53 protein-coding genes and 1 pseudogene (1 of these 54 cut by a window edge) are annotated in these 57,043 nt (G+C 68.1%); 21 read left to right on the forward strand and 33 right to left on the reverse strand.

Going from position 1 to position 57,043, the window contains the following annotated elements; all coding sequences use genetic code 11:
- The first annotated feature begins 1,127 nt into the window (after window positions 1-1,127).
- Window positions 1,128-2,336: a phosphoserine phosphatase SerB gene (serB, locus tag AC31A1_RS02395; RefSeq protein ID WP_365610411.1), complete on the forward strand. Its 1,209-nt coding sequence runs from the start codon at window positions 1,128-1,130 to the stop codon at window positions 2,334-2,336.
- Between the two features lie 132 nt (window positions 2,337-2,468).
- Here serB and AC31A1_RS02400 read toward each other — a convergent pair whose 3' ends face one another.
- The 4 genes from AC31A1_RS02400 to AC31A1_RS02415 form a co-directional block, all read right to left on the reverse strand.
- The gene (locus tag AC31A1_RS02400; RefSeq protein WP_489651567.1) at window positions 2,469-3,011 is read right to left on the reverse strand and encodes a SixA phosphatase family protein; all 543 of its coding nucleotides are present in this window, start codon (window positions 3,009-3,011) and stop codon (window positions 2,469-2,471) included.
- 77 nt (window positions 3,012-3,088) lie between these two features.
- Complete coding sequence (locus tag AC31A1_RS02405; RefSeq protein ID WP_019067400.1) at window positions 3,089-3,295, reverse strand: hypothetical protein; 207 nt, start codon at window positions 3,293-3,295, stop codon at window positions 3,089-3,091.
- A 185-nt stretch (window positions 3,296-3,480) separates the two neighbouring features.
- Complete coding sequence (locus tag AC31A1_RS02410) at window positions 3,481-3,597, reverse strand: SGM_5486 family transporter-associated protein (protein WP_019060691.1); 117 nt, start codon at window positions 3,595-3,597, stop codon at window positions 3,481-3,483.
- Window positions 3,598-3,681: 84 nt separating this feature from the next.
- Window positions 3,682-5,079 carry a CynX/NimT family MFS transporter gene (locus AC31A1_RS02415; RefSeq protein WP_489651568.1) on the reverse strand — a complete coding sequence of 466 codons (1,398 nt, stop codon included), beginning with the start codon at window positions 5,077-5,079 and terminating at the stop codon, window positions 3,682-3,684.
- An 82-nt stretch (window positions 5,080-5,161) separates the two neighbouring features.
- Here AC31A1_RS02415 and AC31A1_RS02420 point away from each other — a divergent pair, with 82 nt between their 5' ends.
- Window positions 5,162-5,857 (forward strand): FadR/GntR family transcriptional regulator, encoded by a 696-nt coding sequence (locus AC31A1_RS02420; protein ID WP_489651569.1) that lies wholly within the window; start codon window positions 5,162-5,164, stop codon window positions 5,855-5,857.
- On the opposite strand, the gene AC31A1_RS02425 is transcribed toward AC31A1_RS02420, so the two are convergent.
- From AC31A1_RS02425 to AC31A1_RS02445, 5 genes are all read right to left on the reverse strand, one after another.
- Window positions 5,832-6,185 carry a hypothetical protein gene (locus AC31A1_RS02425; protein WP_489651570.1) on the reverse strand — a complete coding sequence of 118 codons (354 nt, stop codon included), beginning with the start codon at window positions 6,183-6,185 and terminating at the stop codon, window positions 5,832-5,834. The two genes, AC31A1_RS02420 and AC31A1_RS02425, sit on opposite strands and share 26 nt — an antisense overlap.
- 175 nt (window positions 6,186-6,360) lie before the next feature.
- The gene (fabI, locus tag AC31A1_RS02430; protein ID WP_489651571.1) at window positions 6,361-7,128 is read right to left on the reverse strand and encodes an enoyl-ACP reductase FabI; all 768 of its coding nucleotides are present in this window, start codon (window positions 7,126-7,128) and stop codon (window positions 6,361-6,363) included.
- Window positions 7,129-7,133: 5 nt separating this feature from the next.
- Window positions 7,134-7,838 (reverse strand): 3-oxoacyl-[acyl-carrier-protein] reductase, encoded by a 705-nt coding sequence (gene fabG, locus AC31A1_RS02435; RefSeq protein ID WP_366494374.1) that lies wholly within the window; start codon window positions 7,836-7,838, stop codon window positions 7,134-7,136.
- Between the two features lie 142 nt (window positions 7,839-7,980).
- Window positions 7,981-9,504: a hypothetical protein gene (locus AC31A1_RS02440; protein WP_489651572.1), complete on the reverse strand. Its 1,524-nt coding sequence runs from the start codon at window positions 9,502-9,504 to the stop codon at window positions 7,981-7,983.
- Window positions 9,501-15,269 carry a hypothetical protein gene (locus AC31A1_RS02445; RefSeq protein ID WP_489651573.1) on the reverse strand — a complete coding sequence of 1,923 codons (5,769 nt, stop codon included), beginning with the start codon at window positions 15,267-15,269 and terminating at the stop codon, window positions 9,501-9,503. The genes AC31A1_RS02440 and AC31A1_RS02445 overlap by 4 nt, the downstream gene beginning before the upstream one ends.
- Window positions 15,270-15,600: 331 nt before the next feature.
- Here AC31A1_RS02445 and AC31A1_RS02450 point away from each other — a divergent pair, with 331 nt between their 5' ends.
- Window positions 15,601-17,127, forward strand: a complete 1,527-nt coding sequence (locus AC31A1_RS02450) for a TldD/PmbA family protein (protein ID WP_489651574.1) — start codon at window positions 15,601-15,603, stop codon at window positions 17,125-17,127.
- A gap of 61 nt (window positions 17,128-17,188) precedes the next feature.
- On the opposite strand, the gene AC31A1_RS02455 is transcribed toward AC31A1_RS02450, so the two are convergent.
- The 8 genes from AC31A1_RS02455 to AC31A1_RS02490 form a co-directional block, all read right to left on the reverse strand.
- The gene (locus AC31A1_RS02455; RefSeq protein ID WP_489651575.1) at window positions 17,189-18,436 is read right to left on the reverse strand and encodes a tyrosine-type recombinase/integrase; all 1,248 of its coding nucleotides are present in this window, start codon (window positions 18,434-18,436) and stop codon (window positions 17,189-17,191) included.
- 47 nt (window positions 18,437-18,483) lie between these two features.
- On the reverse strand, window positions 18,484-18,669 hold the full coding sequence (locus AC31A1_RS02460; protein ID WP_489651576.1) for an excisionase family DNA-binding protein: 186 nt from the start codon (window positions 18,667-18,669) through the stop codon (window positions 18,484-18,486).
- Window positions 18,666-20,093, reverse strand: a complete 1,428-nt coding sequence (locus tag AC31A1_RS02465) for a replication initiator (RefSeq protein ID WP_489651577.1) — start codon at window positions 20,091-20,093, stop codon at window positions 18,666-18,668. Before AC31A1_RS02465 ends, AC31A1_RS02460 begins: the two co-directional genes overlap by 4 nt.
- A 371-nt stretch (window positions 20,094-20,464) precedes the next feature.
- Window positions 20,465-20,656, reverse strand: a complete 192-nt coding sequence (locus AC31A1_RS02470) for a hypothetical protein (RefSeq protein WP_489651578.1) — start codon at window positions 20,654-20,656, stop codon at window positions 20,465-20,467.
- Entirely contained in the window at window positions 20,649-21,983 is a 1,335-nt protein-coding gene (locus AC31A1_RS02475) for an FtsK/SpoIIIE domain-containing protein (RefSeq protein WP_489651579.1), read from the reverse strand. Before AC31A1_RS02475 ends, AC31A1_RS02470 begins: the two co-directional genes overlap by 8 nt.
- Window positions 21,983-22,201, reverse strand: a complete 219-nt coding sequence (locus AC31A1_RS02480; RefSeq protein ID WP_489651580.1) for a hypothetical protein — start codon at window positions 22,199-22,201, stop codon at window positions 21,983-21,985. The genes AC31A1_RS02475 and AC31A1_RS02480 overlap by 1 nt, the downstream gene beginning before the upstream one ends.
- Window positions 22,174-22,410: a hypothetical protein gene (locus AC31A1_RS02485; protein WP_489651581.1), complete on the reverse strand. Its 237-nt coding sequence runs from the start codon at window positions 22,408-22,410 to the stop codon at window positions 22,174-22,176. Before AC31A1_RS02485 ends, AC31A1_RS02480 begins: the two co-directional genes overlap by 28 nt.
- Window positions 22,410-22,781 (reverse strand): SCO3933 family regulatory protein, encoded by a 372-nt coding sequence (locus AC31A1_RS02490; protein WP_489651582.1) that lies wholly within the window; start codon window positions 22,779-22,781, stop codon window positions 22,410-22,412. The genes AC31A1_RS02485 and AC31A1_RS02490 overlap by 1 nt, the downstream gene beginning before the upstream one ends.
- Before the next feature lie 193 nt (window positions 22,782-22,974).
- Between AC31A1_RS02490 and AC31A1_RS02495 the strand changes: the two genes are divergently transcribed.
- From AC31A1_RS02495 to AC31A1_RS02505, 3 genes are all read left to right on the forward strand, one after another.
- Window positions 22,975-23,739 (forward strand): GntR family transcriptional regulator, encoded by a 765-nt coding sequence (locus tag AC31A1_RS02495; RefSeq protein ID WP_489651583.1) that lies wholly within the window; start codon window positions 22,975-22,977, stop codon window positions 23,737-23,739.
- A gap of 623 nt (window positions 23,740-24,362) precedes the next feature.
- Window positions 24,363-25,124, forward strand: coding sequence for a pentapeptide repeat-containing protein (locus tag AC31A1_RS02500; RefSeq protein ID WP_489651584.1), 762 nt, complete (start codon window positions 24,363-24,365; stop codon window positions 25,122-25,124).
- Window positions 25,125-25,941: 817 nt separating this feature from the next.
- Window positions 25,942-26,832, forward strand: a complete 891-nt coding sequence (locus tag AC31A1_RS02505; protein ID WP_489651585.1) for a DUF4365 domain-containing protein — start codon at window positions 25,942-25,944, stop codon at window positions 26,830-26,832.
- Window positions 26,833-27,064: 232 nt separating this feature from the next.
- On the opposite strand, the gene AC31A1_RS02510 is transcribed toward AC31A1_RS02505, so the two are convergent.
- Window positions 27,065-27,583 carry a hypothetical protein gene (locus AC31A1_RS02510; protein WP_489651586.1) on the reverse strand — a complete coding sequence of 173 codons (519 nt, stop codon included), beginning with the start codon at window positions 27,581-27,583 and terminating at the stop codon, window positions 27,065-27,067.
- Between the two features lie 133 nt (window positions 27,584-27,716).
- Between AC31A1_RS02510 and AC31A1_RS02515 the strand changes: the two genes are divergently transcribed.
- Entirely contained in the window at window positions 27,717-28,250 is a 534-nt protein-coding gene (locus AC31A1_RS02515) for a hypothetical protein (RefSeq protein ID WP_489651587.1), read from the forward strand.
- A 168-nt stretch (window positions 28,251-28,418) separates the two neighbouring features.
- On the opposite strand, the gene AC31A1_RS02520 is transcribed toward AC31A1_RS02515, so the two are convergent.
- From AC31A1_RS02520 to AC31A1_RS02530, 3 genes are all read right to left on the reverse strand, one after another.
- Window positions 28,419-28,781, reverse strand: coding sequence for a hypothetical protein (locus tag AC31A1_RS02520; RefSeq protein WP_489651588.1), 363 nt, complete (start codon window positions 28,779-28,781; stop codon window positions 28,419-28,421).
- 225 nt (window positions 28,782-29,006) lie between these two features.
- Window positions 29,007-30,017 (reverse strand): hypothetical protein, encoded by a 1,011-nt coding sequence (locus tag AC31A1_RS02525; protein ID WP_489651589.1) that lies wholly within the window; start codon window positions 30,015-30,017, stop codon window positions 29,007-29,009.
- Window positions 30,018-31,005: 988 nt separating this feature from the next.
- Window positions 31,006-31,377 (reverse strand): hypothetical protein, encoded by a 372-nt coding sequence (locus AC31A1_RS02530; protein WP_489651590.1) that lies wholly within the window; start codon window positions 31,375-31,377, stop codon window positions 31,006-31,008.
- Window positions 31,378-31,679: 302 nt separating this feature from the next.
- Between AC31A1_RS02530 and AC31A1_RS02535 the strand changes: the two genes are divergently transcribed.
- The 5 genes and pseudogenes from AC31A1_RS02535 to tyrS all read left to right on the forward strand — a co-directional run bounded on the left by AC31A1_RS02535 (window position 31,680) and on the right by tyrS (window position 37,237).
- A complete protein-coding gene (locus AC31A1_RS02535) occupies window positions 31,680-32,933 on the forward strand; it encodes a helix-turn-helix domain-containing protein (RefSeq protein WP_489651591.1) in 1,254 nt (417 codons plus the stop codon).
- 125 nt (window positions 32,934-33,058) lie between these two features.
- The gene (locus AC31A1_RS02540) at window positions 33,059-33,589 is read left to right on the forward strand and encodes a hypothetical protein (RefSeq protein WP_489651592.1); all 531 of its coding nucleotides are present in this window, start codon (window positions 33,059-33,061) and stop codon (window positions 33,587-33,589) included.
- Window positions 33,590-34,265: 676 nt separating this feature from the next.
- Window positions 34,266-34,532: pseudogene (locus AC31A1_RS02545) on the forward strand (metallopeptidase TldD-related protein); the annotation flags it as partial.
- Entirely contained in the window at window positions 34,529-35,923 is a 1,395-nt protein-coding gene (locus AC31A1_RS02550) for a metallopeptidase TldD-related protein (RefSeq protein WP_489651593.1), read from the forward strand. The pseudogene AC31A1_RS02545 and the gene AC31A1_RS02550, both read left to right, overlap by 4 nt.
- 45 nt (window positions 35,924-35,968) lie before the next feature.
- Window positions 35,969-37,237, forward strand: coding sequence for a tyrosine--tRNA ligase (gene tyrS, locus AC31A1_RS02555; RefSeq protein WP_489651594.1), 1,269 nt, complete (start codon window positions 35,969-35,971; stop codon window positions 37,235-37,237).
- Window positions 37,238-37,305: 68 nt separating this feature from the next.
- Here the strand turns inward: tyrS and AC31A1_RS02560 are convergent, their stop codons facing one another.
- A complete protein-coding gene (locus AC31A1_RS02560) occupies window positions 37,306-37,584 on the reverse strand; it encodes a GlsB/YeaQ/YmgE family stress response membrane protein (protein WP_043685229.1) in 279 nt (92 codons plus the stop codon).
- A 247-nt stretch (window positions 37,585-37,831) separates the two neighbouring features.
- Here AC31A1_RS02560 and AC31A1_RS02565 point away from each other — a divergent pair, with 247 nt between their 5' ends.
- Entirely contained in the window at window positions 37,832-38,230 is a 399-nt protein-coding gene (locus AC31A1_RS02565; protein ID WP_489651595.1) for a DUF3099 domain-containing protein, read from the forward strand.
- A gap of 224 nt (window positions 38,231-38,454) precedes the next feature.
- Window positions 38,455-38,673, forward strand: a complete 219-nt coding sequence (locus AC31A1_RS02570; protein ID WP_489651596.1) for a hypothetical protein — start codon at window positions 38,455-38,457, stop codon at window positions 38,671-38,673.
- 24 nt (window positions 38,674-38,697) lie between these two features.
- On the opposite strand, the gene moaA is transcribed toward AC31A1_RS02570, so the two are convergent.
- The 3 genes from moaA to AC31A1_RS02585 form a co-directional block, all read right to left on the reverse strand.
- The gene (gene moaA / locus AC31A1_RS02575) at window positions 38,698-39,687 is read right to left on the reverse strand and encodes a GTP 3',8-cyclase MoaA (protein WP_489651597.1); all 990 of its coding nucleotides are present in this window, start codon (window positions 39,685-39,687) and stop codon (window positions 38,698-38,700) included.
- Window positions 39,688-39,871: 184 nt separating this feature from the next.
- Window positions 39,872-41,491, reverse strand: a complete 1,620-nt coding sequence (locus AC31A1_RS02580; protein ID WP_489651598.1) for a solute symporter family protein — start codon at window positions 41,489-41,491, stop codon at window positions 39,872-39,874.
- A complete protein-coding gene (locus tag AC31A1_RS02585) occupies window positions 41,488-41,844 on the reverse strand; it encodes a DUF485 domain-containing protein (RefSeq protein ID WP_489651599.1) in 357 nt (118 codons plus the stop codon). The genes AC31A1_RS02580 and AC31A1_RS02585 overlap by 4 nt, the downstream gene beginning before the upstream one ends.
- A 251-nt stretch (window positions 41,845-42,095) precedes the next feature.
- On the opposite strand from AC31A1_RS02585, the gene AC31A1_RS02590 reads away from it, so the two are divergent.
- From AC31A1_RS02590 to AC31A1_RS02600, 3 genes are all read left to right on the forward strand, one after another.
- Entirely contained in the window at window positions 42,096-43,628 is a 1,533-nt protein-coding gene (locus tag AC31A1_RS02590; RefSeq protein ID WP_489651600.1) for a S8 family serine peptidase, read from the forward strand.
- Between the two features lie 115 nt (window positions 43,629-43,743).
- A complete protein-coding gene (locus AC31A1_RS02595; protein WP_489651601.1) occupies window positions 43,744-45,177 on the forward strand; it encodes a CoA transferase in 1,434 nt (477 codons plus the stop codon).
- A gap of 100 nt (window positions 45,178-45,277) precedes the next feature.
- Window positions 45,278-46,288, forward strand: coding sequence for a CopD family protein (locus tag AC31A1_RS02600; protein WP_489651602.1), 1,011 nt, complete (start codon window positions 45,278-45,280; stop codon window positions 46,286-46,288).
- Between the two features lie 56 nt (window positions 46,289-46,344).
- Here the strand turns inward: AC31A1_RS02600 and AC31A1_RS02605 are convergent, their stop codons facing one another.
- The 8 genes from AC31A1_RS02605 to AC31A1_RS02640 form a co-directional block, all read right to left on the reverse strand.
- Window positions 46,345-47,391 carry a zinc-dependent alcohol dehydrogenase family protein gene (locus AC31A1_RS02605; RefSeq protein ID WP_489651603.1) on the reverse strand — a complete coding sequence of 349 codons (1,047 nt, stop codon included), beginning with the start codon at window positions 47,389-47,391 and terminating at the stop codon, window positions 46,345-46,347.
- Window positions 47,392-47,428: 37 nt separating this feature from the next.
- Window positions 47,429-48,136 carry a lysoplasmalogenase gene (locus tag AC31A1_RS02610; RefSeq protein WP_489651604.1) on the reverse strand — a complete coding sequence of 236 codons (708 nt, stop codon included), beginning with the start codon at window positions 48,134-48,136 and terminating at the stop codon, window positions 47,429-47,431.
- Window positions 48,133-49,011 (reverse strand): sterol desaturase family protein, encoded by an 879-nt coding sequence (locus tag AC31A1_RS02615; protein ID WP_489651605.1) that lies wholly within the window; start codon window positions 49,009-49,011, stop codon window positions 48,133-48,135. The genes AC31A1_RS02610 and AC31A1_RS02615 overlap by 4 nt, the downstream gene beginning before the upstream one ends.
- Before the next feature lie 125 nt (window positions 49,012-49,136).
- The gene (locus tag AC31A1_RS02620; protein ID WP_489651606.1) at window positions 49,137-49,859 is read right to left on the reverse strand and encodes a VIT1/CCC1 transporter family protein; all 723 of its coding nucleotides are present in this window, start codon (window positions 49,857-49,859) and stop codon (window positions 49,137-49,139) included.
- 25 nt (window positions 49,860-49,884) lie between these two features.
- Window positions 49,885-51,168 carry an amidohydrolase family protein gene (locus AC31A1_RS02625; RefSeq protein ID WP_489651607.1) on the reverse strand — a complete coding sequence of 428 codons (1,284 nt, stop codon included), beginning with the start codon at window positions 51,166-51,168 and terminating at the stop codon, window positions 49,885-49,887.
- Entirely contained in the window at window positions 51,165-52,448 is a 1,284-nt protein-coding gene (locus AC31A1_RS02630; RefSeq protein WP_489651608.1) for an amidohydrolase family protein, read from the reverse strand. The genes AC31A1_RS02625 and AC31A1_RS02630 overlap by 4 nt, the downstream gene beginning before the upstream one ends.
- 10 nt (window positions 52,449-52,458) lie before the next feature.
- Window positions 52,459-53,343, reverse strand: coding sequence for an SDR family NAD(P)-dependent oxidoreductase (locus AC31A1_RS02635; RefSeq protein ID WP_489651609.1), 885 nt, complete (start codon window positions 53,341-53,343; stop codon window positions 52,459-52,461).
- Entirely contained in the window at window positions 53,343-54,140 is a 798-nt protein-coding gene (locus AC31A1_RS02640; protein WP_489651610.1) for an acetoacetate decarboxylase family protein, read from the reverse strand. Before AC31A1_RS02640 ends, AC31A1_RS02635 begins: the two co-directional genes overlap by 1 nt.
- Window positions 54,141-54,312: 172 nt before the next feature.
- Here AC31A1_RS02640 and AC31A1_RS02645 point away from each other — a divergent pair, with 172 nt between their 5' ends.
- The 4 genes from AC31A1_RS02645 to AC31A1_RS02660 form a co-directional block, all read left to right on the forward strand.
- Complete coding sequence (locus tag AC31A1_RS02645) at window positions 54,313-55,296, forward strand: DEDDh family exonuclease (RefSeq protein ID WP_489651611.1); 984 nt, start codon at window positions 54,313-54,315, stop codon at window positions 55,294-55,296.
- Window positions 55,297-55,445: 149 nt separating this feature from the next.
- A complete protein-coding gene (locus tag AC31A1_RS02650; RefSeq protein WP_078623033.1) occupies window positions 55,446-55,679 on the forward strand; it encodes a hypothetical protein in 234 nt (77 codons plus the stop codon).
- Window positions 55,680-55,764: 85 nt separating this feature from the next.
- Window positions 55,765-56,559: an SURF1 family cytochrome oxidase biogenesis protein gene (locus tag AC31A1_RS02655; RefSeq protein WP_489651612.1), complete on the forward strand. Its 795-nt coding sequence runs from the start codon at window positions 55,765-55,767 to the stop codon at window positions 56,557-56,559.
- A gap of 71 nt (window positions 56,560-56,630) precedes the next feature.
- Window positions 56,631-57,043, forward strand: partial view of a glycoside hydrolase family 15 protein gene (locus tag AC31A1_RS02660; RefSeq protein WP_489651613.1) — the 5' end (the start) only. The gene runs 1,375 nt beyond the window's last position; the window shows 413 of its 1,788 coding nt (coding positions 1-413); the start codon lies at window positions 56,631-56,633; the stop codon falls past the right edge of the window.

The following is a 57,043-nucleotide window of genomic DNA, read 5'->3' on the forward strand; positions in this document are numbered from 1 at the left end:
GTCCTCGGGGTTCGGGATCCGGTGGTTCGGGGACTGGCGGTGCGGGGCCAGGTGGTAGAGCTCGCTCCCGTGGACCAGTCTGGCCACCGAACGCGGGTTCACCGCAAGAGGGCCCGCGGCCACCCGGTGCACGCCCATCGCAGGCGGGTGGCCGGTTGCCCGGCGGAGGGGTGTCTCCCTCCGATGCCGCGCAACCGCCGGAGGGCGCGGGTCCGGGCAGCACGTCACGGCCCCGTCGACCTGGCCGGCCACCGGACGCCGGATCACCGACGCAGGCCGCATGGCCGCCCAGTGCGCGGTCGCCGCAGGAAGGTGGTCGGCCCCCTGGCGGAGGCTCACGGCCCGGCAGTGCCCCTCAACCTCCGGGAAACGCGGGGCAGTTCGGAGCCGGTCCGGCGCCGGGAGCCGTAGGGCCCGGTGGAGTCGGTCCGTACTCCGGAAGCTCGCAGGCGCCCGGAGCCGTTCCGCCGGACGACGGCACTCGCCCCTACGACGGTCCGCAGTCGCCCGGCGTCCCTTCGCCGCCTGCCGACATGTACGGCGCTCCGACCATGGCCCAGTCCTACGAGCCGCCGTCCCGGCTGCCTCGGCGTCGGCCCGGGTCGCGTTCGCGGGACTGGCCGGAGGACGGCTCGGACGGCGGGCAGCAACCGTCTCCTCCACCCCCGCCGCCCCCTCCGGGGAAGCCCAAGGGCCGCCGGTGATCCACGTCTACGTCTACGTCGGGTGAGCCATCTTCGGTGCTCGGCGAGCCTTGCCCGGCACCGGGTGAGCCAGGGGCGACGTCGGCCGGTGTGCGGGTGGCGGCGTCCTCATGGGCCGACTGCCCGGTACCCGGCGCCCCCCATGCGGACGTATCCCTCGCATCCGGCCCCGTAGCAGTTCCTCCTCGCCCGACGACCAGCCGACTCCCGATCGACAGCACACTCATCACGATCACATCAACACACCTTCCAACCGTCCCTCAATCCACTCCCGACCACCTCCAGCCCATTCCTGACCACCTCCCCGCCCCCGCGTGATCGCCCCGTAAGATTCGCGCCACCGACCCGACACCCACTGTTCCGTGTCCGCTGGGCGGACCTCTGCGGCACAAGGCACTCCGTGCCGGATACGGTGGGTACACCATGAGCGCTTCGCAGACCTCTGACGTCCCCACTCTCCTCGTCAAGATCTTCGGCAAGGACAGGCCGGGCATCACGGCCGGACTCTTCGACACCCTCGCCGCCTACTCCGTCGACGTGGTCGACATCGAGCAGGTCGTCACGCGTGGCCGGATGGTGCTGTGCGCACTCGTGACGCCGCCGCCCGCCGGACTCGAAGGGGATCTGCGGGCCACCGTGCACAGCTGGGCCGAGTCGATGAAGATGCAGGCCGAGATCATCTCCGGCCTCGGCGACAACCGGCCGCGTGGGCTGGGGCGTTCGCTCGTGACGGTGCTCGGCCACCCCCTCACCGCGGAGTCCACCGCCGCGATCGCCGCCCGTATCACCAAGGCCGGCGGCAACATCGACCGTATCTTCCGGCTCGCCAAGTACCCCGTGACAGCAGTGGAGTTCGCGGTGTCCGGCGTGGAGACCGAGCCCCTGCGCACCGCCCTCGTCACCCACGCGGCGACGTTCGGCGTCGACATCGCCGTCGTGGCGGCGGGGCTGCACCGGCGGGCCCAGCGGCTCGTCGTCATGGACGTCGACTCCACGCTCATCCAGGACGAGGTCATCGAACTCTTCGCCGCGCACGCCGGCTGCGAGGACGAGGTCGCCGAGGTCACCGCCGCCGCGATGCGCGGGGAACTGGACTTCGAGCAGTCGCTGCACGCGCGCGTGGCACTGCTGGAAGGGCTGGACGCCTCGGTCGTCGACAAGGTGCGCAGCGAGGTGCGTCTGACGCCGGGGGCCCGCACCCTCATCCGGACGCTCAAGCGGCTCGGCTACCAAGTCGGCGTCGTATCGGGCGGGTTCACCCAGGTCACCGACGACCTCAAGGACCGGCTCGGGCTCGACTTCGCCCAGGCCAACACCCTGGAGATCGTCGACGGGAAGCTGACCGGCAAGGTCACCGGCGAGATCGTCGACCGCGCGGGCAAGGCACGGCTCCTGCGCCGCTTCGCCGCCGAGGCGGGCGTACCGCTCGCGCAGACCGTGGCGATCGGCGACGGTGCCAACGACCTGGACATGCTCAACGCGGCCGGTCTCGGCGTCGCCTTCAACGCGAAGCCGGTCGTACGGGAGGCCGCGCACACGGCGGTGAACGTGCCGTTCCTCGACACCGTGCTGTATCTGCTGGGCGTCACCCGCGAAGAGGTCGAGGCCGCGGACACGCACGACGAGGACTGATCCCGGACGACTTTCCATACCTTCGCTTCGGGCCCGGCACCGCGCGGTGCCGGGCCCCTTGTCGTGCCTGTTGTCGTGCCTGGTCAGTTCCGATTGGCGTGCGCGGTAGCTCCGACTACCCGGACACGTGGACTACTCCGACGGCGCCCAGTAGTCGTCCAGCGTGGCCACGCCCGGCTCCAGCGCCTTCCAGGAACCGGTGAAGGACAGCACGGCGAAACCGGCGGCCGCGAATCCGCGTTGCTTCAGCCATGCGCGGGCCTCGGTGCTGCCCGTACCGGTCTCGGCACCGGTGTCCGCGCCGGGGAGGACCTCCGCCAGCCCCTGCACGCTCGGGTTGTGGCCGACGAGGATCACGTTCCGCGCGTCGTCCGGCGTCTCGTTCAGCACCGCGATCAGCTCGCCGGGCGAGGCCTCGTAGAGCCGCTCCTCGTAGACGGTTTTCGGCCGGTGCGCGAGTTCGTGGACGGCGAGCTTCCAGGTCTCCCGGGTCCGGACCGCGGTGGAGCAGAGGGCCAGATCGAAGGGGATGCCGGTGTCGGCCAGCCTGCTTCCGGCGGTGGCCGCGTCCAGGCGGCCCCGCTCAGCGAGCGGCCGCTCGTGATCGGTCACCTGGGGCCAGTCGGCTTTCGCATGCCGGAAGAGGACGATCCTGCGGGGTTCTGCGACGCTCATGGGATCCAGCTTCGCATGAAACAGGCCATGGGGCGCGGGTAGTTGACGGGGCGGCCGCGCGAGTGCTTCGCGGGTGCTCAGCGGGCTATGAGCTGCTGCACGCGCTCGAACAGATGGGTGATCATCGGGTCCGAGGCCGCCGCTTGCGCGTCCGTCGGGTTGAGCATCATCACGAGCAGCACGACGAACGCGAGCGCCGGCAGGGCGAGGGCCCACCACGGCAGCCTGATGTCGACGCCGCCCGTGGTCGCCGGGTGGGGCCGGGTGTGCGTAGGGGCCGACATGGATGCCTCCGCTGGTCTCCGAGTGGTCCGCGATCCGCTTCTCGCGGTCACACCATCGAAGTTACGGAACGCGCGGCCCCCAACCCATCCGGAGATCCACCCACTTGACCCTGAGCCTCACCCCCTAGGGGATGGTGGGGACAACCCCACCATCGGCCCGCGGAGGCACGTTCAGGGGCGCACGGTCACGGCGAAGCGATCGTCGCGATGATGGCGATGACGATGAAGATGGCGAAGAACGAGCCGAAGACGATGAGCATCTTCCGCTGGCCGTTCTGAGGGTTCGGGTCGAGCACTGGCATACGGCCAGTCTCGCACCCTTCGTCCGCACCGGGTCCGCCGGGGTGAGGTCGCGCGGGGTGAGGTGGACCCGCGCGCGGGCGGGCTCAGCGGGCCGCCTCGTCCTCCACCGTACGGTTGCGGCCCGCGAGGACGCCCACGGCCATCTGCGGGATCATCAGGCCGGCCATGAGGGCGATCGGCAGCCCCCAGCCGCCGCTGTGCTGGTAGAGCACACCGACCAGGAGCGGCCCCGGGATGGAGATCAGATACCCGGTGCTCTGCGCGAAGGCCGACAGCTGGGCGACGCCCGCACCGGTCCTGGCCCGCATCCCGACCATCGTGAGGGCCAGCGGGAAGGAGCAGTTGGCGATGCCGAGCAGGACCGCCCAGGCCCAGGCACCGCCGGCCGGCGCGAGGTACAGGCCCGCGTATCCGGCGAGGCCGCACACGCCGAGGGCGATCACGATCGGGCCCTGCCGGGGCAGCCGGGTGGCCAGCCGCGGGATGACGAAGGCCAGTGGCACGCCCATCACCATGGTGACGGCCAGGAGCAGCCCTGCGGTGCCGGCGGAGACCCCCGCGTCCCGGAAGATCTGCGCCATCCACCCCATCGTGATGTACGCGGCGGTGGCCTGGAGCCCGAAGAACACGGCGAGCGCCCACGCGGTACGGCTGCGGGTGATCCGCAGCACCGGCTGCGCGTGCTCGGCCTCCCGCGCGCGGGCTCGCGTCTCCGCCGAAGTCCCGGACGCGGGTGTCCCGTCGGCGGCCCCCCGCGCGCGGGAGCACTGTTCCCCGGCCGCCTCCGGTCCGGAGGGCGCCTCCCGGTGTCGTACGAGAGCGATCCACGGCAGTACGGCAGCGGCGGCCAGGGCTGCCCACACGGCGAGGCCGGAGCGCCAACTGCCGCCCAGGGCATCGGTGATGGGCACGGTGACCGCGGCGGCGGAAGCCGTGCCGAGGGCCAGGGCCATCGAGTACAGGCCGGTCATGGAGCCGACCCGGTCCGGGAACCAGCGCTTGACGATCACCGGCATCAGGACGTTGCTGACCGCGATGCCCATGAGCGCGAGCGCGCTGCCGGCCAGGAAGCCTGCCGTGCCGCCTATGTAGGGCCGTACGAGCAGGCCCGCGGTGATGAGGACCATGCCCGCGCAGACCACCGCGGCCGGGCCGAAGCGGCGGGCGAGGCGCGGGGCCATGACGCCGAAGACGGCGAAGCACAGCGGGGGTACGGAGGTGAGCAGTCCGGCGACGCTGCCGCTCATGCCGAGCCCGTCGCGGACCTCTTCGAGGAGAGCGCCGAGGCTGGTGATGGCGGGGCGGAGGTTCAGCGCGGCCAGCACGATGCCGAGGACGAGCAGACGCGTCGTCCACGCGTGCGTGGACGCTTTCCCGGTCTGCTTACCGGTCTGCTTCCCGGTCGGCGCCGGGGAGTCGCTCACGGCGGAGCTGCCGACATTCGTCGCGGACTTCAGTGTCCGGGTTTCCTCGCTTGCCATGCCGCCCATCATAGAATGATGGGATGATTGGTTGTCCATCCCCGGGTGGCCCGCTCCCGCCCCGCCCATGCGAAGGTGTGCCATGCCCCTGAGTCATCCCCGTCGTTCGGCGCTGTCCGAGCAGGTCATCGCCGCGCTGCGGAACCAGATCACCTCGGGCGAGTGGCCGGTCGGCTCCCGGATCCCGACCGAGCCGGAGCTGGTCGAGCAGCTCGGGGTCGCCCGCAACACGGTCCGCGAGGCCGTCCGCGCGCTCGCGCACAACGGCCTGCTGGACATCCGCCAGGGCTCCGGGACGTACGTCGTGGCGACGAGCGAGCTGGCCGGTGTGATGCACCGCCGCTTCGCGGACGCCGACCCCCGGCACATCGCCGAACTCCGCTCCACGCTGGAGTCGTCGGCGGCGCAGCTGGCGGCCGAGCGGCGCACCGAGAAGGACCTCAAGCAGCTGGACGCCCTCCTCGTACGGCGTGAGGAGGCCTGGGCATCGGGCGACACGGAGGCCTTCGTGACGGCCGACGCGACCCTCCACATGGCCGTGGTGGCGGCCTCCCACAACGACGTCATGACGGCGATGTACGCCGACCTGGGCGAGGTGCTGCGGGAGTGGCTGCGCGCGGACGTCGGCGAGGAGCTGACTCCGGAGACGTACATGGACCACACGCGGCTGGTGGACGCGATCCGCGCGGGTGACGCGCACGCGGCCGCCGAGGAGGCCGCGGGCTATCCGTTCGTGTGCCGCCCGGGGAGGCTCAGCTCGCCCGCTTCTGGTGGCTGACCCACACCGCGCGGACGTCCTCCCAGCAGCGGCCGGTGAGCCGTACGGTCTGCGCGGGTCCCGCGTCGGTCGCGATGCCGTCGCTGTCGATGTCCCACCAGCGGTCGCACTCGATGTGCAGGCTGACGCGGTCGGTCCGGGGGTAGGGGTTGTGGCAGTACGCGATCACGTGCGAGCCGTGGACGGCGGTGCGGCAGTCGGCGCCGAACAGCTGGGGTGCGGTCGGTTTTCGGGCCTCCACGCGTGCGTGGGGCATCGCCTCGTACGCCAGGGAGATGACGAGCGCGACGGCGACGGTCACTGGGGCCAGGCTGCGGGACAGGCGCACAAGGGGAACCTCCTCGGCAGTGCTGGGGAGGGAATCGCGTGGTGAACGCGTAATCCAGAGTGCGCAGTTGTGCTCCGACCCCGCCCGGCCGGAGGGGCCGAACGGGTGACGCCCCGCTCCCCGCGCGGTGCGGGAAACGGGGCGTCGACGCCGTGGGAGAGGCCGGGCCGGAAGGTCAGGCTCCGATGGCGTGCAGGCCGCCGTCCACGTGGATGATCTCGCCCGTGGTCTTCGGGAACCAGTCGCTCAGGAGGGCGACGATGCCCTTGCCGGCGGGCTCCGGGTCCTTGAGGTCCCACTCCAGGGGGGAGCGGTTGTCCCACACGGCGGCCAGCTCGTCGAAGCCCGGGATGGACTTGGCGGCCATCGAGCCGAGCGGGCCCGCGGAGACGAGGTTGCAGCGGATGTTCTGCTTGCCCAGGTCGCGGGCGAGGTAGCGGCTGGTGGCCTCCAGGGCGGCCTTGGCCGGGCCCATCCAGTCGTACTGCGGCCACGCGAAGGACGCGTCGAAGGTGAGGCCGACGACCGAGCCGCCGTTCTGCATCAGCGGCAGGCAGGCCATGGTCAGCGACTTCAGGGAGAACGCCGAGACGTGCATGGCGGTGGCGACCGACTCGAACGGCGTGTTGAGGAAGTTGCCGCCGAGCGCGTCCGGCGGCGCGAACCCGATGGAGTGCACGACACCGTCGAGGCCGCCCAGCTCCTCGCCCACGACGTCGGCGAGGCGCGCCAGGTGCTCGCCGTTGGTGACGTCGAGCTCGATGACCTTGGTGGGCTTGGGGAGCTTCTTGGCGATGCGCTCGGTCAGCGTGGGCCGCGGGAACGCGGTCAGGATGATCTCGGCGCCCTGCTCCTGGGCCTGCTTGGCGGCGTGGAAGGCGATGGAGGACTCCAGCAGCACACCGGAGATCAGGACGCGCTTGCCCTCAAGAATTCCGCTCATGGTGATCAGTGACCCATTCCCAGTCCGCCGTCTACGGGGATGACGGCTCCAGTGATGTACGAGGCGTCGTCCGAGGCGAGGAACCGCACCGTCGCGGCGACCTCCTCGGGCTGCGCGTAACGGCCGAGCGGCACCTGCTTGACGATGCCCTCACGCTGCTCGTCGGTGAGCACCTTGGTCATGTCGGTGTCGACGAAGCCGGGCGCGACGACGTTGAAGGTGATGTTCCGCGAGCCCAGCTCACGGGCGAGGGAGCGCGCGAAGCCGACCAGGGCGGCCTTGGAGGCGGCGTAGTTCGACTGGCCGGGGCCGCCCATCAGGCCGACGACCGACGAGATCAGGATGACGCGGCCCTTCTTCGCGCGCAGCATGGCGCGGTTGGCGCGCTTGACGACGCGGAAGGTGCCGGTGAGGTTCGTGTCGATGACCGAGGTGAAGTCCTCCTCGGACATGCGCATCAGGAGCTGGTCCTTGGTGACACCGGCGTTGGCGATCAGGACCTCGACCGGGCCGTGCTCGGCCTCGATCTCCTTGTAGGCCTGCTCCACCTGCTCGGTGTCGGTGATGTCGCACTTGACGGCCAGGAAGCCTGCCGGCGGCTCTCCCGAGCGGTACGTGATGGCGACCTTGTCGCCGGCGTCGGCGAACGCACGGGCGATGGCGAGGCCGATGCCCCGGTTGCCTCCGGTGACGAGAACCGAGCGGCTCAACGGATCACCCTTTCGATAGCGGTCCTGCACGCCTGCCCGGTACACCTGGTCGACAGGCGGCTTTATCGAAAACCTATCGGTCCGCCCCGTCCGGCGGACAATCGGGCACCGACAGTGGCTTACGGGACTCGCTGTCGGGTCCCTACAGTTTCGACCAGCGCCGGTGTGCCTGCGCCAGCTCTGCGCACAGTGCGTCGAGCGTGGCGTCACGGAGCGCGCCGCGGTGCGCGAGGATGTTCCTGGCCTTAACGAGTTCCTTCAGCAGGCGCAGTTCCTCGCCGGGAAGGGCCAGGCCGCCCTCGTGGCAGGCGGAGAGCAGGGCTCCGACCTCCAGTTGCGCGAAGGCTTCCTCAGGCCGTGTGCGGTAGTCCGGGGGTGGTCGCTGGGCATAGGTCTCGACGAGGACGTCCAGGGGCCGGGTCGCGTGCCGAGCGCCTATGCGGACCAGTTGCTCACGGGTGTCCTCGATCCACGGGAACACCACGCGTTGCTGAGCCTGCCCCACCAGGAAGTCGAGCTCGGGTGGTACGCCCCTGCCGCGGTCGGCGTACCAGACGGCGGGATGCCGACGCAGCCTGCCTTCCCACGACTGCAGCACACCTCCGGACCAGGCGGGGCGCAGCCGTGACCCGGGGCGCCGCCGAGTTCCGGCGTTCAGTGCGGCGTCGGGGCAGGCACCGGCCCGGACGATCTGTTCGGCGTCGAGGCAGGACCGCAGGGCAGCGTCGAGTCGGCTGGTCCTGCCGTCCCAGGCCACGGCCAGCCGCTGGGCGAGCACCAGGTCGAACCCCGCGATCTCGGTGACGACCTCCTCGCGAACGGCGCCCCGGACGCGCTGTCCGACGTGGCCCTCCGGGCCGTGCACCCGGGCGGACGCCACCACCGTCGCTGTGTCCAGGCGCCCGATCGTGCCCCACCACCAGCACACGGCCGTCGTCGCGATGTCCCTGTCCAGTTCGTCGGTGAGCGTCTCCGGAATGTCCCGCAGCCGGGACACGACAAGCAGTCGCGGACGTGCCTGGGGCGGCAGACCCGCCTCCTTGACCGCGGCGGACAGCGAGTGGAAGAGCCGCAGGACGGCTCCGCCCCGGCTGCCGCGGGGCACCCCCAGGGCGGTCTGCCCGGGGTCGTCGGGTTCCGCCCAGGCCCGCAGGCCGATCACCGGCTGCCAGCGCTGAGCCGGGTCCGTGAGCCGGGCGACGACCTCGCCGGGGTCCACCGCCAGTTCCTTGCCGAGCCGTTCGAAGACCTCCGGTACGGCCTGCTCGCCAACAGCCGGGCGGGCGGCGCGCACCGGGCGCGCGTCGGACCAGCCGATGTCGAACTCGTCGTCGAAGTCGAGGTCGGGCAGACCGCCCCACTCCTCTTCGTCCCCCTCCTCCCATGGCACCGCGTCGTGCCCGGCCGGCCAGGCCGCCGACCCGCCCGAGCCGGGGCTCCGCGGTGCGGGCACTGTCAGGACGGTCGGCGGGACCACGTCGAGGCGGTCGGGCATGCTAGTGAGCGCGGCCCGGTAGAGCTCTTCCGCCTGGCCCGTGTCGACCAGTTGGTCGGGCAGCAGCCAGAGGCAGTTCAGACCCGCCGCAAGGTGGGCGGCGATCTCGTCGAGCTGCGATCTGACGCCGGGCAGGTCGATCAGTGCCGGGTCGGGCCGGGCCGTCGTCACCCGCTCTCCGCGGCTCGCGCGCGCACCGCCCGGAAGGTGAGCGAATCCAGCGCCATTCCCCCGTCCGTCTCGTCGATGACGTTGAGTTCGTTCAAGCGGATCAGCCAGTCCTTGGTCTCCTCGGGGGAAAGGCTGGTGGCCGCCTCGACGTCGTCGACGGGAACGCCCTGTCCTTCCTCGACGTACGCCGTCCACAAGGTGAGCAAGGAGAGGTCCCGGTCGTTCAGGCCGGACTGCCTGAGGTGGGCGGCCACGTTCGCGGGTTTGGCGGTGACGGTGCGAATGTGGTCGAGGGCGTCGTCGAGAGTCGCTCCCCGCAAGGAGACGTCGGCGACGGCGACCTCCGTCCACAGGGGCCAGCCGGAGGTGGCGTCCGTCAGCCGGCGGCGCTCCTCGCGCGAGACGAAGGGGCACTCGGGCCAGGCGCGCAGCGAGTCGGGCGTCCAACGGCGCGGTTGCAGGGTCCGCACACGCAGCCGCCGCCCCTCGTCGGTGGCGCGCAGCGAGCCGACGGACTCGGCGTCGGCCAGTACGAGGACCGACCGGGTCTGCTTGTTCTTGCGGCCCTCGTTCTGTGGCACGTGCTTGTCGGCTGCGGGCCCGGCGTGCTCGACGCAGAGCTGCAGCCCCTCCGCCAGTCCGTCCACCGGTACGCCCCGCAGGTCGGCGAGGACGACGTGGGCAGTGCGAAGCCGAGCTGCGGCCGTCAGGACGGACCTGAGGTCCTCACCGCGCTGCACCCGCACCACTTTCACCCCGCGCCCCTCGGCGAACGCGGATACGGCCTGAAGCACCAGGTCGGGTCGGTGCAGGTCCGTCGTGGACACCAGGGACACGCCCGGTTGGGCGGCTTCGTGGAGCTGACCCTCGGTCAGCGGGCTGTAGCACTGGACGCCGCTTCCGCGGTCCCGGCCGAGGATGCGCCGTGCGGCGCGCGGATTGTAGTCGTACGGAAGCCCGAACTCCGTCTCGTGGAGCTCGGTCTCCAGTTCCTCCTGCGTGCCGAGCATGTTGACGACGTTGGGGCTGCGTACGGCGAAGCGCGCCCGGTTTCCCAGGCGGATGAGCAGCCCGAGCCCCACCATCTCGTTGAGGTAGATCTCGGCCTGCTGCACCCCGCACTCCTCGAACCCCTCCGACCAGGCGTCCCGGGCGAGGTCGAGCAGTTCCTTGGCGCTGTAGTCGCCCCGGTAGCCGTCCTTCAGGCTCTCCAACGCGATGAGGAGCGCCAGAACCCGATAGCGGTCCTCCAGGTTGATGGTGAACCGCAGCCTCTCGGCGATCCGGCGCCGGAGTGTCTCGGACGCCGCGACCTCCTGGACGTCGTCCTCGGAGATGGTCGTCGCGCGGTCCGTGGCCGCGTAGGGACGCGAATACAGGGTGCGTACGAGTTCACTGCAGAAGATCTGCACCAGATTGGCCTGGTAATTGGTGATGGCAAGGATCCGCCAGACCAGCTCAGGCCTCTCGAACACGTAGCCGAGTGCGGCCATCGGTTCGGTGACGAGCCGGAGGGAGGCCTGTTGGTTCAGCGGGCCGACAAGGACGTCGGGGCCGCCGTGCGCGGTCGAGACGTTCGACAGCGCACCGAAGCGCTGGACCTGGTGGAGACCGGCGAAAACGACCTTGAAGCGCCGCTCCGAATGCTCCATGAGCTGCTGGAAGCGCTTGACATTCGGAAACGTCGACTCACCGCCCGCCCGAAACGTGCGCCGCGAGTCAGCGGTCAGGAAGGCGTCGGCCTCGTCCGCGAGCACGAGCAGCCGCCGGGACTCGTCCTCGTCCAGCCATTCGCCGACCCGGCGCGCTATCACCTCCGGACCGGCCTGCTCCGACACCTTGTTGCCGAAGACACCCCGGCGCTTGAGCTCGTCCGCGAGCAGGCTCCAGATCTTGTCGGGTGCTTCGGCCTGGCCAATCTCCGCCTTCAGCAGGTCGAGGTACACAGCCACGTAGTTGTCCGAACGGCGCGGAAAGATCCGGGCGACCCGGCGCAGCAACGCGGACTTGCCCAGCTGCCGTCCGCCGTAGAGGAAGAGACCGCCACGCGGGTCCATGACCTCCCGCATCTCCTCGTCCCGGCCGTAGAACACCTCTTGGGGGACCAGTCCCGCGACAAAGGGCGTGTACGGGTTGTACGCGGCCCAGGGCAGGGTGACGCGCTGAAGCGCCCGGAAGCTGCCCGGGGCGGCGGCTGCCATCCAGCCCACCACCGCCGGGTCCACGACCAGCGCCTGCTGTGCCCCGGCCCGGGCCGCGTCCGCCAGTCGGCGCCGCCCTTCGACACCCAGTGGATGCAGGTAGAGGACGATGTTGGCGTCGACATCGGCGTCCTCAAGGTGGGCGAGCGGACCGTTCGCCCGCTGTTCCTCCCAGATCAGCTGAACCGTGTACGACGTGGCCTGAGAGCCGAGCGCGGCGACGTATCCGGGGCGTTCGGCCACCCTCGCCCGCACTCTGAACCGGCGTACGCCCTGCGTGCGGGTCTCGACGACGGGCTGGCCGTGGGGCTCCAGGCCGAGCAGCCGCAACACCCGTGGGAGGTGCTGCTGCCATTCGCTGTTGCGTCCGTGTCGTGTGCACAGCGCTTTCCATGACTGCAGACCCAGATCGGCCGCCTCTGTCAGCTGGGCGCCCGACCCGTACCGGTTCGCCCACCAGCCGGCGTCGACCCCGTCGCCACCCGGCCGCGGCGCTCCCGGGCCGGCCAGCCCGGCGAGGAACACGCTGAGCTCCTCGCTGTCGTCCTCGGGCCGTTCCGGCAGTTGCTTGCCGCCGCGGACGAGGGCCAGGAACTCCTCGGCGGTCACTGTGTCGCCCTCACCGATGAGCTTGGCGATCCGGTCGTAGTAGGAAGGGTCGAGCAGGCCACCCGCAGCGAGGCGTAGCTGCTCCAGTTCATGGCGCTGTCGGCGCGTGGACTTCTCCACGAGCTGCGACAGCTCCTGCCGAAGCGCTTCGAGCTGGTCCACCGCATGGCGGTGGCGGCCGGACTGCTCGCCGTCCGCGAACTCCTGTAGCCGTCCGGTGAACTCCCGCTCCTGATCGGGCGCCAGCAGATTGAGCGTGCGCATCTGGGCGAGCAGGCCTGCCGCCTCCGCGTGGCGCCGGCGCACGGTCTCCCGCCAGTTCTCCTGCGCCTGCTGCACGCGCCGCTCCGCGCCTTCGACCCATTCGGTCTCCGGTGCCCCATAAGCAGTCGGGTCCTGTCGTGCGGCATCCACGAGGGCACGCGCCAGGTGCAGGTCGCCCCGATTGAGATAGCTGCGCAGCGCGTGTTCGGCGTCGGGGGGCGCCATGAGCGCCGCCATGCGCCGGGCGGTGCGCGGGTCCTGCAGGTCGGGCATACCGATGCTGTCGCGTGGCAGGTCGGGCAGTAGGAGCAGGCTGTCGGTGGTCGGGCGGGGGCGACCGTCCTCCCTGGCCAGGCGGTTCTCGGAGCCGTGGTGAGGCACTTTGCCGTCGAGCCAGCGGTGGAGCAGTTCCAGCGCCGCGCCGCCCACGCCGGGCGGCGGCGGCACGTCCCGCAGTCCGCGTCGTGCGGAGGCGAGTTCGGGAATGCCCGACGGTGCGAGTCCGGCAGGCCGCAGCAGATTGGCCGCCACCGCGTCCGCCTTCGTCAAGACGTCCGCCACGGACCGGCAGGCCGTGTGCAACTGGCGCAGGGCACCGGCGGTTATCGGTTCCTTGGCCTGCTTCGGGGTGCGGAACCGGCTGTCGGCCTGCTCGATCAGCCGGTCCACCTCATCGGCGCTCCGCAGTTGCTCGGCCCGGGCTCGGAAGGAGATGGAGGGCAGCGGGCCGCCATCGACCCACTGGATGACGTCGCCCAGCGCCGAGTTGAGCTCCCCACCCGAGCCGACCAGGTCCTGCAGCACCCGGGTGGCACGCTGGTACTTGGTTTTGCGCTGGGAGAGAGAGCCGAGCAACTGGTGTGCCTGCGTGCCGAGTTCCTCCCGCAGGTCGTGGTCCTGCGGGGCGTCGTCCGCGTGGGGTGCGCCGGGGTCAAAGAACCGGCCGTTGCGCACCGCGGCCACGAGGACGGTGAGCAGTTCCTGCCAGGGCTCGGCCAGCCCGGCCGGCGGCGAGAAGTCGCTGACCAACGCATGCGGCCAGCAGGCGGTGAGCCCCGCCCGCAGCGCGGCGACGAAGGCCACGAGGTAGGCATCCCGATCGCGGGAGAGCGGGGCGCCGTCGATGTCGTGCGTGATCTGTACGTCGGTGGCCTCCGACTCGGTGACGCAGTCGAAGGCCGCGGCGGCGAACGCGAGCGACCGGGCGCGCACGTCGGGCTCGGCGGACGCCTCGGTCAGCCAGTAGGCCTCGGCCAGGCGCCCCGATCTCACCAGGAGGGCGACCGGCGGTTCCTTGCCCGTCTCCCATGGGGCGGCCGCGTCCCAGTCCGCGTCCGCGACCGAGGGCGGCCACGGCTCCTGCGCCGGGGTCACCTCGGGCTGCGGGGTGTCCCCGGGAGAAGTCTCCTCGACGGCTTCGGAGACGGTGCCAGGAGTGTCGACCGGGACGGTGTCCGGCACGGTGGCGTCCTCGGCGTCCGGCGCTTCGACGGGAGCGGCCGGGTGTGTCGTGACGGTCGAGCCGTGGGACTCCGGTGCCCGTTCGGCGTCCGCCGCGGGAGAGGCGGGTGACTCCGATCCGTCCGCCGCCGGGGACACGTCGGGGGCCGCCGACCGCTTTCCCCGGCCGGTCGGGGTGGGCCCGGGGACGACGGCCTTCTCGGTGTCCATGACCACGACCGTCCCGGTGTCGGCCACAGCGTCCGCCGGGGACTCCACGGCGCCCTCGTGCGCCGGGTCGGCCACGCTGTCCGTGTCCGCCTCGTCGGCCGGCGGGACCGCCGACGACGTGCGACCGGAGGCGGCAGCGCCCGAGCCGGAAGCGACCGCGCCGATGGCCGTACCGTCCCTGAGCGTGCTCTCCAGTTCGTCGATCTGCGCCCGCACCCGGTTGCGCAACATGGTCAGTGTCGCTGCCTCGTCCGGTTCGACGGCAGCGTCGATGAGCACGTCGTACGACTCTGCTCTCTCCCGCAGAGCAGCGAGTTCGGCCCGGGACTTCTCCAACCGGGCACGCTCGGCGACGAGCCATGCGTAGTCGGACTCGTACGACCAGTCGACCCCCTCGTCGGCACACCGATCGGCGGCGCGGTCGCGCAGACCGACCCACGCCGTCACGGCATCCGTCAGATCGCGTGTCACCGCGGGGCGCCTGCCCGACTCCACCGCGTCGGCAGCACCGCGCAACGATGCGGACAAGTCGCGGCCGGCATCGCCCAGTTCGGCCAACAGACCGTCGAGCGCCGAGCTCCGCCCCGCGCGGGACACCGGCACCGACTCCTCACCCTCGGTGTTCTGTTCACCCCCGACACCCTGCAACTCTTCGACCGCGCCGACCGATTCGGGCTTCCCTGCTGTTGTCACGACTCTCCTGAGAAGCTCGGCCGGGTTCGAGGGCGGCTGCTGGTCGGCTGCCTTACGCAACGTGTCGCCATGGATCTCGGCCATGCGACTGGTCGGTGTCTTCTGCCTGTCGGGAGACAGCAGCCCGTACAACGCACAGCGGGCGAGCGGCGGTTCCAGGACCCGGAGCATGGTCTCGAGTTGCTCGGGAGTCGGTTCCTCGATGACGTCCGTGGAGCAGCCGTAGTCCTCGATCAGTGCTCGGCACGCCCAGGTCAACCCGCAGGAACCCGCCGAGTGGAGCTGCGGCTGTCTCGCCCTGGCGACCCAGACCCGGAAAGCGTTCACATCACGTCGGGTAACCGGCGCACGACTGCCGCGGTCATGACGGCGTCCACAGGACTGCTGGCGCAGACAGTGATGCAGCGTCAATAAGCTACGGATTTCAGGCTCGTCCAGCGACGAAAGCCAGGTACGAAAATCAGTCCCCCACCCCTGCATGGCGTCATCATGCCACTCGGTGTTCACCATGTGGACCGTGCCCGAGGCATTTCCTCACAGGTCCCCGGCCGCCCGGTCCGAAATCCGGTGGACACCGCATGATCGGATATGCCGTGCTTGACTGCGGCCTGTCCGCCGCACAGAGAACACGTCGATCAGCGATAAGGGAGAGCATCCCGTGGCACACGGCATCGATCCTACTTTTCTTGCGCTACCCCTACGCGCCCTCGCCGACGCCGCCCTCGCACGCGCGCGTGCGCTCGGTGCCGAGCACGCGGACTTCCGGTTCGAGCGGGTGCGCAGTGCGTCCTGGCGGCTGCGGGACGCCCGGCCCGCCGGCACGTCGGACACCACCGACCTCGGGTACGCGGTGCGGGTCGTGCACGGCGGCACCTGGGGGTTCGCGTCGGGCGTGGACCTGAGCCTGGACGCCGCTGCCAAGGTCGCCTCGCAGGCGGTGGCGATGGCGAAGCTCTCCGCCCAGGTGATCAAGGCGGCCGGGTCGGACGAGCGGGTCGAACTGGCCGCCGAGCCCGTGCACGAGGAGCGGACGTGGATCTCGTCGTACGAGATCGACCCGTTCTCCGTGCCCGACGAGGAGAAGGCGGGGCTGCTGGCGGACTGGAGCGCCCGGCTGCTCGCGGCGGACGGCGTCAACCACGTGGACGCGTCGCTGCTCACCGTGCACGAGAACAAGTTCTACGCCGACACCGCCGGGACCGTGACCACGCAGCAGCGCGTCCGGCTGCACCCCCAGCTGAACGCGGTGTCGGTCGACGAGTCGAGCGGCGAGTTCGACTCCATGCGCACCATCGCGCCGCCCGTGGGCCGCGGCTGGGAGTACCTCACCGGCACCGGCTGGGACTGGGACGAGGAGCTGGCGCGGATCCCCGAACTGCTCGCCGAGAAGATGCGGGCGCCGAGCGTCGAGGCGGGCCTCTACGACCTCGTCGTCGACCCGTCCAACCTCTGGCTGACGATCCACGAGTCCATCGGCCACGCCACCGAACTGGACCGCGCGCTCGGCTACGAGGCCGCCTACGCCGGCACGTCCTTCGCCACCTTCGACAAGCTCAACAAACTGAAGTACGGCTCCGAGCGGATGAACGTCACCGGCGACCGCACCGCCGAACACGGCCTCGCGACCGTCGGCTACGACGACGAGGGCGTCGAGGGCCAGTCCTGGGACCTCGTCAAGGACGGCACCCTGGTCGGCTACCAACTCGACCGCCGCATCGCCAAGTTGACCGGCTTCGACCGCTCGAACGGCTGCGCGTACGCCGACTCCCCCGGGCATGTGCCGGTGCAGCGCATGGCCAACGTGTCGCTCCAGCCGGACCCGGCGGGACTGTCCACGGAGGATCTGATCGGCGGGGTCGACCGCGGGATCTACGTGGTCGGCGACCGGTCGTGGTCGATCGACATGCAGCGCTACAACTTCCAGTTTACGGGTCAGAGGGCATACGCGATCCGGAACGGCCGCCTTTCGGGCCAGATCAAGGACTTTGCATACCAGGGGATCACACCCCAATTCTGGGGCTCCATGGAAGCTGTCGGAGGCCCTCAGACGTACGTGCTAGGAGGGGCTTTCAACTGCGGAAAGGCCCAGCCAGGTCAGGTTGCTGCCGTGTCTCACGGATGCCCGTCCGCACTGTTCCGGAGTGTGAACATCTTGAACACGACGAACGAGTCCGGCCGCGACTGACGAGACGACCGCACACGCCTCGAAGTCTGCACCAGGTCGACACGCGAACACAGCGAACCGCCTACCCCACGTCGTCCCAGTCCTCGGTGTCTCCCTCTGTGGGAGCCAGCGAGGGCGGGACGATAAGGCCTTTGAAGGGCTCCAGCTTCAGCCCGAGGCGGTTGTGGATAGTGCGGGCACCTCGATCCATGGCCCGGCGCACGAGGTGCCCGTAGACCAACTCCGTGGTTCGGGTGGTTCGATGCCCCACCCACGCCGCGATCTCGAATAGCGGGATGCCGGCGTGAATCGCTTCGGAGACGAAGAAGTGCCGGAAGCTCTTCGGGGTGTAGTGCGGAGTACCGGCCAGCTTGACCGCCGCCTTGAACTGATCCAAGAACCAGTCATACGACGGGTGACGGTCACTCAGACGCGGAGACTCGAAAAACCAGCCCCGGTCTCCCCAGGTCCCGAAAGTATCGATGTGGTCGTTGAAGATCACGTTGATGGATTCAGGTACCGGGGTCCTTCGAGTCTGTTCAAAGGCTCGATGTTTCGTACCCCTCTTCACACCGCGCCTGTAGCCGGAGATCTCCTGGCACCCGTAGGCCGAGACCTGGTGATCCACAGCGAGGATGCTGCTGTCCCAGTCCACTGACTCATCCGAGAGCGCCAGCGACTCGCCTGGACGCGTCCCACATCCGGCCATTGCCCAGAAGCCCGCGCGGATCAGCTTGGGAGCTTCCGCGATGATCCCCAGAACCTCTGCCATGGTCGGGATGTCCTGGTCGGTGACCGGAGTCAGTTGCTGTGCCGAACGCCGACGAGGGTTCGCCTTCTTGCACGGGTTGCGACCGATGATCTCGGCCGCTACCGCGTAGTTGAAGACGGACGACAGGACATTCTTGCGTCCCGAGATTCCGGTTTCCTTGTAGCCCCGCTCCTTCTGATCCGCCTCCCACTCCTGAATGATTGTCGGGCTGATGCTGCCGACGGGCTTACTCCCGAAGAAGGGCCCGTAGTGGTTGTCGTAGACGCTCTGGTAGTTCCTCTTCGAGGACTCTTCCAGGGTCCCCGCCTCGACCCATTCGTGCCAGATCTCTTCGAACGTACGCTGCCCCGACTTGGGGTTGATGTACGTCCCTAAGTCCTTGTCCCGCTCGACTTTCACCGCGAACGCTTCGGCGTCTTCGAGCTTCTTGAACGACACCTGACGGGGCTTGCCCGCTCTGCCTCCGGGCTCCCGGTACGACACCCTGTACGGCTTGTGCGGGCACGTCGGTTTCTTGCGTCGAGGGCAGGAGCAATCTTCCTTCTTGATCGTCGCCACGTTTGTTGAACCTCCACATGTTGATTGGTTAGTGACGCATCGTCAGACTAGCCCTGTCGCATGCGCACCTCAACCCAGTTGTGCAGATCGCGAGTTCGGAACCGGACATGCTTGCCGACCTTGAGGTACGGGATGCCCCAGCGCCTGTATGAGTCCATGAGGACCCGCTTCGTCACGCCGAGTTCTACGGCCGCCTCATCCGGCGTCATCAGCAGGTTGCTGCCGCCCCTCACGGACCCCACCGCCGCCGGTCTCTCTGCGCTTCCGCGTAGAGCTGTCGGGACTGTGCGAGGTCCTCGGCGATGCCGGCAGCAATCTGGGCGGCACCCGGAGTGTGGCCGGAGCCGACGTACCGCCAGGAGGCATCCGTGCCTGCGTCGGGGAGATCCGGACCACCGACGTGGTGGGCACGTTCGGCACGCAATGCCGCGTAGGTCGTCGAGTAGCAGCGGGACTTGGTGAGGACGTGCCCGCGAAAGCCCAACGCGTGCGCCCAGGCGCGGAGGCGCAAGGGTTCAAGTTCTGGCAAGCCGCCGAGCCGCCAGCACATGCCCATGAGTGCCCGAACGTGTTGGGACAGGGGAAGAAGTCCGATCTCCCCGTAGGAGGTGATCGGGCGGTCCGTGCCTCCGACGTCGCCGACGCTCTTCGAGACGTACTTGGCCACGTACGCGGCGACAGCTTGGTCTGTGGTCGGTCCGTCATCGAGTGCAGGGCGTATGGGGTGAACGTCGAGTTGCCTGCCCCAGCGTAGGACCCGCTCCCCCAGGCCCGACACGTACAGCGTGGAGACCTCCACCGCGCGAACAGCCACACGCACTACGCCCTCAAGTACTTCCGCAGTGGCCCACGCCGGCGGAGCAGTCTCGGGTCCCTCTGGGCCGTCGACACGGATGATCGCGTGGAAGTGGACGGCACCGCGGCGCTGGTATTCGGCGACCTTGGCGAAGCTCAGCCGCAGGTGTTCGCCGAAGCGGGATTGCGTGATGCCCGCCGCTGTGGCGAGGTGGCGGCGGATAGCTCGGGTGGTGCGGTTCCAGAGTTCCCCCGCGTGCGCGTGCCACAGCACGTGCCCGGCGTAGTCGTAGCAGTCCGGGCAGAGTGGCTGGCCTACTGCGGATGTGTTGGCCGCGTGTACCAGGCCGCAAGTCAGGGTGCGTCCGTGTTCGCACCGTGAACCAACTGCATGGGGCCGGCAGAGGTCTCCGGTACCTGTCACTCGATGAACAGCACCGAAAGACGGAGCAGTGAGGGTGACGAACAATCGTGGGTGATCGGCGACTGTAGGCGGAGTTCCCTTGCCGCCGAGGAGGCCCGACCTGACGAGGTGGAAGGTGTCTCCGGAGTGCAGGCGCGAGCACGGCGGACAACGCGTTTCACGGCGGTTGCGGCACCGCACCGGCAGCCGCCCGGCAGGTTCTTCGGACGTGTCGTAGTGCCGCAAGACCTGCCCTGTGTCCGTGTCGAGCACTGTCGTATGGCCGACCAAGTAGATCGGGTGAGCACAACCGCCAGTGGCCTCGATCTGTTCGAGCCAGCGGGGAAAGCCCGGTTCGTTGGCGAGACGTATCAAGTCCCGTTCGGTGTCGGTGAGTTTGTGGAGGCGCTCCGCCTGGTGCAGTACGGAGCGCCGCGCGTCAGCAGTGGTGAGCGACATACAGGGGCGGTGACCTTTCGGTGCGGGCAGCCCGGCAGACTGCGGCGACGTGGCTGTGCGGGTGGCGCTGCACGGTGCTCCTAAGGAGTCGAGGGCTGGGGACGTGCGATCAGGAGTGCGGGGAGCACATGCCGACGAGGACGCCCAAGAGAACGATGAGGACGAGGAGTTTCAGGTACCGGGGCACGGACGAGACCTCCCTTCAAGCCACGGCGTACCGAGTGCGATCAGTAGTTGCGCCGCCGACGGTCGCGGCAGCAGATGCAGCGCCGGAGGTGTCCTCCACGGGTGCGCTGCCGAGCACGGCGGCAATACGGACAGCGGATGTACCGACGAGGCATGGGAAACGCCCCTGTCTGAAAGGGAGCTGGTTACACCACGAAGCGGTCGAAGACCCAGGTCACCAACTCGGAGACCATGAAGAAGGCCGGCGTCTGACCGAGGTAGAACCCGAAGAGGCCGATCAGTACAGCGACCCACCACGGCACCTCTCGCGAGCGGACCAGCAACACCGTGATCACGCCGAAGAAGAGCACGTAGGACAGTGCCGCACCATCACTCATGGCTCTCGCCTCCCGCTTCCAAAGCCCCAGTGAGGGCGGGGAGTTCAGGGGTTCGGTGCGCGTTGAGCGCTGCGTAGTGGCGTACGTCGTTGGGAGAAAGGAGCATCGAGCGCGCCCGCACCCAGTGACCGCCGACCGTGGTCACGGCGACTCCCTTTTCGTCCTCGGTGATCGCCTGAGCCACGGCGATGGCGTCGGGCGACAGATCGCCTAGAGCCATCTCCGCCGAGGCTTCGTCGTTGACCCGATGACAGATCCGGCCGCCGAGTTGGGCGCGCAACGCCGTGACACCGGGGCCGAGTTCGGAGCCGAAGCGCTGCGCTGCCACCACGAGATGAATGCCGAGAGCGGCACCGAGCTGAGCAAGGCGCAGCAGGGCTGTGGAGCACTCCACGGCTTCCTTGCGGCCGGCCAGGGTCGCGCCGCCCAGGTACAGTTCCGCGATCTCGTCGACCAGGACCACGATGGGCACGGGCCGTTCGTCGTCGCCGAGATCCCAGACGGAGCGGACCCCTGCCGCCCGGCACATGGCCATCCTCAACTCAGCTTCGCTGATCATTGCATTCAGGAGCCCGATGGCCTCCCGTCGGTTGGTCGCCAGCGCGGAGAGCCGTTGGACGAAGAGGGAGAACTCCATCCCGCCCTTGCAGTCGATTCCGACGAGGGCAACGGGCTGTGCGCCCAGGTGCGTGACGAAGGCCGCCAGCAACGTGGACTTCCCGGACTGCGTCGCGCCGACCACCAGCCAGTGAGGAACCTTGCGCAGGTCGATGGTCCACGCCGAGCCGTCTCCGGTCCGGCCGACCACCGCCGCCATGAACCGTGGCGCCGGGTACATGCGCTGTACCGGATCACCTGCGAGCGGATCACGCGCGGTCGCGACAATCAGCACTTCACCGCGCTCCGGCGAGATCACCCGTACCGAGTGGACCCGCCAGGCATGGATGATCGCCTCCGTCACGGCGATGAACTGCGCCGGAGTCTGGCCAGGATGCAGACGCACCCGGACCGACAGACCGCAGCCGAGCCGGTTGATCTTCGGCATGCCCAGACGAGGGGGCACCGGCCGCAGGGCCATCCCGCGCACCATCACGTCGCGCCCCACCATTGTGTAGCGAGGGCGCCGGACGACCGCCAAGTCCGTGTTCTGGCACAACTGCCGCCAGGTGAACCACATCCGGCAGACCGTGACCGGAAAACCGATCACGTACCAGGTCCACGGCACGTCACCGAAGCGCCGCAGCAGCTTGGGTTCCCAGTACGACTGCGTCAGGAGCCCCACGCAGACCAGGGCCGCGAGCGTCCAGACGATCAGCGTTGCAAGCATCAGTGATCACCGCCCGGGCGCTGCTGATCCCGTTGGTCGAGCATCTGGAGAACCCGACGCCCGTTGTCTGCCACCGAGTCCGCATGCGTGATCACCAACGCCAGGATGGTCTTGACCGTCTTCGGGTCGCGCAGAGCGGTCAGCAGTGACTGACAGCCGGCGAGGACGCGGAGGTCCCGCATCATCGCGTTCACCGTGTCGTCGTCTCGGAGCGCCACCAGTCCTCACCACCCTTCTCCCGCGCGAAAACGAAGCCGGCCATCTTGGAGGCTTCCGCCGTGTCCTGTGCCAGCCGTTCCAGAGAGAGCAGGCGGGTACCTCGGTCCATGGGCGTGAGGTCGATGATGTGAGCGATGGTCGCCAGGCTCATCAGACGGTCGTGCAACGCCTGCCAGTCCCAGTCAGGCGCTAAGGCATCTACGGCCATCAGGCCTCACCTCCCGAGGACTTCGCCCGCCCCAGAGCGACGCCGCTTGCGCCGGGCACCCCATCGGGCGTGATGGTGGAAGCGCGGAACGACGTCCCCTTACGGCCCTCGATCTCCCAGGCCACGGCCACCAGGTCGACGATGCTCACCCGGGTGCCTTCCGCGATGCCATGCGGTTCGTTGGGCACAGCGACCTCGATCACGTCCGCACGCCGGTTGTCCCGCTGTCGGACAGAAACCCCCACGACGTAGATCACATTGCCATCGCGATCCCTCCTGACCTCCCCTGTCTCTTGATTGACCCTCGGTTCAGGCGGGACGACGCACATCAATGCGCCCAGTCGTCGCACGTCAACCGGGATGGTCTGCATAGGCACTCACGCCTCTCAGCTTGATCCCCAGAGTTCACGATATTTGCAATCGCATACTCATTCTGATGAGTAGCGAGCATGACTCACGACGGGTCGACTTGGCAAGCACTTAAGCTGACGAGTGCGGGACGGACATGCCCTAAAGTGCAGGGCAGCCCGCCGAGTCGCACGCTGCCGCAGGGAGATTCAGAGCATGCCTGGAGACATCGTCCGGCCGAGCGCCATGTACAAACAGCTGGCTGATCGACTTGCGGAAGCAATCGCCGGCGGGGAGTACGAGCCGGGCAGCATGCTCCCGAGCGAGACCCAACTCATGGAGCGCTACGGCGTCTCCCGCCCCACCGTGCGCTCAGCCATCGCGGAACTCCGCTCCATGGGCCTGGTGGAGAGCCAGCACGGCAAGGGCTCGTTCGTACGGGTACAAGGTCTCCCCACTGCCGTCATTGAGCGCACGATCACCCGCAGCGGCAAGCGATTCGCCCTCGGATGGCCCGGCGAGGAGGTGGAGTTGCCCGCCGTGACCCGAGGCGAGGCAACCGGGATTGCAGGCACGCTGTTGGAGCGCAGCGACGAAGCCGTGTTCATCACGGACCGCCTCTTGACCGACCCAACGACCGGCGCCAGAGCCGCTCACCGCACACTGATCCCGTTTGCCGTGGCCGAGCAGTTCCCGGCGCTGGCCAAGCATCCCGATGCCGAACCGGCCGACATCTACGCCGAGTTGGCCGCCGCCGGCCACACCCTTACCTGGACCGAGACCGTCACCGCGCGCACCGCCCTCCCCGAAGAGCGCGCCGACCTCAACCTGACGGACGGCATCCCGATCCTGATCACCTACCGCGTGACCGCCTCCGAGGACGGCCGCCCGCTAATCCTCGAAGAGCTACGCGTCAGCGCGGACCGCGCGCGACTCGTGTACAAGGTCACCGAAGAGCAGCCCTCAAAGACGCATAGGTGAATCGGTCGTAGCCCACCCTGAGCGGCTGAGCCCCTGGCATCCTGGTACCCCTACGCGGTGAGCCCCATACGAAGCAGCGAGGAGCCAGCGCATGGTGCTATGGGAAGCCTGCCTGTGGGGCCTGCTCGGCTCTGGTCTCGTGGCAGCGTTGAACCTCTCCACCCACATCCAGAGGGCGAAGGGTTTTCCCTGGAAGCCTCACGGTGACCTCGAACCCGGTCCCTACGCCGTCGCCGTGGGCCTTCAGTTAGTACTTGGTATGGGGTTGAGTGCCGCGTTCGCTCAGTCGGGCCAGGTGTCTGGGCCGTTTGGGTTTGTCGTGGTCGGCGTCGCCGCGCCAAAGATCCTTGAACAACTTGCCCGCCAGGCAAGCGTCGTTCATGGCTCCTCGGAATCCGCTCCGGATCAGCTGTCAACCCTCCGGCCAGACTTGGAGCGGGGCGAAGTCCCCACGGTCAGAGAGGATTCGGCAACCGAGATTGCCAGTTCTGCATCGGAAAGCGGGGGCTCCGATGCGCGCTAGCTCCTTCACCATCCAAGTCCTTGGGTACCTTGCACGCACTGAGCCGGCACTAGCCAAATCCTCGGCCCGAACAGCGCAGCGTCCGAGCTTTTTGTCACGGGTGCGTGTCGTACTGGCTTTCAGCGAGCGCAGTTCGACACCCCTCCCGCACAAAGATTCTCTGGCTGACATCAAACTAATCGGCGCCCGTCTTGATTACATCAATCTGGCTGGCACCAGGCTAAATCGCTCGCATCTGATCGGCGCTCATCTAAACCACGCAAACCTGAATGGCGCTCGCCTGAGGATGGCCAACCTGACAGGAGCCCAGTTGAACCACGCCAACCTCAACCAAGCCCTGATGGACCATGCCAATCTGACCGGGGCTCAGCTGGCCAACGCACATCTGACTGCTGCCTCGCTGCGCCATGTCCATTTCACCGGCGCCAACCTAGCCTTCGCCAACTTGACCGGCGCACAGCTGAACGGCGCTGACCTGAAGGGCGCCAACTTGACTGGCGCACAGTTGATCGACGCGATCCTGGTTGACGCCGAGCTGAACGGCGCCGACCTAAAGGACGCCAACCTGATCGGAGCCAAGTTGAGGGGTGCGAATCTAAAGGGCGCCGATCTGACGGGCGCTCACTTGGATTCTGCGGACCTGAGCTTCGCCGACTTGGCTGGGGCCCGACTCGATGGCACGTTCAACGTGCACATGGCAAAATTGGCCGGAGTGCGTTGGTCGCTGGACACCGGCTGGCCCAGAGAACTGCACGAAGCTATCGGGAGCCGCTCCCTGGAGATCGAATCGGGAATCTTCCGTATCCAGGCGAACGAAGAGCGGCATCTTAGGGCCGAGGCAGGTTCATCGGCAGCGGCGTAGCAGGCTCCATCGCGCGGTCTGCTCGACTGCCCTCCTCCGGCGGGATCAGCCCACAAGCTCTACGCGATGCTCTAGGCCCTGCAAGACTTCACGCCTTGCTGTCCGCTTGAGGTCTGCTCCACCGACCTACGCGCCAAGGCCGATCGGTCTAACTCCTCTCCACTTACTCAAGGGCGCGCCTCCGGCGCGCCGGACGGCCAGGCTCTCCGGCCGGGCTGCGGCGTGGCCGCCGGTCCCGTCCGGGCACCCGCCGTCCGGCACTCATTCCGCCTTTAACCACAGAGAAGCCCGTCAGCGATGTCCGGCGGGGCTTCCACCGAGTACTCAGCAAGTGCACGTGTACGCGTGCTGGCGTGCCTGAAACTTCGCCGGCGAGATCCCCGGGGCGTACTTCTCCAGGCGACAGCCCGAACACATCACCCACTGATGGCCGCTCGCGTCCTCTTCCACGCGCACCTTGCCCCGCCCGTGAGTCCGTAATGGACGGCCGATCGTCTTCCGCCTCATCCAATGGCCCTTCTCCACCTCAGTGCACCAACCATGATGCGGGAGTCAACCCCCGTAGGGCTAGGGGCAGTCAGCTCCGAGACTTTAGCCAGCCACTTTGGCCCGAACCTCGAAGATCATGGCCCCAACGTCGCGCTTTAACGAGCAGGTCCACAGACTGCCCGACGCACTGGAAGCTTTCGGAGCCATGATCACTCGCGCCAAAGCAGTTCACGGCCAAAGCCGCTCCGCCGACCTCGTGCCAGGGCGCACCCTGCGGACTGAGGGTTAAATTCTGCGAATCCAGCGATCAAGCCGCAGATAATGTGTTGTGATACCCATCATCGCCATTTTCGGAGGACGCGTGACTAGAAGACCCAGTCAACATCGAGTGGCATCAATTGCGGTTTCATCGGTTCGTCACATATGGAACACCCTGGGGCATGCAGTCGACGAGATCAACGAAGATTACGGAGAAGACCTTCTGGTGCAAACATGCCTAAATGATCGAATGGACCCGTCGAGACTATGGATCCAGGTCAAGGGAACAGAAAAAGATCTGTCGAATACGCGAAAGGCTCTTCCATCCATCAGTCTAAAGGCAGAACAAATCATGCGCTGGGCGCGAAGCGCGGACCTGGTGGTCATAATCCTGTGGGACATAAAAAATGATGTCGGATACTACACGGTGCCAGCCGGTCACTTCGACCACGTCGATCTAAGCGAGGCGCGAGATGGCCGACTCCCTCTGAAATTCTTGCGCGACCGGCCGTTCAACACACTGACCGCCGATCATCTAGCTTGGTCCGCAAGGATCAGACACACAAACAGAGCGTTGCAATCCGCTCTTATGAATCGAGAGGATGCCGAGCGGGCCAACAGCGAGGAGAACGTAGTTTTCTTCCACGGAGTCATTGCTGCACTTCTGGTCGACTTCTCGGTGGACGTAAAAATAGCAACGCCCGACGGAAGCTGGACCGAGGAGTTCATGGAGGCCATCAAAGAATCAGCTAGAAATTCCGAGGCGACAAAAATCGAGAACATCGCCATGCAGGCTACGATCCAGGCTATTTTCAAGATGATATCTCTAAATTGCGCAGGAAATGGACTTCCGGCCACTCTAACGGAAGAGCTTGCATCTTCTCTATTTTCATCCATCTTCGAGAATGCGTTGCGAGAGGTAAGGATTTCGGGTGCAGACGCTAACCTCAAGCCCAGCTAACACCAACAGGCGAGAGCAGCGGCAGCAAACCTGATCCATCTGGATGCGTCACCACCGCCAGAACCGAAATCTCGGCCGCTAATGTGATCGCAAACACCGGAAGCCCAAAAGAGGACCCTTCACGGACTGGCGATATCCTACCAGTCGACCATGAGGCGTTGACCTGCATATATATCTAGTCCAGTACCGAAAGAACCTCTGGAGTTGTTCGCGGAGGGAGAGCACTCTCCAGTCAAGGCGCCTCGATTGGGTATGGAGGCCTATCACTTGCATCTCTCAGCCACCACTGCCCGGATCTATCGCAAAAGCGGACCGTGTACTCCACCGCTTCAGGAACCGCGATACGGTTCCCTGACGCATCCAGAAGCCACGTCGGTACATGCATAGCAGCGTGTTCCTTTAGCACCTCGCGCATCACTGCCGGCTGCGGCACCATGTTCCTGTTCACGGTCCAGGTCTCCGCCACATCGGCGCCTTCGCGTCGGATATCCAACAGCTCAACGCGGAGCACTGCTTGGTCACCATTGTTTGTGATTTTTACGGCCAAAGATCCACCAGATCCACGAACCGTCACAGTCACCAAGGATGCCTCAGCGACATTCCTACGCTGCTGCGCCTGCTCCATCTTGACCTTGTCGGCCAGCTCCCGACGCTCCTTCTTCAGCGCCAGAACATAGCTGGCTCCGGACACCCCGGTGCCCAAGGCTCCGGTCACCACGCCAAGGCCGAACATCCACCAACTAGTCGCCATGATTCAACGCTACGGCCCCAGGTGCCTGCGCCTGCCGTAGTTCACCGCACGGAGCCGGTCTTGAAGCGAAACCGATGCGAGAGTTTCGCCAGTTGACATACCCAGGGGGCTCTGCCGACCTACGCTCATGCTCATGAGCAATGTCATTGCTGTCTTCGCCGTTGTGATCAGTCTCGCGGCCCTGTACTTCAGCGGAGTGCAACTGAAGCTCAACAGACAAATTCGTAAAGAGACAACCGATCCCTACGTTGTGCCCGATATTCAGCCTCGCGCTGGAGGGTCGGGGCTGCTCGTTTTTACGTTGGAGAACATCGGGCCAACAGTCGCTCGTGACGTGGAAATCAGCGTTAGCCCCCCTCTGGAGGGTGGAGAGCGCGACGACTGGGACGAGAGGATCGCACGGGCTATCGGGCGCAAGATCCCGCATTTCCCCCCGCACCGCCGGTTGGAGTGGTTCTTCACGTTCGGCGGGCGATTTTTTGAGAACCCTGATCTGCCACGCCAGTACACGATCACGGTCAAGGCTGTAGGCCCCAGCGGCCCCGTCGAACCACTGACCTACATCATCGATCTTGACGTGCTGCAAGGCACAGCGTTGGACAGAGAGAATGTAGTGGCAAAACTCGACAAGATCGCTAAGGGGATCGAGAGTCTTCCCGGTGGCTAGCGCGACTCTACAGCCGATCAAACTCATCAGGGCCTGCCGATATTCGGTAGCTGGCGCGACCAGGCCGCAGGCGCCCCGCCCTACATCGAGCTAGGCCCGGTACCGACTTGCACTTAATTCGACCATTGAGACTCCGCTGGTCCCTCGATTTTTTTGGACTCTAGTCGGCTACCTTCTCTTCCTTGAACGACCCACGAACCCGTTGAGGTTGGGGCTCACGTCATTGATCTCAACGTACGCAGAGTAGAGACGCGGTACTAGGAAAATGAAGATCACGAGGACATAGGAGCTGATCGCGGCGGAAAGAGCTGCCCAGAATCCATACAGATGGCCAGTCTTAGTAACGCTCACATTCATTCCAATGACCAGCGAGGCTACGTCAAGCGCACAAAGCAGGGAGCCGGTGAGGAGGTGTGCCGCCGTCTCATCAAGCATTCCCTTTTCTACCTCGTAGCGGCTCACGTCAGATGAGCCCACCCACTCTTTGATTTTGAGCCTGAGAGTAGACAGGTGCGTGAAAGCGCTCAGCATCCCCCCAGCCAATAGAGCAACCCCGGTTAGCAGTGCCCCAGGTGTGGAAAGGTGCCCTTTCCTTAGCCACATAAGCACGAATACTGCTACTGGGATAAGGAGCGCCAATCGCGCCGCTACATCAGGGCGGGGAGGCGTTTGCCTGCCGTCTGTCAAACCCTTCCAGTGGCCACGCAGGACTGGAATGAAGTTGAACCGACTAAACAAATCATGCCTCCCCCTCGGCTAGGAGACGGGCCAGTCGATGCCCACCTTCGCCGCAGGTTGGAGCCCCAGTGCCGTCTCTCTCACTGCAGCATAGAACCTGGGTGTGACATCGGGGTGGTCCTCGGACAGGCGATACGTGAACACATCCGCCATCTGCGTGGGCTTCACCCGCTTCACCTGGCCGTCAGGGTCCTCGATCTGCACCCAACCGTCGTCAAGGTCCATGTCCGCTATCTGCGGACCAACGATTGCCGCCAACTGCCTAGCACCCTGCTCGTTGGTGATACCTGCCTCCTCACCAACCTCCGATTGCCTATTACTCCGATACCAACCCTGTACGACCCGTAGAGCCTGTTCCATCCGACTCGAAACCGCGAGAGACGCCGTAATTTCCACGTCCTTCACTGCCCGAGTCCTCCCGACAGTAATCGCATGGCGCACAAGAACAAGAGTTTGAGCATGGCCTTCACGGATCATCTCCGCAAGGCGTTCCTCATCAGCTAGGGGGGACACGGATATGCGCCACCAGGCACCTTCATTACTGCCCTCCGTGGCCCCCTCGCGCGACTTCTTAGTCATCCATCTGACGAGTTGCGATACAGGACACGAGCGACCAATCGTCTCAACAGCAATAATTCCCGTATCGCCTTCATCAGGAAAGGAAAAGACTACTCGAAATAGATTACTTGCAGCTTTGTCCTTAATGTCGGTGTCACTTTCGGAAGCATCTCCAATCGCCTTCTCATGGCTGCCAAATTTACCGGCCCATACTGTAGCCCGGATCGTATTGTCAACTATCTCGACCCCTTCGACGCGCAATGCCGGTTTACCGAACGTCCCTTCCTCCTCCACTTCAGCCTGACTGTCATCCGTAGGGTCTCCTACCGCCGTACCAACAGACAGGACCTTCAGAAGAGACTCGGCTATCTCCTGGTACGGGTCCCCCTTGCAGTCAGCAAGGTCCAGGGGTGTTCGCTTGAAGCCCCGAAAAACCTGGAAGGAGAAAAGGCGGTAGCCGTAGGAAGTCATGTCCATTCCTGAGTTTGAGATGCTGCTCGCTGACGCGAAATGGGTGATCTTTCAGCCGGCCTCGCACCTTCGACTTCACGCAGATCCACTCCCTGCATGACGTGACAATTTATCACCCTTCGAATCGAAGGTGATCGACCGTCAATCAGGCTACGACACAGCAACGGACGCCATATCTCACTGAAACGGCACTGAGTGCCGCAGCTTTGCGCGGAACCTTGCATTCCTAGCAATAGAAGATCCATAAGCGTCCTCTCTTGTCACAGGGTGTCATCTCCGCGCGTATACTTTTCACTCTTCTGTGAGGAACGTCTCGCGGTGTAGATGGACCCTCGGCGGGTTGCGTTCATGGAAGCAACGTCGAGGCCGCCAGCGCGGGTTGCTCATGGCCGCCAGCCAGCAGCGCGGCTGAGGCCCAGTGGGGCCCCTAGACATACGTGCATCCGGTTGGTTAGTAACCCGACGCCGTGGCTGGCTGTCGTCGGCTAGAGCACAAACAGTCCTCCTGCCCAACTCAGAGCAGAAGCCCCCGGTCACTCACCTGTGCCTTACTCCTGCTCAAACACGAGCCCGTCTCAGGAGTTGCGCCACCGAGCGAATCCCCTTCGGCGTGCCTTTGATACGCACTAGGCCGTTCCCCTCCGCGTCGGTATGTGCCGCAGCCCATAAGTCCTCGTGTCGCAGCCCTAGCGCGAGAGCAGCCTCGTTCAACTCCTCAGCAGCATCACGCGCTTCCGCCCACCCCTGGACGTACTCCGCCCCCCGAACCCAAGCCGTGGCGTCATCGCCCTGCGACGCACCCGAAGAAGTTCCCGCAGCCATTGCGAACACACCCCTACCCATCAAGCACACTGACCCCATATGAATGTTGCGGACGCAAACGCCGCAGCGTTGGTTGCACTCCTGGAACGAGTTGCGTCCCCCTTCCAGAGAAGGAGGACGCACGATCGTGGACGTCATCGGGGGCGCCTCCCGACGGCTCCCTGTCCTACCGGAGGTAGGCCTTGTACACGTACCCGAAGGTCAGGCGAGGGAGCCCGCCCCTGCTCCGCTGCTTGAGCACGACCCCCACCCAGTTCCGGTTGTACGACGGGGCGAAGGTGTCGCGGATGAAGACGCGATCACCTCGGTAGAGCAGACCCTTGATATACCCGTTGTAGCTGGGCTTTGTGCGCAGCCGGAGCCCGTTGACCGTCACGGTCGTGGTCGAACCGGCCGTGACGGATTCCTTCACCGAGCCCGCCCCGGAGGGAGCGGCGGACGCCGCCGAGATACCCACGCCGGCGAACCCGACCACCACCGCAACGACGGCAGCCAGCCACAGCCCGAACTTCTTGCGCGAAATCCTGATCTTCCCCATGAACGCCCTTCCAGTTCGCAGGATGACGAGACCACCAACATGGCGCGCACTCGTCCTGATGAGTAGCGAGCATCTATGTTTGCGATAGGGAACGTCAAGAGGGTTGCGTAGATTGCTACTGAGCAGACCGACGGAGCCGCCCCATGGGTCGGATGCGTGGACGAGAACGGCTCACAAGCGGCGTTGGCGACCAGGGGCGCAGTAGAACGCAAGCGCGTCAGAGGCGACGCCAGGAACCTCACACAAGAGTGGCCCCGCCCAATACCCTGGCTGTGTCGAGCTGTTCAGAGAGGGGCACGGCCGTGTCGTCTGAAGGTGCTACCCCGGACCCGTACGCCGATCCGCTGGTGTTCGGCCAGCGTCTACAGATCCTGCGGACCCGCAAGGGCATGACCCGCGATCAACTGGGCGGACTGGTCGGCAAGACCGGGTCATGGGTGAAGGGCATCGAGACCGGGCGCCTTCAGACACCCAAGCTGGAGATGATCCTTCGCATCGCCGAGTTGCTGCGCGTCAGGGACCTGTCGGAGCTCACCGGCGATCAGTCCGTGCAAGTCGAGCTGTTCACCGGTCCTGGTCACCCCCGCCTCGCTGCGGTCAAGGCCGCAGTTGATGCCTACCCCTTGAGCGCCCAAAGGGAAGCGCCCCCAGCCGCACACCTCAAGGCCAGGCTGGTCCGGGCATGGACGGCACGGCATTCAGCGCCCAACCACCGTGAGGTGATCGGCGCGTTGCTGCCGGAGTTGATCCGTGACGCGCAGCTCGCCGTGCGCCAGGCCGAGACCGCCCCGGAGCGCAGGGCAGCTCAGGCCTTGCTCGCCGAGGTCTATTCGCTCTCCCAGTTCTTCGTGGCCTATCAGCCGGACGCTGCCTTGTTGTGGCGCGTCGCGGAGCGAGGCCTGATCGCTGCTCAGGAGTCCGAGGAGCCGCACGCCATCGGAGTGGCAGCGTGGCTGGCCGCCCAAGCGCACCGTGACGCCGGCCCGGCGCATTTCGATGCCGCCGACGCGGTCAACCTGGAAACGCTGGCCTATCTCGAACCGCTGCTGCCGGACGCGTCGGACGACGTTATTGCGATCGCAGGAGCGCTTACGTTCGAGGCGGGATACACCGCAGCCCGACGTGCGCAGACCGGCACCGCATGGCGCTATTGGGACCAGGCGCACGACTTGGCCACGCGCCTCCCCGAGGACTACTACCACCCGGTGACGTCCTTCTCCCGCGCAATCATGGGTGCCCACGCGGTCACTGTCGCCGTTGAGTTGCACCATGGAGGCGAGTCCGTACGGCAGGCCGCGCGCGCTGACGCAGTCACCATTCCGTCGAGGCCACGCCGAGCGCGGCACCGCATCGAGGAAGCACGCGGCTACCACCTTGATGGGCAACCTGACGTCGCGCTCGCCACGCTGGAGAAGGCGCACGAGGCCGCCCCAGAGACGATCAAGTACAACGGGTACGCGAAACGGATCATCCTCGAAGAAACCGAGTCGAAAATTCCCGCTCGCCGCCGCCGTGCCTCCGAGTTGGCAGTGAAGATCGGCATGTTGGCTGCGTGACGGTAGGGGCACATTCCGTGCCCTTGCTCTCTCTGTACTGCTCCTACGGTCGAAGACCACGAAGAACCCCGGCGACCGCTCGCGACGGCCCCGGGGCGTGGCCAACGCTGACAAGGAGCGCCGACATGGCAGACAGTACGGTCCCCGCAGACTCCAACACAGCCCCACCCGGTTCAGCCGCCGGCGGGACGGTTGACCAGTGGTTGGCCTCCGCCCACCCCTCACCGAACGCGGTACGCCGTGAGTGGAGCAGCGCGGCGAAGCTTGCGCTGATCCCCCTCGGGCAGAACTTCGACGCGGTTCGCCTTCCCGATGAGATCGTTCACACCGCAGCCCAAAGCTATGAGTCGTCCACCATCGGTGCCCGTCTCGCCCAGCGCCTGTGTGGGCCGGTCATTCATGACCCCGGAGTCCGCCGCTACTACGCCCTTGTGCCGCCCGGCACCGCCCCGGCATGGTCCGCGCGCAGCACAGAGTGCCTGGGTGAAGGTACCTATCTCGGTGTGCCGCGTACCGACCACACCGAGTTGGACGAACGGACGCAGGCTTCCTACTGGTCCGTGCCGATGACCTGGCCAGGGCGCCTGTGCAATCCCGCTGACGTGCTGGCTCTAGTGATCGTGGGCAACAGCGTTCAAGACGAGGACGAGGCGTGACTGTGTCAGCGACGGACACCCCGCCGTTGTCAGCGGAATGCACGGTCGCGCAACTCCCCGCGTACAAGGGGCTACACCAAGACTGCCGTGAGACCGAGGACATCCCGCTGCCCGGAACCACGGGCATCCTGCTCCAGCGTCGCTGCGGCTGCTCCTGCCACCCCTCCGACAAGCCTGGAGTATGAAACTCCTACTTGTCCTGGAGCTGAGGGCCCCAGGACGACCACACGGGAGGTGTCGCGACAGAACCGCCCATTTCATCCCCGCCCCGCCTCCTTGACCCCAGGGAACAAGTGGGGCACGCCCCCGCTATCGGCTGTCCACCACAGCCGATAGCGGGGGTCTCTTACGTGCGCCATCGGACGGACCCACCGCCGATGATCGCCTTCAACTAGCCCATGGGGCCTGGTCAGGTAGGAAACGGCTTCCGCCCCGGGCAAGAAATACACTCCCTGCCTGCGTGCCCGCTAGATAGGCTCTGCGGTGATCGACAGCCCCGCTCCAGGGACACGCTTCGAACGCTCCGAGGCAGCCCAGGAGGTCGACACCAAGTCATCACCAGACCCCGTACAGTCCGGTTTCAACCAGTATGAACAGGGATTGAGGGTAGCCCGTGAAGTACCGCCTGACCTGCACAGACGCCGCTCAGCGAGGTATGCCCCCTGACCCTGCGGTGAACTTCCAGTTCACCGGGCAGCGCTTCTTCAAGATCGAGAACGGGCGGATCACCGGACAGCTGCGGGACGTCGCGTACCAGGCGACGACCACCGACTTCTGGGGGTCCATGGCGGCCGTCGGCGGTCCGCAGACCTACGTCCTGGGTGGCGCCTTCAACTGCGGCAAGGCCCAGCCGGGCCAGGTCGCGGCGGTCTCGCACGGCTGCCCGTCGGCCCTTTTCACGGGCGTCAACATCCTCAACACCACGCAGGAGGCCGGTCGATGAGTCCTCGTACGAACAAGCCGCACGAGATCGTCGAGCGCGCCCTCGAACTGTCCCGGGCCGACGGCTGTGTCGTCATCGCGGACGAGCAGTCGACCGCCAACCTCCGCTGGGCGGGCAACGCGCTGACCACGAACGGTGTCACGCGCGGGCGCACGCTCACCGTCATCGCGACCGTCGACGGCAAGGAGGGCACGGCCTCGGGGGTCGTGTCCCGGTCGGCCGTCACCCCGGAGGAGCTGGAGCCGCTGGTCCGGGCCGCCGAGGCCGCCGCGCGCGGTGCGGAGGCCGCCGAGGACGCGCAGCCGCTGGTCACGGGCGTACCGCAGTCTCCCGACTTCACGGACGCGCCCGCCGAGACCTCGTCCACCGTGTTCGCCGACTTCGCCCCGGCGCTCGGCGAATCATTCGCACGCGCGCGTGCGGGCGGTCGCGAGCTGTACGGCTTCGCCAACCACGAGCTGGTCACCAGCTACCTGGGTACGTCGACGGGGCTGCGCCTGCGCCACGACCAGCCCAACGGCACGCTGGAGCTCAACGCCAAGTCCCCGGACCGTACGCGCTCGGCGTGGGCCGGCCGCTCGACCCGGGACTTCAAGGACGTCGACCCGGCGGCGCTGGATGCCGAGTTGGCCGTACGACTGGGCTGGGCGGAGCGGAAGATCCAGCTGCCTGCGGGCCGGTACGAGACGCTGTTGCCGCCGACCGCGGTCGCGGACCTGCTGATCTACCAGATGTGGTCGGCGTCGGGCCGGGACGCGGTCGAGGGCCGCACGGTGTTCTCCAAGCCCGGCGGCGGCACGCGCGTCGGCGAGAAGCTCGCCGAACTGCCGCTGACGCTGCGCAGCGACCCGAACGAACCGGGCCTGGAATCCGCCCCGTTCGTGCTCGCGCACACCTCCGGGGGCGACCAGTCGGTGTTCGACAACGGGCTGCCGCTGACCGCCACCGACTGGGTGCGCGAGGGCGAGTTGCAGCACCTGCTGACCAGTCGGCACAGCGCGGGTCTGACCGGGCTGCCGGTCGCGCCGTCGATCGACAACCTGATCCTGAGCGGCGGCGAGGACCGTTCCCTGGAGGAGATGGTCGCGAACACCGAGCGCGGGCTGCTGCTGACCTGCCTCTGGTACATCCGCGAGGTCGACCCGGCGACGCTGCTGCTCACCGGGCTGACCCGGGACGGTGTCTACCTCGTCGAGAACGGCGAGGTGGCGGGCGAGGTGAACAACTTCCGGTTCAACGAGTCGCCGGTGGATCTGCTGGGGCGGGCGACCGAGGCGGGGCGGACGGAAAAGACGCTGCCGAGGGAATGGAGCGACTGGTTCACTAGGGCTGCGATGCCCGCGCTGCGGGTGCCGGACTTCAATATGAGCTCTGTCAGTCAGGGCGTATAACCTCGTACCTGATCCACGAGACCATCCCAAGGAGATACGAGAACCGTGACGGACATCGTCGACGAGCTGAAGTGGCGGGGCCTGTTCGCCCTGTCCACCGACGAAGATGCTTTGCGCAAGGCGCTCGCGGACGGTCCCGTCACGTTCTATTGCGGCTTCGACCCGACGGCCCCGTCGCTCCACCTGGGACACCTGGTGCAGGTGCTCACCGTGCGCCGGCTCCAGCAGGCCGGCCACCGGCCGCTGGCGCTGGTCGGCGGCGCCACGGGCCAGATCGGCGACCCCCGCCCGACGGCGGAGCGCACGCTGAACGACCCGGAGACGGTCGCCGGCTGGGTCCAGAAGCTGCGCCGTCAGATCGAGCCGTTCCTGTCCTTCGAGGGCGAGAACGCGGCGGTCATGGTCAACAACCTCGACTGGACGGCGAACCTCTCCGCGATCGAGTTCCTCCGCGACATCGGCAAGCACTTCCGCGTCAACAAGATGCTGGCGAAGGACTCGGTCGCCAAGCGTCTGGACTCCGACCAGGGCATCAGCTACACGGAGTTCAGCTACCAGATCCTCCAGGGCATGGACTTCCTCCAGCTCTACCGGAGGTACGGCTGCACGCTCCAGCAGGGCGGCAGCGACCAGTGGGGCAACCTCACGGCGGGCCTGGACCTGATCCACCGCCTGGAGCCGGACGCCACGGTGCACGCCTACGGCACACCGCTGATGACCAAGGCCGACGGCACGAAGTTCAGCAAGTCCGAAGGCACCGCCATCTGGCTCGACCCGGAGATGACCACGCCGTACGCGTTCTACCAGTTCTGGCTGAACACCGACGACCGGGACATCTCCACGTACGCGCGCATGCTGTCCTTCAAGTCCCGCGAGGAGCTTGAGGAGCTGGAGAAGCAGACCGAGGAGCGCCCCCAGGCCCGCGCCGCCCAGCGCGCGCTGGCCGAGGAGCTGACGACGCTGGTGCACGGCGCCGAACAGACCGCCGCCGTGACCGCCGCGTCCAAGGCCCTCTTCGGGCAGGGCGAGCTGGCGGAGTTGGACGAGAAGACGCTGGCGGCGTCCCTCTCCGAGGTGCCACACGTCCAGGTCGCCGAACTCGGTCTCGTCGTCGACCTGTTCGCCGAGGTCGGCCTGGTGGCGAGCAAGTCGGCTGCGCGGCGGACCGTGAAGGAGGGCGGGGCCTACGTGAACAACGTGAAGGTCGCGGCCGAGGACGCGGTCCCCGCGAAGGAGGACCTGCTGCACGGGCGGTGGCTGGTGCTGCGCCGAGGCAAGAAGAACCTGGCGGCCGTGGAGGTCACGGGCGCGTGAGTGCTTGAGCGCATGGCGAAGGGGGCGGTTTCCCGGTTCGGGAGGCCGCCCCCTTCGTCGTACGACCGTCAGGCTCTCTGTTTGTTCTTGCCGATCGTCGCCATGTACGCCATGTCGACGACGAAGACGATGATGATCGCGGCGATGAGCTGGAACGCGTGGCGGCTCCAGTCGATGCCGCTGGTCGCGTCGACGCCGGCCGCTCGGGCGATCGCGTTGCCGACGATGGCGCCGAGAATGCCGCAGATCGTGGTCAGCCAGAGCGGACTGTGCTGCTTGCCCGGGATGATCGCCTTCGCGATCAGTCCCAGCACGAATCCCACGATGATCGCCCACAACCATCCCATGGCTGCCTCCTTGTACGGCTCGACGTGAGCATTACGCCAAGTGTGGGTCCGGTCGCCGTACGGCGCATGTCGGGTACGGCCATACGTGCCGCGGCGCAGATCGTTCGCCCAGGCCGGAGGTCCCCCGGTCTCGAAGGCGACGGAGGCGCGGCGTAACGTAGGACGTGTCGGGGCCCGGTTCCCGGATCGGGTGCGAACCGGGGTTGCGGGCCGGGGAGAGTCCGATGCGGGCGGATGGTGGAATGTGATGCGGAAGCTGCACGGCGAAGGCAACGCCCAGGTGTTCCGGATCACCGGAGCCCGGACGGGACTCGCGGAGGACATCCGCGGACGCCAGCGCCGGTACGTCATCTCGATGTCGATCCGTACGGTGTCGGTGATCCTCGCCTGCGCGCTGTGGAACGTCGAACGGCACGTCGCGATCGTCGCGTTGGTGCTCGGTGTGCTGCTCCCCTACGTCGCCGTCGTGATCGCCAACGCCGGGCGGGAGAACGCGCCGGGGCTCCCGTCCACGTTCGTCACCGCGCCGCTGCGGCCGATGATCTCACCGCCGAGGTCGGACGGGACGTTCGCGGAACCCGTCCCGGAAGACGTCGTGCCCGAGCCGGCACCCCGCGCGGGAGGCGAACCGTACGACCGGTCGTGACCATGGCGAACGCGCCAGAACCGGACGTCGGCTCCGTACCAAGCTCAAGAAAAGCTCAGATCAATCATGTTGTTCCGGTGCCGGGCGAGCGGTCACCCGTGACATACTTCGTACGCGCTCCGCATCCCCCGTCGGAGCGACGGACCGACGCCGGGCAGCTCCCCCCGTGGCTGCTCGGCGTCGCCTTTATCAGCGCATCTGTGAGACGAATTCCGTGAGTTCCCGTGAGTGACGAGACCCCGATCTGCTCCGCGAAGGGCTGCCGCGCCGACGCCGTGTGGGTCCTCGCATGGAACAACCCGAAGATCCATACGCCGGAGCGACGCAAGACGTGGCTCGCGTGCGAGGAACACCGCGAGCACCTGTCCCAGTTCCTCGGTGTGCGGGGGTTCTTGAAGGACGTCGTCAAGTTCGAGGACTGGGAAGAGCCCGAGCTCCCGTAGGACCCCTTCGCCCACGACGGCTGGTCAGCCGCCGATCGCCGACATCGGCCGGTCCGGCTGGAGGAACGACGGGTCGTCCAGACCCGAGCCCGCCTTCTTGCCCCACATCGCCTGGCGCCAGATGCGGGCGATCTCCTCGTCCGGGGCGCCGGAGCGCAGGGCGCCGCGGAGGCTGGTCTCCTCGCGGGCGAACAGGCAGTTGCGTATCTGGCCGTCCGCGGTGAGCCGGGTGCGGTCGCAGGCCGCGCAGAACGGGCGGGTCACCGAGGCGATCACGCCCACGCGGTGCGGGCCGCCGTCCACGATCCAGCGCTCGGCGGGGGCCGAGCCACGCTCGTCGGAGCCTTCGGGGGTCAGCTCGAAGCGGGTGCGGAGGGAGGTGAGGATGTCGCCCGCGGTGACCATGCCCTCGCGCGTCCAGCCGTGTTGGGCGTCCAGGGGCATCTGCTCGATGAAGCGCAGTTCGTAGTCGTGTTCCACGGCCCAGGCCAGCAGGTCGGGGGCCTCGTCGGCGTTGAGTCCCGGCATCAGCACCGAGTTGATCTTCACCGGGGTCAGGCCCGCGTCGTGGGCGGCTTCCAGGCCCGCGAGGACGTCCTTGAGGCGGTCCCGGCGGGTGAGGGTCTTGAAGACGTCGGGGCGCAGCGTGTCCAGGGAGACGTTGACCCGGTCCAGGCCCGCCGCCTTCAGTGCGGCCGCCGTGCGCTTGAGACCGATGCCGTTCGTGGTCAGGGACATCTGGGGGCGGGGCTCCAGGGCCGCGACCCGCTCGACGATGTCGACCAGGCCGGGGCGCAGCAGGGGCTCGCCGCCGGTGAAGCGGACCTCCTCGATGCCCAGGGAGGTGACCGCGATGTCTATCAGGCGGATGATCTCGTCGTCCGTGAGCAGGTCGGGCTTCGCCAGCCACTGCAGGCCCTCCTCGGGCATGCAGTACGTACACCGGAGATTGCACCGGTCGGTCAGCGAAACCCGCAGGTCAGTGGCCACTCGGCCATACGTGTCGATGAGCACGTGTGCCCCCTCCCTCGTTTCGGATCGCTTGTTTTCCGACACCTGCGAGCCTACGCGACACCTCTGACAACGAGAGCGGCCCGATCCCACGAGGTACGACACGGCCGCGTCGTAGGGATCTACGACGCGGCCGTCGACGTGGGGGGACCGAGTGGGGGGACTCAGGATGACTGGGCGGGGCGGCTCAGTGGGCGCCGGTGCCGGTCAGGGACCGTACCTCCAGCTCCGCGTACTTGCCGGTGTCCGGCTCCTCCTTGGAGAGGATCGTGCCGAGCCAGCCCAGCAGGAAGCCGACGGGGATGGAGATGATGCCGGGGTTCTCCAGGGGGAACCAGTGGAAGTCGACGTGGGGGAACATCGACGTCTCCTTGCCGGAGACGACCGGCGAGAACAGGACCAGGCCGACCGCGGTGACCAGGCCGCCGTAGATCGACCACAGGGCTCCCTGGGTGGTGAACCGCTTCCAGAAGAGGCTGTAGAGGATCGTCGGGAGGTTGGCGGAGGCGGCGACCGCGAAGGCGAGGGCGACCAGGCCGGCGACGTTCAGGTCGCGGGCGAGGGCACCGAGGACGATGGAGACGGCACCGATGCCGACCGTGGCGTACCGGGCGGCGGACATCTCCTGCTTCTCCGTCGCCTTGCCCCGCTTGATGACGTTCGCGTAGATGTCGTGGGCGAACGAGGAGGACGAGGCCAGGGTCAGGCCGGCGACGACCGCGAGGATCGTGGCGAAGGCGACCGCCGAGATGGTGGCCAGGAGGATGGCGCCCCAGTTGGAGTCGACTCCGCCCAGATGCAGCGCCAGGAGTGGGGCGGCCGTGTTGCCCGACTTGTTGGAGGCGATGATCTCGTCGGGTTTGATCAGTGCGGCGGCGCCGAAACCGAGGGCCAGGGTCATCAGGTAGAAGGCACCGATCAGGCCGATGGCCCAGATGACCGACTTACGGGCGGCCTTGGCGGTGGGCACCGTGTAGAAGCGGATCAGGATGTGCGGCAGGCCGGCGGTGCCGAGGACCAGGGCGAGGCCCAGGGAGATGAAGTCCAGCTTGGTGGTGCCGGTGGCGCCGTACTTGAGGCCCGGGTTCAGGAAGGCGGAGCCCTTGCCGCTGTTGGAGGCGGCCTTGCCGAGCAGGTCGGAGACGTTGAAGTTGAACTTCAGCAGCACCAGGAAGGTCAGCAGCAGGGCGCCTGCGATGAGCAGGCAGGCCTTGACCATCTGGACCCAGGTGGTGCCCTTCATGCCGCCGATGGTGACGTACACGATCATCAGCACGCCGACCAGGGCGACGATGCCGATCTTGCCCGCGTCGGTGGTGATGCCGAGGAGCAACGACACCAGGACGCCCGCGCCGGCCATCTGGGCCAGCAGGTAGAAGATCGAGACCACGATGGTGGAGGTGCCGGCGGCGGTACGGACCGGGCGCTGGCGCATGCGGTACGCGAGGACGTCGCCCATGGTGTAGCGGCCCGAGTTGCGCAGCGGTTCGGCCACCAGGAGCAGGGCGACCAGCCAGGCGACCAGGAAGCCGATGGAATACAGGAAGCCGTCGTATCCGAAGAGGGCGATCGCGCCCGCGATGCCGAGGAAGGACGCGGCGGACATGTAGTCGCCGGAGACGGCGAGGCCGTTCTGGAAGGCGGTGAACTGGCGGCCGCCCGCGTAGAAGTCGGCGGCGCTCTTGGTCTGGCGGCCTGCCCATACGGTGATGACGAGCGTGGCGGCGACGAAGATCGCGAACAGGGTGATGATCAGCGGCCGGTGCTGGCTCGCCTCGCCTGCGGCCAGGGTGATCGCGGGGCTCATGCGCCGCCCTCCATCCGGGACTTGATCGCCGCGCCCTTGGGGTCGAGCTTCGCGGCGGAGTACCGCGCGTACCACCAGGCGATCAGGAACGTGGTGAGGAACTGGGCGAGGCCCAGGACCAGGGCGACGTTGATGTTGCCGACGACCTTGGTGTCCATGAAGTCGTCCGCGTAGTTGCACAGCAGCACGTACAGCAGGTACCAGACGATGAAGGCGACGGTCACCGGGAAGGCGAAGGAGCGGTGGGTGCGGCGCAGTTCGGCGAACTCCGCGCTCTCCTGGACCTGTTCGAACTCCTCCGTACTGGGGAGTTGGTGTTCGGCTTTCGAGGGGGGTGGTGTCTCGGTGGCCACGGTGTCTCCTCGCGTTACGGACCTGCGGGTTCTGGTCTGGCTCGGCGCTTCCTGCCCAAGGGCACGGCGCCGCGCGTCGACCGGTTCAACTCCTTTGACTTCTTTCGGTAGTCGTCTTTGGGAAATCATTGCTGGCCAGCCGCCGCGGGAGATAACTTCAGGTCTGCACCACTAGTCATGTACCTGATGCACCTGCCCGAGCGCGCCACCACGTCTCGGGCCGTTTCGTTTCCGGATGATGTGGAGATCCCATGGCTCATCTGCGCCCCAGACGTCGGCTCGCCCTGGCCGTACCGGTCGTCCTGTCGCTGACCGCCTCGCTCGGTTTCCTCCCGTCGGCGGCCTCGGCGGTCCCGATCGCGGAGCCCACCGCGCAGGCCGCTGACGCACCGAACCTTGCGTATGTGGTCAACACCCGGCTGGACAACCGCACGATCAACTCGGTCAAGAGGGCGATCAATGCGGCCGGCGGCACCATCGTGGTGACGTACGAGAAGATCGGTGTGATCGTCGTCCACTCGGCGAACCCCGACTTCGGGCTGATCATCCGCAAGGTGCCCGGTGTGCAGTCGGCCGGTGCCACGCGCACCGCGCCGCTGAGCCTCGCCTCGACGACCGACGAGGGCGCGGTGCAGTACCTCTCCAAGGACCAGGCCGCGAAGACGGCGAAGGCCTCGGCCGCCGCCGGAGACAGCGAGCCGCTCGAAGCCGACCAGTGGGACCTGCCGGCGATCGGCGCCGACAAGGCCGCGAAGATCAACCCGGGCAGCAAGAGCGTGACGGTCGCCGTCATCGACGTCGGCGTCGACGACACCCACCCGGACATCGCCCCGAACTTCTCCGCCTCACAGTCCGCCAACTGCGTGGGCGGCAAGGCGGACACGACGTACGGCTCCTGGCGTCCCGTGGACTCCGCCCACTACCACGGCACGCATGTCGCGGGCGAGATCGCCGCCGCCCGCAACGGCATCGGTGTGGCGGGCGTCGCGCCGGGCGTGAAGGTCGCCGGGATCACGGTGGCCGAGCCGGACTCGACCCAGCTGTTCTACCCGGAGAGCGTCGTCTGCGCGTTCGTGTTCGCCGCGGACCACGGCGTGGAGATCACCAACAACAGCTACTACGTTGATCCCTGGCTGTACAACTGCATGGACGACCCCGATCAACGTGCCATTGTTGATGCGGTCAACAGAGCCCAGCTGTACGCCCAGAGCAAGGGCACGCTCAACGTCGCCGCGGCCGGCAACTCCAACGACGACCTCGACTCCGACGCCCTGGTCGACGACTCCAGCCCCGACGACTCGACCGCGACGACCCGGACGGTCGACCCGCACAAGTGCTTCGACGTACCGACCCAGTTGCCGGGTGTCGTCACGGTGAGCTCCGTCGGCGTCAAGAAGGCCAAGTCGTACTTCTCCAGCTACGGCCAGGGCGTGATCGACGTGTCGGCGCCGGGCGGGGACGCCCTGCAGATCCCGGACACCCCGTCGAAGAACGGCCGCATCCTGTCCACGCTGCCGAACAACACGTACGGCTACCTCCAGGGCACCTCGATGGCGACCCCGCACGTCGCCGCCGTGGCCGCGCTGCTCAAGTCGACGCACCCGCATGCCTCTCCGGCCCAGTTGCAGGCGCTACTGAAGGCCGAGGCGGACAACCCGGGCTGCCCGACCGCCCCGTACGACACCAACGGCGACGGCGTCGCGGACGCGACCTGCGTGGGCGGCAAGCGCGTCAACGGCTTCTACGGGTTCGGCATCGTCAACGCTCTGCGGGCGGTGAAGTAGCCGACACCTGACGTGCGGACGGGCCGGGCGGATCTCCACCCGGCCCGTTCGTGTCCGTACGGACATCCATATCCGCCCGCCTATATTGATTGAATCAATACCGCATAGTTCAGTCATGACTGACATCAAGATGGCATGGGCCGCTCTGGGCGGCGATCCCGCCCTGGTCTCGCGCGTCTCGACCGTCGCGCGTCCGGGGGCGCTCGAAGCGCGGCTTCCCGTACGGGAGTTGGCGCGGGCCTGCGTGGGAGCGTGCGCGCTGGCCGCAGCCGAGTTGGGGGCGCGGCGGGCCGGGCTCGCGGAGGTGCCCGGGGTGCGGGTGGACGACGGGGCCGTCGCGACGGCGTTCGTCAGTGAGCGTCATCTGTTGATCGACGGGCGGGCACCGGTCAGCTTCGCGCCGCTGTCGCGGTTCTGGCGGACGGCCGACGGGTGGGTCCGCACCCACGCGAACTATCCGCACCACCGGGCGCGGCTGCTGGACGCGTTGAAGCTGCCGGGAGACGCGTCGGTGGAGGACGTGGCCGAGGTGCTCGCCGAGCGGTCGGCACCGGAGGTGGAGGAGACCGTCTACGGCGCCGGGGGCCTCGCGGTCGCGCTGCGGACGGCGGAGGAGTGGGCCGCGCACGCGCAGGGGGTCGCGGTGGCCCGGCGGCCGCTCGTCGAGCGCGAGCGGCTCGGCACCGCACACGCGCGCGTGCTCCCGCCGCTCGACAGTGATCCGTTGCTGCCCGCCGCCGGGCTGCGTGTGCTCGACCTGACCCGGGTCATCGCGGGCCCGATCGCCACGCGGACGCTCGCGTTGCTGGGCGCCGACGTGCTGCGCGTGGACGCCCCGCGGTTGCCCGAGGACCCCGACGCCCACGCGGACACCGGTTTCGGGAAGCGGTCGACCCGGCTGGACCTCGGGCTTGCGGCCGACCGGCGGGCCTTCGAGGAGTTGCTCGCGCGGGCGGACGTGGTCGTCACCGGATACCGGCCGGGCGCCCTGGACCGGTTCGGGCTCTCCCCCGAGGCGCTGGCCGACCGCAGGCCCGGGGTGATCGTGGCGCAGTTGTCGGCGTGGGGCGCGTACGGGCCGTGGGGTGACCGGCGTGGGTTCGACAGTCTGGTGCAGGTCGCCACCGGCGTCGCGGCGATCGAGGGGTCACCGGAGCTGCCCGGCGCGCTGCCCGCGCAGGCCCTCGACCACGGGACCGGGTATCTGCTGGCGGGCGCGGTGCTGCGGGCGTTGACCGAGCAGTCGGAGCAGGGTCACAGCATCACCCTGCGGCTGGCGCTCGCACGGACTGCGGCCTGGTTGACGGCGCGCGACAGCGAGCAGGGCGGGGTTGCGGGCGAGCAAGGCCGGGCGGCGCGCGAGCACGGCGGAACCGCGGACGAGGAGCGCGGGACGGCGTACAACCGGCCCGATGCCTGGCTGGTCGAAACGGACAGCAGTATCGGGCGGCTGCGGCATGCCCTGCCGCCGGTGTCGTTCGCCGGTGGACCCTCGAACTGGGCGCGTCCGCCGGGGTGTTGGGGTACGGACCCGGCTCGTTGGGCTTGATGCGAGGGTCGGCCGGAAACGTACCTATGAGCGGAATGCCGTTCCGCCAGTTGTTTCGTTGCACTTGCCCGGTTATGTGGCGGCTGGTGAAGATCTTGGGGTGACCTTGATACGACCGACTGTCGAAGTGGCCGACACGAGCGGCTCCGGGCGCCGTCCTGGTACGCGTCGGGCCGTCGCCGTACTGGCCCTGGTGGTGCTCGCCGCGCTGATACCCCTGCTCGGCCCGTCTGCCGCGCTGCACGACACCGGGGAAGCCGCCGCGCCCGGTGTCGGCGGCATCGCGCTGCTGCGGGCGGTGCTGTTCGGCGCGCTGTGCGTCCCCCTGGGCGAGCTGTTCGTGAACCGGCTCGCGCGTACCGTGCCCGGCGCTCCCTCGAACGGCCCCCGCAGCTGGGCCCTGTACGCGGCCGGTGCCGGTTTCGTCGCCGCCCTGGGGCTCGCGTCGGTCGTGGCGACGGGCAATCTGGTGCCGCACAGCCTCGCCCAGATCGACGTCGGCGGTCTCTACCAGTCCCGGGACGGCAAGTTGGCGCTCCTGGAGGTCAACGCGTTCGCCGTGGCGGCCCTGTGCGCCCGGTCGCGCAGGCCCGGCCTCCAGGCGTGGCCCCCGGCCGCCGTGGTCGTCGCGGAGGCGCTGCGCGTGCACCCGGCGAGCGAGCACAGTCCCCTGGTCGGCTCCGAACTGACCCTGGTGCACCTGACGTGCGCGGCGCTGTGGGTGGGCGGTCTGCTGCACGTGCTGCGGACGTTGCGACAGTGGCGGGGTACCGAAGCGGGGGCCGCGTTGTTGGGGCTCTACGCGCGCGTGGCGGCCGTACTGCTCGCCGCGATCACCGCTACGGGCGTGTGGAGTTCGCTGCGCCGGATGCCGGCCGGCACGATCCTGGACCAGCTGACGACGACGGCGTACGGGCGCACCCTGCTCGCCAAGGTGATCCTCGTAGCCGCCGTCGCCGTCCTCGCGTTGTGGGCACGGTCCCGGCTGCGGCGGGCCACCGATCCGCTGACCGCCTGCTCACCCGCGCGGGCGGAGGTCGTCGCCCTGGGGGTGGTGGTCATGGTCTCCGGACTGTTGACGGCCTTGCCGGTGCCGATCCGCTGGCATTGACCAACCCGTCGCTCAACCAGCCACTCGACCAGTCAATGTCTGCCGTCAATAGTTGATCAACCGTTGGTGACCAGGACCTTCAGGGCCGTGCGCTCGTCCATCGCCTTGTAGCCGTCGGGCACGCCCTCCAGGTCGACCGTCAGGTCGAAGACGGGCGAGGGGTCGATGGTGCCGTCCAGGATGTCGGGCAGCAGCTCCGGGATGTAGGTGCGGACCGGCGCGACCCCGCCGCGCAGCGCGATGTTCCGGTCGAACATGACCCCGAGGTCGAGGCCGGTGCCGCTGCCGTGCGGCACTCCGACGAAGCCGATCGCGCCGCCGTCGCGCGCGATGCCGACGGCCGTCCGCATGGACTGCTCGGTGCCGACGGCCTCGACGACGGCGTGTGCGCCCTGGCCGCGGGTGAGTTCGCGGACGGCCGCGACGGCGTCCTCGCCTCGTGCGGCTACGACGTCGGTGGCGCCGAAGCGGCGGGCGATGTCCGTGCGCACCTCGTGGCGGCCGAGCGCGATGATCCGCTCGGCGCCGAGGCGCTTGGCGGCGAGCACGGCGCACAGGCCGACCGCCCCGTCGCCCACGACGGCGACGGTGGCGCCTTTGCGGGCGCCCGCGCCGAGGGCCGCGTGGTGGCCGGTGCCCATGACGTCCGACAGGGTCAGCAGCGCGGACAGCAGGTGGTCGTCGGAGGCCGCCTCTTTGGGCAGCCGTACGAGGGTGCCGTCGGCGAAGGGCACGCGTACCGCCTCGCCCTGGCCGCCGTCGTAGCCCACGGCGCCCCAGAAGCCGCCGTGCACGCAGGAGGTGGTGAGGCCCTCGCGGCAGTAGTCGCAGATGCCGTCGGACCATACGAAGGGCGCGACCACGAGGTCACCGGTCCTGACGCCGTTCACCTCGGAGCCGGTCTCCTCCACGATCCCGAGGAACTCGTGTCCGATGCGCTGTCCCGGCTGCCGGGCCGACTCGCCGCGGTACGCCCACAGGTCGCTGCCGCAGATGCAGGCGCGCAGCACCCGGACCACGGCGTCGGTGGGCAGTTGCACCAAGGGCTCGGGGACGTCCTCCACGCGCATGTCGAACGGGGCGTGGATGGTGGTGGCGCGCATGGCGAGGGTCCTTCTCGTCGCGGGTGTGCTGATGCGCTCAGGGGGTGGTCGAGCGCACTTCACGGTACGCCGCCGCCGGTGCGCGGCGCTCGGCGAGGTTGTCGAGCACGCCCTGGACCAGCAGGAACTGTGCGGCGAGGTACGTCAGCATGATCCAGAAGTCGGGTCTGGGCGGCTGCGGCCAGTCGGCGACGCCGGTCGCGATCAGGGTGTCGGAGACCATGAAGAGCGCCCCGCCGAGCCCGGCGACGAGGCCGAGCCGGGTGGCTGCGGCGCAGGCCATAGCCGTCAGGAGGGCGCTGTAGCCGGCCACGGGGATGCGCAGGTCGACCGGGAGGTCCGGCCACAGCAGCGTGACGGTGACGGCCGGCGCGGCGGCGTACCCGAAGGCGAGCAGACCGGCACGCACGCGTGGAGCCCTGTTCAGGCCGCCGTACGTCCTGAAGAGGGCGAGGTAGCAGAGGTGGCCCGCCGCGAAGCAGGTCATGCCGGCGAGGAAGGCGGGGTCGGCGTCGGACAGCAGCAGGGTGTCGCCGCCCCAGCCGAAGAGGAGCGCGGCGACGAGGAGTCGGGGTGCGCCGCGCACGGCCGCGTACACGGCGAGGAGCGGCATCAGCAGGGGCTTGGTGACGGTGTGGGCGGGGTCGTAGCCGACGGCGAGCGCGAGCAGGTCCACGAGGGCGGCCGGCCCGAAGACGGTCAGGAACGCGCGGGAGACAGCCGGGTGTGCGGGACGTGGGTTCACGCGGCCGCGGTCTCCTCGGCGGCCGGGACGTCCTGCTCCGGGACGGGCGCCGGCTGCCAGCCCGGTCCCCGGAACACGCGCCCCGCGCGCTCGCGCCAACTGGTCGCCGCCTTCAGGTCCTTGGCGATGGCGACGTACTCATGGGTGGCCACCTTGATCGGGTTGAACGTGTTGATGTTCTTCGTCAACCCATAGACGGGCCGCTCAACCTCCGGCACGAAGGACCCGAAGATTCGATCCCAGAGGATGAGGATGCCGCCGAAGTTGCGGTCCAGATAGCCGCCCTGGGAGGCATGGTGGACCCGGTGGTGGGACGGGGTGTTGAAGACGAACTCGAACCAGCGGGGCATCCGGTCGATCCGCTCGGTGTGGATCCAGAACTGGTAGACGAGGTTCGCCGAGGAGCAGAACGCCAGCGCGGCGGGATGCACGCCCAGGGCGATGAGCGGGACGTAGAACGGCCATACCGTGAGGGTCGTCCAGGGCTGGCGCAGGGCCGTGGTGAGGTTGAACCTGCGGCTGGAGTGGTGGACGACATGGCAGGCCCACAGGATGCGGATGACGTGGTGACCGCGGTGGGACCAGTAGTAGAAGAAGTCCTGCCCGAGCAGCATCAGCGGGATCGTCCACCACAGGACGGGCACCCGCAGCGGGGTGAGTTCGTAGATCGCGGTGTAGACCGCGACGATCGGGATCTTCCAGAGGAAGTCGAAGACGAGGCTCCCGAGTCCCATGCCGACGCTCGTGACGGCGTCCTTCGTCTCGTAGCCCGCCGCGTCGTCGTCGGGGTGGACGCGCACGCTGATCATCTCGATCACGGTCAGCAGCACGAAGGCGGGTATCGACCAGAGCACGGCATCGGGCAGGTTCGGCATGGGTGAACCGTAGGGCCGCGGACCGGCCGCGACCAGACGTTGTTACCCACAAGTATTACCTGGGGTACGCGCTTGCTTGTTGGCGATCTCCGCCAATGGGCCCGCCATGTCCCGGTTGTGGGTCACTACACCCCGGCCGCCCCCAGCAACGCCCCCGCCGCATAGGTGACCCCCATCGCCAGTGCCCCGCCCACCACGTTCCGCAGCATCGCCGGCCTCGTGTCCGCCGTCCCGAGCCGTGCGCTGCTCCAGCCCGTCAGCACCAGCGCCGCCAGGGACGACACCACGGTGACGCCGAGCCGCCAGTCGGCCGGGGGCAGGAGGATCGCCAGGAGGGGCAGCAGGGCGCCGGCCGTGAAGGACAGGAAGCTCGCCCAGGCTGCGTGCCAGGGGTTGGTGAGGTCGTCGGGGTCGATGTTGAGCTCCACGCGTGCGTGGGCGCGGAGGGCGTCGCGTTGCGTGAGCTGGGCCGCCGCCTCCATGGCCACCTCACGGGTCAGGCCGCGGTCCTGGAGGAGTTCGGTCAACTCCTCCAGTTCGGCCTCCGGTTGCTCCTTCAGCTCGCGCTTCTCCATGGCCAGAGCGGCCATCTCCGAGTCACGCTGGGTGGAGACGGACACGTACTCCCCCGCCGCCATCGACATGGAGCCGGCGAGGAGACCCGCGAGGCCGGCCGTCAGCAGCGCCGAGCGGTCGGAGGTGGCACCGGCCACGCCGACGACGAGGCCCGCGGTGGACACGATGCCGTCGTTGGCTCCCAGGACCGCCGCCCGCAGCCAGTTCAGCCGGGAGCCCAGCGTGCCGTCATGGGCCTCGTCGTGGACCTCGTAGTTGGTCGGTTCCGTCACGTCCCGAAGGATCCCACCCCCGTCGTCACCACACCCGTACCGACGCTCCCCGCGCGAACACCGGGCTCGTCGCGCCCGCCGGCGGTTCGGCGAGGGGCTCGGCGATCTCGGTCACCGTGGGGCCGACCTTCGCCGCGATCGGGTCCAGGGTGTCGAGGTCGAAGCCGTAGACGCGGGCCGCGTTGCCGCCGACCATGGCGGCGACCTCGTCGCGCGGCACGCGCGCGTAGGCGAAGCGCAGGCCCTCCCTGGAGTAGGGGTACGTCCCCTCGTCGTGCGGGTAGTCGCTCCCCCACATGATCTTCTCGATGCCGATGCGCTCGCGCAGGGGCACCTCATGGGGGCGCATGAAACTGGCGCCTACGAAGCAGTTGTCGCGCCATACCTGCGAGGGACCCTTGCCCATCGAAGTGGCAAGCCCGGCGCCGAACTTGGACTCCGCGGTCGATGCCGTCGATGCCTTCGTGGCCGCCGCGACCAGGCGCCCGTGGTAGTAGTCCAGCATGTCGAGCACCCCGGGTATCCAGCCGGAGCCCTGCTCGGTCAGGACCAGTCGCAGGTCCGAGTGACGGCGGAAGGCACCGCCGAAGATCAGGTGCCACAGGGCGCGGTGCGAGAACCAGGTCGTCTCGACCATGTACACCGCGCGGGCGGCCGGTTCGTCGCCCAGGGGCGGGGACGCCGAGCCCGCGTGGTGGTTGACGGGGACGCCGAGTTCCGCGCACGCGGCCCAGATCGGGTCGTACGTCGACGAGTACAGCTCGGGCAGTCCCGAGCCCGGCGGCGTGCCGGGGAGCAGCAGGCCGCCCCGGAGGCCCGCCCCGACCGCCCACCGGATCTCCTGGACGGCCTCCTGGACGTCGTTGAGGAGGATCTGGAAGACACCCGCCCGCCGGCCCGGAGCGGCCGCGCAGAAGTCCGCCAGCCAGCGGTTGTGGGCCCGCAGGCCGGCCCAGCGGCGCCGGAACTCCCCGGCGGTGGGCGCGGGTGCCATCAGGGAGCCGGACGGGAAGAACGGCGGGATGGTGTTCGGGAAGACGACCTCCGCGACGATCCCGTCCTCCTCCAGCTCCGCGATCCGCCGCTCGGAGTTCCAGTTCTTGTCGGCCGTGTCGGCGACCAGGTCCTCGTACGGGTTGACGTACGTCGCCGCCCACACGTCGAACTCGTCGTGGTACCGCTTCTCCAAGTAGGGCCGGTAGTCCAGGAGATCGGCGCCCGCGTGGCAGTCCGCGGAGATGACCGTGTACCGGTCCGTGCCGTCGGAACCCCCGGCACCCAGGGAACCCATGGAGCCCGTGGAGGTCATGGCGTCGCCCCCAGGACCGGGAAGTCGTGGTCGGTCAGCCAGTGCCGCCCCACTTCGCGCGAGCGCGCCCAGGACGCCGTCACAGCCTCCTGGTCGTCCTGCTGGCCGAGTTCGGCGGGGGTCGGGCCGATCCGGTGGGCCAGCGGGGTCAGCGCCGCCACGTCGAAGCCGAACGCGTCCGCGGCCGCAAGGCCCAGCATGCGGCGGGTCTCGTCCACCGGGATGTCGTGGAAGGTGCGCTTCAGCCACGCGCGCGTGTCGGGCCAGGTGCCCTCGGGGTGCGGGAAGTCGCTGCCCCAGAGGATGTTGTCGACGCCGATCTCGTACCGCTGGGCCAGTTCACGGCGCTTGGTGTTGGTGGCGCAGATGAAGACCTGCCGGTCGAGGTACTCGCTCGGCGGCCGTTTCAGCTCCGCGAACGGCGACAGCTTCTTGCCGCCATGGGCACCCAGGTAGAGGCGGTCCATGAACCACAGCTGGTTCGGCAGCCACCAGCAACCCGACTCCGCCACACCGAACTTGAGGCCCGGGTGGCGCTCGAAGACTCCGGACCAGAGCAGGAACCAGAGCGGCCGGGCGGGCCACCAGGTCACCTCGCTCACATAGATGCCCAGATGGTCGCCGTACTCGTGGCGGGGAGCGGCCCCGGAGTGCGTGAGTACCGGCATCCCGCACTCGGCCGCGGCCGCCCACACCGGGTCGTAACGCCGGTCGTGGTAGGGCTCCTTGTCGACCCACATGGAGGGGATCATCAGGGCGCCGAGGCCGGACTCCTTGGCGCGGTGGATCTCCGCGACGACCTTCTCCGTAGGGGCCGTCACGGGCAACAGGGCGACTCCGCAGTGCCGTTCGGGGTTCTCGGAGACGAAGTCGGCGAGCCAGCGGTTGTGCGCCCGCGCGCCCGCCATGCCCAACTCCGGGTCCTGGTCCCCGGAGAGGCCGAGACCGACCCCGAAGGGTGCGGCCGTCTGGCTGTCCACGGCGTCGGCGTCCGGGAAGACCACCTCGGCGGCCACCCCGTCCCCGTCCAGCTCCTTGAGGCGCTGCGCGGTGTCCCAACCCCCGCGCAGGCCCTCCTCGTTGTCCTGGAACCACTTCGCCGCGAACGCCTCGTTGCGGATGCCGAGCCGGGTCATCTCCTCGCGGCGCCGGTCGCGTCCGGCGAGGAACTCGTCGAAATCCCGGTGGAACCGGGCGTCCAGATAGGGCCGGTACTCCTCGGTGGGCAGCCCGGCGTGGCAGTCGGAGGAGATGATCAGGTACGGCTCCTGGTCGGTCACAACAACCCCCTCAGTCCAGGATGAAGCTCTCTAGGTACGACGGGTTCGCGCGGTCGAGCATCGAGCCCGCCCGTGCCCGGATCTGGGCGTCGCTGTGCTCGCTCTCGGGCAGCAGCCAGAAGCGGTCCGCGCGGATGCCGTCCACGACGAGGTCGGCCACCTCCTCGACGGGCGTGAAGGCGACCTCCTTGCCCGCCGCCCTCATCGCGGTCTCCCACTGGTCGAGGCTGCGGTAAGGGGTCCTACGGGGGCGCTCTTTCGCGTACCGGTCGGGCCGGTTGCGGTGCGACTCCCAAAGGCCCGTACGCAGCATGTGCGGCCCCGGGAAGAGCACCGAGGCACCCACGCGCGCGTGCTCGGCGCGCAGATGCGCGTACAGGGACTCGGTCATCGTCACGACGGCCGCCTTGGTGACGGCGTACACGGAGGCGGTGGGCAGCGGGGCGATACCGCCGTCCCCGGAGGACGTGTTGACGACATGACCGGGTTGACCGGACTTGATCATCCTCGGCACGAACGCCTGGATGCCGTGGAAGACGCCCCACACGTTGACGGCGAACGCCCACTGCCAGTCGTTCGGCTCGTGCTCCCACATCCGGCCCTCGGCACCCGAGCCGACCCCGGCGTTGTTGCAGAGGACGTGGACGGCGCCGTACGTGTCGTAGGCCGACTCGGCGAGATCCAGGACCTGTTGGCGTACGCCGACGTCGACCACGCGTGCGTGCACGTCGGCGCCGTCGGCGCGCAGATCGGCGGCGGCCTTGTCGAGGGCGCCCTCCTCGACGTCGGCGAGGACCACCTTGAGCCCGTCGGCGGCGAACCGCCGTGCCATCGCGAGCCCGATCCCGCTCGCCGCCCCGGTGACGACGGCAACCTGACCCTCCCTCAGCTCCATCAGGCACTCCCCTCCGGGGGTCCGTCATGGACCTGCTGCGGATCGTCGTAGCGCTGGTGGATGTACGGCAACAGGGCCTGCGCGTCGACCCGTTCGACGACGGTGCCGCGCTGGTCGCTGGTCTTCTCACCGATGGTGATGTCGACGAGGGTGCGGACCGGGAGGTCGGCGACCGGGTCGTACATGGACTCGCGCAGGACGACGTCTCCGGTGACGCGTTCCAGTCGGCGGACCTTCTCGTTGCGCAGGCAGTGCACGAGCACGGGGTCGGCGTCGAAGCCCGAACCGTCCACCGCGGGAAGGAACTTGAAGTAGAAGTCGGTCTTCTGCGTCGGCCCGGGGAGGGGCAGTTCCTCGCTGATCGCGCCGCGGACCTCCACGAACGCGATGCCGTGCCGGGCGAGGGACGCGTGCACGACGAGGCCCACGCGCTCGACGGTCACCTCGCCGAGTTTCTTGGGCTCCCCGAAGACCTCGCGACCGCCGGTGAGGGCCCGTTCGTGGGTCATCGGCATCACCAGGGGGTACCAGCCCTCGACGCCGTCGTGCGCGGCGGCGACCGCGAACGAGCCCGCGCCCAGGGGGTATCCGGTCAGTTCGACCTTGCTGATGTTCACCCGGACCAGGGGCCGCCCGGTGGGCTTGAGGGGTGGCGGGAGGACCGCCGCGACCGCGTCCGGGTCGCTCTCCCAGACGGCCACCACACCGGTGGACCAGATGTCGGGGAGCTTGGAGTTCGCCGTGCGTGCGGCGGCGATCTCCGCCTCGGTCCGTGCGCCGTACCGTACGCGTGCCATACGCCGTACCGCCCTTCGTAGGCCGTCATCCGTCAGGCGGGCAGCACGCTTGCACCGGGCGGGCAAAAGGTCCATAGCCACGCGCACGTGCATTCGGCGGACCCGAACGGGCGGGCGGGGCAGGCGACCTGAGGGACAGGGCTGTCAGTGGCGGCCCGTATCCTCAGTGACCATGCTCGAAGACCACTCGCCAACAGTGTCCGCAGCCACTCCGTGGCCGGCCGCATATCCCCAGGGGTATGCGGTAGTTGACGTGGAGACCACCGGCCTGGCCCGGGACGACCGGATAATCTCCGCGGCCGTCTACCGTCTGGACGCGCTCGGCGAGGTCGAGGACCACTGGTACACGATGGTCAACCCGGAGCGCGATCCCGGCCCCGTGTGGATCCACGGTCTGACGAGTGACGTCCTGGAGGGCGCGCCCCTCTTCAAGGACATCGCCGAGGAGTTCGCGACCCGCCTGGAGGGCCGGGTACTGGTCGCGCACAACGCGGTCTTCGACTGGCAGATGATCGCGCGGGAGTACGCGCGCGTGCAGATCGAGCCCCCGGTCCGTCAGCGGCTGTGCACCATCGCCCTGTCGAAGGAGCTGAGCCTGCCGCTGCCCAACCACAAACTGGAGTCCCTGGCAGCGCACTTCGGCGTCGTCCAGCAGCGCGCGCACCACGCGCTCGACGACGCGCGCGTGCTCGCCGAGGCCTTCCGTCCGAGCCTCCGCGCGGCGGCCCGGGGCGGCGTACGACTGCCGCTGCACGAGTGCCGGCCGCTGACCGAGTGGGCCCAGCCCGCACCTCGGATCGGTCAGCAGGCGGGGGGCTACGGCGGCTTCGGGGCGGGCAGTTGGCGTCCGGCGCGCAAGCGGCCCGCGTGCCCGTATCCCAACCCGGGGCGGTTCGAGGACGGCAGGCCGCTCAAACAGGGGATGCGGATCGCGTTCTCCGGGGACACGTCCATCGAGCGCGAGCTGCTGGAGGACCGGGCGGTGGAGGCCGGGCTGCATGTCGCGACGAGCCTGTCCCGGCTGACCAGCCTCCTCGTCACGAACGACCCGGACTCGGGCACCTCGAAGGTGGTCAAGGCCCGGCAGTTCGGCACCCCTGTGGTGGACGAGGCCGCGTTCGGGCAGCTGCTCCGGGACGTCGAGGCGGCGGACTGAGCGCGCCGTACGGAGCCGTACGCCCTGCGGCCGATCGCCTCGGCCGCAGGGACCGACCGCGCCGCACGGACCGTACGGACGGGTGATTGTCGTACGACTCGCCCCGCGCCCGCTCGCCCGTGCCGGGCGGACGGCCCACCCTGTGGCGCATGGCGAGATGTGAAGTGTGCGGCAATGACTACGGCATGAGTTTCGAGGTGCACGCGCAGGGCGCCGTGCACGTCTTCGACTGCTTCTCCTGCGCGATCCACCGCATGGCCCCGATCTGCGAGCACTGCCGGGTGCAGATCATCGGCCAGGGCGTGGAGGTCGAGGGCCACTGGTTCTGCGGCGGCCACTGCGCGCGGGCGGAGGGGATGGTGGGGATCATCGACAAGGTGTGAGCCGCCGGCCTTCCGGAAGCCGCGGCCCGTATCCCTTCCGGTACCCCCCTGAATGCGCCCCACGACCGAGTTGTACGGTCGTGGGGTGTACCGCTTCCTGATGTCCCGGCAGTGGGTGATCCTCGCGTTGATCACCCTTCTCCTGATCCCCACGATGATCAGGCTGGGCATCTGGCAGATGCACCGCTACGAGATGCGCAGCGCCCGCAACCAACTGGTCACGAACGCGCTGCACGCCAAGCCGGTCCCCGTGGAGACGATCAGCGCCCCCGGGCACGCGGTCACCCGTACGGAGAAGTACCGCACCGTGACCGCGACGGGCACCTTCGAGACTTCTAAAGAAGTCGTCGTCCGGCGTCGTACCAATGACGACGACGAGGTCGGCTTCCACGTCCTCACCCCGTTCGTGTTGACGGACGGCAAGGTCGTGTTGATCAACCGTGGATGGATCCCGGCGACCGGAGTGCAGACGGCGTTCCCGAAGATCCCCGCTCCGCCGAGCGGCAGGACCACCATCACGGGGCGTCTGATGGCCGACGAGACGACCGCGGCGAGCGGCATCAAGGACATCAAGGGCCTGCCCGACCGGCAGATCATGTTGATCAACAGTGAGGAGCAGGCGCGGCGCCTGCACGCCACGGTGCTCGGCGGCTATGTCGAGCAGACCGCGCCGGAGGCGAAGGGCGACACGCCGGAGCAGATCTCCGACCCGGGCAAGGAAGACGCCCCGCTGAACTACGCGTACATGATCCAGTGGTGGCTGTTCGCGGCGGCCGTCCCCGTCGGCTACGTAGTCCTCGCCCGCCGCGAGGCCCGCGACCGCCGGGAGGCGGCGGCGAAGGAAGAGCAGGCGGCGGAGGCCGAGCCCGCCACCGTGTGAGCCGGGGTTCCCTTCACCCGCCCGGCCCCGAACCTTGATTGCCTCACCGACAGGCAGGGAACCCGCACCCCGTGCACCCACGTATCGAGGACTACGCCCTCATCGGCGACGAACAGACCGCGGCTCTGGTCGGCATGGACGGCTCGGTCGACTGGCTGTGCCTGCCGCGCTTCGACTCGGCCGCCTGCTTCGCCAGAATGCTCGGCGACGAGGACAACGGCCACTGGCGCATCGCCCCCAAGGGGGCCGACCGCTGCACCCGCCGCGGCTACCGTTCCGACACCCTGGTCCTGGACACGGAGTGGGAGACCGACGAGGGCACGATCCGCGTCACCGACCTGATGCCCCAGCGCCACCGCGCCCCCGACGTCGTACGCATCGTGGAAGGCATCAGCGGCAAGGTCACCGTCAACAGCAGGCTCCGCCTGCGCTTCGACTACGGCTCGATCGTGCCGTGGGTGCGCCGGTCCGACGGGCACCGGGT

The organism is Streptomyces sp. P5F9 (assembly GCF_057961495.1).

Coding starts and splice junctions, on each gene's coding strand:
- serB (WP_365610411.1), top strand. CDS start 1,128: ATGAGCGCTTCGCAGACCTCTGACGTCCCCACTCTCCTCGTCAAGATC.
- AC31A1_RS02400 (WP_489651567.1), bottom strand. CDS start 3,011: ATGAGCGTCGCAGAACCCCGCAGGATCGTCCTCTTCCGGCATGCGAAA.
- AC31A1_RS02405 (WP_019067400.1), bottom strand. CDS start 3,295: ATGTCGGCCCCTACGCACACCCGGCCCCACCCGGCGACCACGGGCGGC.
- AC31A1_RS02410 (WP_019060691.1), bottom strand. CDS start 3,597: ATGCCAGTGCTCGACCCGAACCCTCAGAACGGCCAGCGGAAGATGCTC.
- AC31A1_RS02415 (WP_489651568.1), bottom strand. CDS start 5,079: ATGGCAAGCGAGGAAACCCGGACACTGAAGTCCGCGACGAATGTCGGC.
- AC31A1_RS02420 (WP_489651569.1), top strand. CDS start 5,162: ATGCCCCTGAGTCATCCCCGTCGTTCGGCGCTGTCCGAGCAGGTCATC.
- fabI (WP_489651571.1), bottom strand. CDS start 7,128: ATGAGCGGAATTCTTGAGGGCAAGCGCGTCCTGATCTCCGGTGTGCTG.
- AC31A1_RS02465 (WP_489651577.1), bottom strand. CDS start 20,093: ATGTCGCTCACCACTGCTGACGCGCGGCGCTCCGTACTGCACCAGGCG.
- AC31A1_RS02470 (WP_489651578.1), bottom strand. CDS start 20,656: ATGAGTGATGGTGCGGCACTGTCCTACGTGCTCTTCTTCGGCGTGATC.
- AC31A1_RS02475 (WP_489651579.1), bottom strand. CDS start 21,983: ATGCTTGCAACGCTGATCGTCTGGACGCTCGCGGCCCTGGTCTGCGTG.
- AC31A1_RS02485 (WP_489651581.1), bottom strand. CDS start 22,410: ATGGCCGTAGATGCCTTAGCGCCTGACTGGGACTGGCAGGCGTTGCAC.
- AC31A1_RS02490 (WP_489651582.1), bottom strand. CDS start 22,781: ATGCAGACCATCCCGGTTGACGTGCGACGACTGGGCGCATTGATGTGC.
- AC31A1_RS02495 (WP_489651583.1), top strand. CDS start 22,975: ATGCCTGGAGACATCGTCCGGCCGAGCGCCATGTACAAACAGCTGGCT.
- AC31A1_RS02510 (WP_489651586.1), bottom strand. CDS start 27,583: ATGGCGACTAGTTGGTGGATGTTCGGCCTTGGCGTGGTGACCGGAGCC.
- AC31A1_RS02515 (WP_489651587.1), top strand. CDS start 27,717: ATGAGCAATGTCATTGCTGTCTTCGCCGTTGTGATCAGTCTCGCGGCC.
- AC31A1_RS02520 (WP_489651588.1), bottom strand. CDS start 28,781: ATGCTGAGCGCTTTCACGCACCTGTCTACTCTCAGGCTCAAAATCAAA.
- AC31A1_RS02525 (WP_489651589.1), bottom strand. CDS start 30,017: ATGACTTCCTACGGCTACCGCCTTTTCTCCTTCCAGGTTTTTCGGGGC.
- AC31A1_RS02530 (WP_489651590.1), bottom strand. CDS start 31,377: ATGGGGAAGATCAGGATTTCGCGCAAGAAGTTCGGGCTGTGGCTGGCT.
- AC31A1_RS02540 (WP_489651592.1), top strand. CDS start 33,059: ATGGCAGACAGTACGGTCCCCGCAGACTCCAACACAGCCCCACCCGGT.
- AC31A1_RS02550 (WP_489651593.1), top strand. CDS start 34,529: ATGAGTCCTCGTACGAACAAGCCGCACGAGATCGTCGAGCGCGCCCTC.
- AC31A1_RS02560 (WP_043685229.1), bottom strand. CDS start 37,584: ATGGGATGGTTGTGGGCGATCATCGTGGGATTCGTGCTGGGACTGATC.
- AC31A1_RS02565 (WP_489651595.1), top strand. CDS start 37,832: ATGCGGAAGCTGCACGGCGAAGGCAACGCCCAGGTGTTCCGGATCACC.
- AC31A1_RS02580 (WP_489651598.1), bottom strand. CDS start 41,491: ATGAGCCCCGCGATCACCCTGGCCGCAGGCGAGGCGAGCCAGCACCGG.
- AC31A1_RS02590 (WP_489651600.1), top strand. CDS start 42,096: ATGGCTCATCTGCGCCCCAGACGTCGGCTCGCCCTGGCCGTACCGGTC.
- AC31A1_RS02595 (WP_489651601.1), top strand. CDS start 43,744: ATGACTGACATCAAGATGGCATGGGCCGCTCTGGGCGGCGATCCCGCC.
- AC31A1_RS02605 (WP_489651603.1), bottom strand. CDS start 47,391: ATGCGCGCCACCACCATCCACGCCCCGTTCGACATGCGCGTGGAGGAC.
- AC31A1_RS02615 (WP_489651605.1), bottom strand. CDS start 49,011: ATGCCGAACCTGCCCGATGCCGTGCTCTGGTCGATACCCGCCTTCGTG.
- AC31A1_RS02625 (WP_489651607.1), bottom strand. CDS start 51,168: ATGACCTCCACGGGCTCCATGGGTTCCCTGGGTGCCGGGGGTTCCGAC.
- AC31A1_RS02635 (WP_489651609.1), bottom strand. CDS start 53,343: ATGGAGCTGAGGGAGGGTCAGGTTGCCGTCGTCACCGGGGCGGCGAGC.
- AC31A1_RS02640 (WP_489651610.1), bottom strand. CDS start 54,140: ATGGCACGCGTACGGTACGGCGCACGGACCGAGGCGGAGATCGCCGCC.
- AC31A1_RS02645 (WP_489651611.1), top strand. CDS start 54,313: ATGCTCGAAGACCACTCGCCAACAGTGTCCGCAGCCACTCCGTGGCCG.
- AC31A1_RS02650 (WP_078623033.1), top strand. CDS start 55,446: ATGGCGAGATGTGAAGTGTGCGGCAATGACTACGGCATGAGTTTCGAG.